Origin of the sequence: Aquimarina mycalae (assembly GCF_029906345.1) — a bacterium.
Classification (GTDB): Bacteria; Bacteroidota; Bacteroidia; order Flavobacteriales; family Flavobacteriaceae; genus Aquimarina.
This window is the reverse complement of record NZ_JARYGY010000001.1, coordinates 675,565-733,235: the sequence shown is the minus strand read 5'-3', so window position 1 is coordinate 733,235 and position 57,671 is coordinate 675,565. Positions and strand designations below refer to the sequence as shown.

Annotated in this window: 58 protein-coding genes and 1 pseudogene (2 of these 59 only partly in view); 27 read left to right on the top strand and 32 right to left on the bottom strand. The window is 32.6% G+C overall.

Translation table 11 applies throughout. The annotated features are described in order from the left end of the window. On the bottom strand, window positions 1–505 hold the 5' portion of the coding sequence (gene gap, locus QBK95_RS03135) for a type I glyceraldehyde-3-phosphate dehydrogenase (protein ID WP_280930459.1). It extends 500 nt beyond the left edge of the window; only the first 505 of its 1,005 coding nucleotides appear in the window; the start codon lies at window positions 503–505; its stop codon lies beyond the left edge, outside the window. Between the two features lie 48 nt (window positions 506–553). Further along, window positions 554–1,426, bottom strand: a complete 873-nt coding sequence (gene lipA / locus QBK95_RS03130; protein WP_280930457.1) for a lipoyl synthase — start codon at window positions 1,424–1,426, stop codon at window positions 554–556. Window positions 1,427–1,894: 468 nt separating this feature from the next. On the opposite strand from lipA, the gene QBK95_RS03125 reads away from it, so the two are divergent. Then, window positions 1,895–2,128, top strand: a complete 234-nt coding sequence (locus tag QBK95_RS03125) for a hypothetical protein (RefSeq protein ID WP_280930455.1) — start codon at window positions 1,895–1,897, stop codon at window positions 2,126–2,128. Window positions 2,129–2,196: 68 nt separating this feature from the next. Here the strand turns inward: QBK95_RS03125 and QBK95_RS03120 are convergent, their stop codons facing one another. The 4 genes from QBK95_RS03120 to QBK95_RS03105 form a co-directional block, all read right to left on the bottom strand. After that, window positions 2,197–2,775, bottom strand: a complete 579-nt coding sequence (locus tag QBK95_RS03120; protein ID WP_280930453.1) for an RNA polymerase sigma factor — start codon at window positions 2,773–2,775, stop codon at window positions 2,197–2,199. 26 nt (window positions 2,776–2,801) lie between these two features. Next, a complete protein-coding gene (locus QBK95_RS03115; protein ID WP_280930451.1) occupies window positions 2,802–3,008 on the bottom strand; it encodes a membrane or secreted protein in 207 nt (68 codons plus the stop codon). A gap of 106 nt (window positions 3,009–3,114) precedes the next feature. After that, window positions 3,115–4,128 (bottom strand): UDP-N-acetylmuramate dehydrogenase, encoded by a 1,014-nt coding sequence (gene murB, locus QBK95_RS03110; protein ID WP_280930450.1) that lies wholly within the window; start codon window positions 4,126–4,128, stop codon window positions 3,115–3,117. Between the two features lie 34 nt (window positions 4,129–4,162). After that, on the bottom strand, window positions 4,163–5,392 hold the full coding sequence (locus QBK95_RS03105; protein WP_280930448.1) for a pyridoxal phosphate-dependent aminotransferase: 1,230 nt from the start codon (window positions 5,390–5,392) through the stop codon (window positions 4,163–4,165). A 104-nt stretch (window positions 5,393–5,496) separates the two neighbouring features. Here QBK95_RS03105 and QBK95_RS03100 point away from each other — a divergent pair, with 104 nt between their 5' ends. The 3 genes from QBK95_RS03100 (at window position 5,497) to QBK95_RS03090 (ending at window position 9,750) form a co-directional block, all read left to right on the top strand. Next, entirely contained in the window at window positions 5,497–6,876 is a 1,380-nt protein-coding gene (locus QBK95_RS03100) for an aspartyl protease family protein (RefSeq protein WP_280930446.1), read from the top strand. 116 nt (window positions 6,877–6,992) lie between these two features. After that, window positions 6,993–8,318 (top strand): retropepsin-like aspartic protease, encoded by a 1,326-nt coding sequence (locus QBK95_RS03095; protein ID WP_280930444.1) that lies wholly within the window; start codon window positions 6,993–6,995, stop codon window positions 8,316–8,318. Between the two features lie 61 nt (window positions 8,319–8,379). Further along, window positions 8,380–9,750, top strand: a complete 1,371-nt coding sequence (locus QBK95_RS03090) for an aspartyl protease family protein (protein WP_280930442.1) — start codon at window positions 8,380–8,382, stop codon at window positions 9,748–9,750. Between the two features lie 57 nt (window positions 9,751–9,807). Here the strand turns inward: QBK95_RS03090 and QBK95_RS03085 are convergent, their stop codons facing one another. Then, on the bottom strand, window positions 9,808–10,212 hold the full coding sequence (locus QBK95_RS03085) for a DUF1573 domain-containing protein (RefSeq protein WP_280930440.1): 405 nt from the start codon (window positions 10,210–10,212) through the stop codon (window positions 9,808–9,810). Window positions 10,213–10,338: 126 nt separating this feature from the next. Here QBK95_RS03085 and QBK95_RS03080 point away from each other — a divergent pair, with 126 nt between their 5' ends. Further along, window positions 10,339–12,969 (top strand): valine--tRNA ligase, encoded by a 2,631-nt coding sequence (locus QBK95_RS03080; RefSeq protein WP_280930438.1) that lies wholly within the window; start codon window positions 10,339–10,341, stop codon window positions 12,967–12,969. Window positions 12,970–13,026: 57 nt separating this feature from the next. Here the strand turns inward: QBK95_RS03080 and QBK95_RS03075 are convergent, their stop codons facing one another. The 6 genes from QBK95_RS03075 to rsfS form a co-directional block, all read right to left on the bottom strand. Next, complete coding sequence (locus QBK95_RS03075) at window positions 13,027–13,296, bottom strand: acyl-CoA-binding protein (protein ID WP_280930435.1); 270 nt, start codon at window positions 13,294–13,296, stop codon at window positions 13,027–13,029. Window positions 13,297–13,298: 2 nt separating this feature from the next. Continuing rightward, window positions 13,299–13,946: a phosphatidylserine decarboxylase family protein gene (locus tag QBK95_RS03070; RefSeq protein WP_280930433.1), complete on the bottom strand. Its 648-nt coding sequence runs from the start codon at window positions 13,944–13,946 to the stop codon at window positions 13,299–13,301. Then, a complete protein-coding gene (locus QBK95_RS03065) occupies window positions 13,936–14,745 on the bottom strand; it encodes a phosphatidate cytidylyltransferase (RefSeq protein WP_280930431.1) in 810 nt (269 codons plus the stop codon). Before QBK95_RS03065 ends, QBK95_RS03070 begins: the two co-directional genes overlap by 11 nt. Before the next feature lies 1 nt (window position 14,746). Then, the gene (locus QBK95_RS03060) at window positions 14,747–15,358 is read right to left on the bottom strand and encodes an LUD domain-containing protein (protein ID WP_280930429.1); all 612 of its coding nucleotides are present in this window, start codon (window positions 15,356–15,358) and stop codon (window positions 14,747–14,749) included. A 121-nt stretch (window positions 15,359–15,479) separates the two neighbouring features. Further along, window positions 15,480–17,426, bottom strand: a complete 1,947-nt coding sequence (ftsH, locus tag QBK95_RS03055) for an ATP-dependent zinc metalloprotease FtsH (RefSeq protein ID WP_280930427.1) — start codon at window positions 17,424–17,426, stop codon at window positions 15,480–15,482. 11 nt (window positions 17,427–17,437) lie between these two features. Then, window positions 17,438–17,809: a ribosome silencing factor gene (rsfS, locus tag QBK95_RS03050; protein ID WP_280930425.1), complete on the bottom strand. Its 372-nt coding sequence runs from the start codon at window positions 17,807–17,809 to the stop codon at window positions 17,438–17,440. Window positions 17,810–17,899: 90 nt separating this feature from the next. Between rsfS and QBK95_RS03045 the strand changes: the two genes are divergently transcribed. Beyond that, window positions 17,900–18,631, top strand: a complete 732-nt coding sequence (locus QBK95_RS03045) for a biotin--[acetyl-CoA-carboxylase] ligase (RefSeq protein WP_280930423.1) — start codon at window positions 17,900–17,902, stop codon at window positions 18,629–18,631. Here QBK95_RS03045 and QBK95_RS03040 read toward each other — a convergent pair. Both QBK95_RS03040 and pyrE read right to left on the bottom strand, forming a co-directional pair. Beyond that, complete coding sequence (locus QBK95_RS03040) at window positions 18,628–19,020, bottom strand: SRPBCC family protein (protein ID WP_280930421.1); 393 nt, start codon at window positions 19,018–19,020, stop codon at window positions 18,628–18,630. The two genes, QBK95_RS03045 and QBK95_RS03040, sit on opposite strands and share 4 nt — an antisense overlap. Before the next feature lie 14 nt (window positions 19,021–19,034). Next, window positions 19,035–19,676, bottom strand: a complete 642-nt coding sequence (gene pyrE / locus QBK95_RS03035) for an orotate phosphoribosyltransferase (protein WP_280930419.1) — start codon at window positions 19,674–19,676, stop codon at window positions 19,035–19,037. An 8-nt stretch (window positions 19,677–19,684) separates the two neighbouring features. Here pyrE and QBK95_RS03030 point away from each other — a divergent pair, with 8 nt between their 5' ends. Beyond that, window positions 19,685–20,293 carry an NUDIX hydrolase gene (locus QBK95_RS03030; protein ID WP_280930417.1) on the top strand — a complete coding sequence of 203 codons (609 nt, stop codon included), beginning with the start codon at window positions 19,685–19,687 and terminating at the stop codon, window positions 20,291–20,293. 3 nt (window positions 20,294–20,296) lie between these two features. Here QBK95_RS03030 and QBK95_RS03025 read toward each other — a convergent pair whose 3' ends face one another. Further along, a complete protein-coding gene (locus tag QBK95_RS03025) occupies window positions 20,297–22,042 on the bottom strand; it encodes a M14 family metallopeptidase (RefSeq protein ID WP_280930415.1) in 1,746 nt (581 codons plus the stop codon). A gap of 152 nt (window positions 22,043–22,194) precedes the next feature. Between QBK95_RS03025 and QBK95_RS03020 the strand changes: the two genes are divergently transcribed. Beyond that, window positions 22,195–24,042: a SulP family inorganic anion transporter gene (locus QBK95_RS03020; protein ID WP_280930414.1), complete on the top strand. Its 1,848-nt coding sequence runs from the start codon at window positions 22,195–22,197 to the stop codon at window positions 24,040–24,042. Between the two features lie 54 nt (window positions 24,043–24,096). Here QBK95_RS03020 and QBK95_RS03015 read toward each other — a convergent pair whose 3' ends face one another. The 9 genes from QBK95_RS03015 to QBK95_RS02975 form a co-directional block, all read right to left on the bottom strand. After that, the gene (locus QBK95_RS03015) at window positions 24,097–24,918 is read right to left on the bottom strand and encodes a class I SAM-dependent methyltransferase (RefSeq protein ID WP_280930412.1); all 822 of its coding nucleotides are present in this window, start codon (window positions 24,916–24,918) and stop codon (window positions 24,097–24,099) included. Between the two features lie 148 nt (window positions 24,919–25,066). Beyond that, the gene (locus tag QBK95_RS03010) at window positions 25,067–25,411 is read right to left on the bottom strand and encodes a hypothetical protein (protein WP_280930410.1); all 345 of its coding nucleotides are present in this window, start codon (window positions 25,409–25,411) and stop codon (window positions 25,067–25,069) included. A gap of 340 nt (window positions 25,412–25,751) precedes the next feature. Next, window positions 25,752–27,950 (bottom strand): DUF4910 domain-containing protein, encoded by a 2,199-nt coding sequence (locus tag QBK95_RS03005; protein WP_280930408.1) that lies wholly within the window; start codon window positions 27,948–27,950, stop codon window positions 25,752–25,754. A gap of 112 nt (window positions 27,951–28,062) precedes the next feature. Next, a complete protein-coding gene (locus QBK95_RS03000; RefSeq protein WP_280930406.1) occupies window positions 28,063–28,659 on the bottom strand; it encodes a DUF1501 domain-containing protein in 597 nt (198 codons plus the stop codon). After that, a complete protein-coding gene (locus tag QBK95_RS02995) occupies window positions 28,653–29,255 on the bottom strand; it encodes a DUF1501 domain-containing protein (RefSeq protein WP_280930405.1) in 603 nt (200 codons plus the stop codon). Before QBK95_RS02995 ends, QBK95_RS03000 begins: the two co-directional genes overlap by 7 nt. A 12-nt stretch (window positions 29,256–29,267) precedes the next feature. Next, window positions 29,268–30,665 carry a DUF1800 domain-containing protein gene (locus tag QBK95_RS02990; protein ID WP_280930403.1) on the bottom strand — a complete coding sequence of 466 codons (1,398 nt, stop codon included), beginning with the start codon at window positions 30,663–30,665 and terminating at the stop codon, window positions 29,268–29,270. Window positions 30,666–30,722: 57 nt separating this feature from the next. Further along, entirely contained in the window at window positions 30,723–31,115 is a 393-nt protein-coding gene (locus QBK95_RS02985) for a VOC family protein (protein WP_280930401.1), read from the bottom strand. Between the two features lie 10 nt (window positions 31,116–31,125). Further along, window positions 31,126–31,581: a pantetheine-phosphate adenylyltransferase gene (coaD, locus tag QBK95_RS02980; RefSeq protein WP_280930399.1), complete on the bottom strand. Its 456-nt coding sequence runs from the start codon at window positions 31,579–31,581 to the stop codon at window positions 31,126–31,128. 86 nt (window positions 31,582–31,667) lie between these two features. Continuing rightward, a complete protein-coding gene (locus QBK95_RS02975; RefSeq protein WP_280930397.1) occupies window positions 31,668–32,648 on the bottom strand; it encodes a D-alanine--D-alanine ligase in 981 nt (326 codons plus the stop codon). A gap of 94 nt (window positions 32,649–32,742) precedes the next feature. Between QBK95_RS02975 and QBK95_RS02970 the strand changes: the two genes are divergently transcribed. The 18 genes and pseudogenes from QBK95_RS02970 to QBK95_RS02885 all read left to right on the top strand — a co-directional run bounded on the left by QBK95_RS02970 (window position 32,743) and on the right by QBK95_RS02885 (window position 51,653). Next, complete coding sequence (locus QBK95_RS02970; RefSeq protein WP_280930395.1) at window positions 32,743–33,327, top strand: PASTA domain-containing protein; 585 nt, start codon at window positions 32,743–32,745, stop codon at window positions 33,325–33,327. A gap of 21 nt (window positions 33,328–33,348) precedes the next feature. Then, a complete protein-coding gene (locus QBK95_RS02965) occupies window positions 33,349–34,398 on the top strand; it encodes an RluA family pseudouridine synthase (RefSeq protein ID WP_280930393.1) in 1,050 nt (349 codons plus the stop codon). A gap of 125 nt (window positions 34,399–34,523) precedes the next feature. Further along, window positions 34,524–34,715: a cold-shock protein gene (locus QBK95_RS02960; RefSeq protein ID WP_027392365.1), complete on the top strand. Its 192-nt coding sequence runs from the start codon at window positions 34,524–34,526 to the stop codon at window positions 34,713–34,715. A gap of 114 nt (window positions 34,716–34,829) precedes the next feature. Beyond that, window positions 34,830–35,825: pseudogene (locus QBK95_RS22890) on the top strand (NAD-dependent epimerase/dehydratase family protein). A 144-nt stretch (window positions 35,826–35,969) separates the two neighbouring features. Continuing rightward, window positions 35,970–36,731 carry a peroxide stress protein YaaA gene (yaaA, locus tag QBK95_RS02945; protein WP_280930386.1) on the top strand — a complete coding sequence of 254 codons (762 nt, stop codon included), beginning with the start codon at window positions 35,970–35,972 and terminating at the stop codon, window positions 36,729–36,731. 99 nt (window positions 36,732–36,830) lie between these two features. Then, window positions 36,831–37,334, top strand: a complete 504-nt coding sequence (locus QBK95_RS02940; RefSeq protein WP_280930383.1) for a TRAP transporter small permease subunit — start codon at window positions 36,831–36,833, stop codon at window positions 37,332–37,334. Continuing rightward, entirely contained in the window at window positions 37,334–38,680 is a 1,347-nt protein-coding gene (locus QBK95_RS02935; RefSeq protein ID WP_280930381.1) for a TRAP transporter large permease, read from the top strand. The genes QBK95_RS02940 and QBK95_RS02935 overlap by 1 nt, the downstream gene beginning before the upstream one ends. A gap of 86 nt (window positions 38,681–38,766) precedes the next feature. Beyond that, window positions 38,767–39,900 carry a TRAP transporter substrate-binding protein gene (locus tag QBK95_RS02930; protein ID WP_280930379.1) on the top strand — a complete coding sequence of 378 codons (1,134 nt, stop codon included), beginning with the start codon at window positions 38,767–38,769 and terminating at the stop codon, window positions 39,898–39,900. 62 nt (window positions 39,901–39,962) lie between these two features. Next, window positions 39,963–40,259 carry a Crp/Fnr family transcriptional regulator gene (locus tag QBK95_RS22885; RefSeq protein ID WP_348637317.1) on the top strand — a complete coding sequence of 99 codons (297 nt, stop codon included), beginning with the start codon at window positions 39,963–39,965 and terminating at the stop codon, window positions 40,257–40,259. 65 nt (window positions 40,260–40,324) lie between these two features. Then, window positions 40,325–40,528, top strand: coding sequence for a cyclic nucleotide-binding domain-containing protein (locus tag QBK95_RS22880; protein WP_348637316.1), 204 nt, complete (start codon window positions 40,325–40,327; stop codon window positions 40,526–40,528). A gap of 119 nt (window positions 40,529–40,647) precedes the next feature. Then, on the top strand, window positions 40,648–41,046 hold the full coding sequence (locus QBK95_RS02920) for a DoxX family protein (RefSeq protein ID WP_280930377.1): 399 nt from the start codon (window positions 40,648–40,650) through the stop codon (window positions 41,044–41,046). Window positions 41,047–41,555: 509 nt separating this feature from the next. Further along, on the top strand, window positions 41,556–45,008 hold the full coding sequence (locus QBK95_RS02915) for a pyruvate carboxylase (RefSeq protein WP_280930375.1): 3,453 nt from the start codon (window positions 41,556–41,558) through the stop codon (window positions 45,006–45,008). Between the two features lie 70 nt (window positions 45,009–45,078). Beyond that, window positions 45,079–45,801, top strand: a complete 723-nt coding sequence (locus tag QBK95_RS02910; protein ID WP_280930373.1) for a CDC27 family protein — start codon at window positions 45,079–45,081, stop codon at window positions 45,799–45,801. 159 nt (window positions 45,802–45,960) lie between these two features. Continuing rightward, window positions 45,961–47,475 carry an SGNH/GDSL hydrolase family protein gene (locus tag QBK95_RS02905; protein WP_280930370.1) on the top strand — a complete coding sequence of 505 codons (1,515 nt, stop codon included), beginning with the start codon at window positions 45,961–45,963 and terminating at the stop codon, window positions 47,473–47,475. Beyond that, the gene (locus tag QBK95_RS02900; RefSeq protein WP_280930368.1) at window positions 47,462–48,742 is read left to right on the top strand and encodes a GDSL-type esterase/lipase family protein; all 1,281 of its coding nucleotides are present in this window, start codon (window positions 47,462–47,464) and stop codon (window positions 48,740–48,742) included. Before QBK95_RS02905 ends, QBK95_RS02900 begins: the two co-directional genes overlap by 14 nt. Continuing rightward, window positions 48,735–50,393 (top strand): MBOAT family O-acyltransferase, encoded by a 1,659-nt coding sequence (locus tag QBK95_RS02895; RefSeq protein WP_280930366.1) that lies wholly within the window; start codon window positions 48,735–48,737, stop codon window positions 50,391–50,393. The genes QBK95_RS02900 and QBK95_RS02895 overlap by 8 nt, the downstream gene beginning before the upstream one ends. 227 nt (window positions 50,394–50,620) lie before the next feature. Continuing rightward, window positions 50,621–51,274, top strand: a complete 654-nt coding sequence (locus QBK95_RS02890) for a uracil-DNA glycosylase family protein (RefSeq protein WP_280930364.1) — start codon at window positions 50,621–50,623, stop codon at window positions 51,272–51,274. A gap of 163 nt (window positions 51,275–51,437) precedes the next feature. After that, on the top strand, window positions 51,438–51,653 hold the full coding sequence (locus tag QBK95_RS02885; RefSeq protein ID WP_280930362.1) for a hypothetical protein: 216 nt from the start codon (window positions 51,438–51,440) through the stop codon (window positions 51,651–51,653). Window positions 51,654–51,721: 68 nt separating this feature from the next. Here the strand turns inward: QBK95_RS02885 and QBK95_RS02880 are convergent, their stop codons facing one another. Beyond that, window positions 51,722–52,303 carry a DUF1287 domain-containing protein gene (locus QBK95_RS02880; RefSeq protein WP_280930360.1) on the bottom strand — a complete coding sequence of 194 codons (582 nt, stop codon included), beginning with the start codon at window positions 52,301–52,303 and terminating at the stop codon, window positions 51,722–51,724. 216 nt (window positions 52,304–52,519) lie between these two features. On the opposite strand from QBK95_RS02880, the gene QBK95_RS02875 reads away from it, so the two are divergent. Continuing rightward, window positions 52,520–53,776 carry a hypothetical protein gene (locus QBK95_RS02875; RefSeq protein WP_280930358.1) on the top strand — a complete coding sequence of 419 codons (1,257 nt, stop codon included), beginning with the start codon at window positions 52,520–52,522 and terminating at the stop codon, window positions 53,774–53,776. A 5-nt stretch (window positions 53,777–53,781) separates the two neighbouring features. On the opposite strand, the gene QBK95_RS02870 is transcribed toward QBK95_RS02875, so the two are convergent. The 6 genes from QBK95_RS02870 to trpC all read right to left on the bottom strand — a co-directional run. After that, window positions 53,782–54,060 (bottom strand): DUF6576 domain-containing protein, encoded by a 279-nt coding sequence (locus tag QBK95_RS02870; protein WP_280930356.1) that lies wholly within the window; start codon window positions 54,058–54,060, stop codon window positions 53,782–53,784. A gap of 65 nt (window positions 54,061–54,125) precedes the next feature. Further along, the gene (gene trpA, locus QBK95_RS02865) at window positions 54,126–54,887 is read right to left on the bottom strand and encodes a tryptophan synthase subunit alpha (protein WP_280930354.1); all 762 of its coding nucleotides are present in this window, start codon (window positions 54,885–54,887) and stop codon (window positions 54,126–54,128) included. 91 nt (window positions 54,888–54,978) lie between these two features. Next, on the bottom strand, window positions 54,979–55,281 hold the full coding sequence (locus QBK95_RS02860) for a GIY-YIG nuclease family protein (protein WP_280930351.1): 303 nt from the start codon (window positions 55,279–55,281) through the stop codon (window positions 54,979–54,981). A 63-nt stretch (window positions 55,282–55,344) separates the two neighbouring features. Beyond that, a complete protein-coding gene (gene trpB, locus QBK95_RS02855) occupies window positions 55,345–56,526 on the bottom strand; it encodes a tryptophan synthase subunit beta (RefSeq protein ID WP_280930349.1) in 1,182 nt (393 codons plus the stop codon). A gap of 10 nt (window positions 56,527–56,536) precedes the next feature. Beyond that, window positions 56,537–57,187 carry a phosphoribosylanthranilate isomerase gene (locus QBK95_RS02850; RefSeq protein ID WP_280930347.1) on the bottom strand — a complete coding sequence of 217 codons (651 nt, stop codon included), beginning with the start codon at window positions 57,185–57,187 and terminating at the stop codon, window positions 56,537–56,539. Next, window positions 57,184–57,671, bottom strand: the 3' portion of a protein-coding gene (gene trpC / locus QBK95_RS02845; RefSeq protein WP_280930346.1) for an indole-3-glycerol phosphate synthase TrpC. 298 nt of this gene lie beyond the right edge of the window; only the last 488 of its 786 coding nucleotides appear in the window; the start codon falls outside the window, past its right edge — the gene reads right to left on this strand; its stop codon occupies window positions 57,184–57,186. The genes QBK95_RS02850 and trpC overlap by 4 nt, the downstream gene beginning before the upstream one ends.

Here is a 57,671-nt window from a genome sequence, read left to right as displayed (position 1 = left end):
GTTCATTAATTACTTTCATCATAGGAGCTGCATTATTCGTAGTACAAGATGCATTGGATATAATGGTCTCTGATCCATCCAGAATATGATCATTTACTCCTAGAACAATAGTTTTTATAGCATCTTCTAGCGGAGGAGCAGAAAGAATAACTTTTTTTGCACCAGCATTAATGTGTTTTTGAGCTTCTGCTTTAGTCTTAAATTTTCCTGTTGCTTCTACAACAATGTCGATATCATGTTTTTTCCAATCACAATCATCTGGTTTTTTTGCATTAGATACAGGAATCGATTTTTCGTTAATTACTATGTGCTCTTCTGTATTGGAGATATTATGTGGTAATACTCCATGAATACTATCATACTTTAGTAAATGGCTTAATGTTTTAGTATCTGCCAGATCATTTATTGCGACAACTTCAATGGTAGGATGATCTATTAATAATCTAAAAAGATTACGACCTATTCTTCCAAAACCATTGATAGCTACTCTTATAGGTGTATTCATTGCAATCTTCTTATTTCTTAGTATATGATTTAGGACTACCTGTAATTATTATGTAAGATGCTTTTGAGCTTTATAAGAAGAACGAACTAAGGCTCCGCTTTCTACATGCCTGAACCCCATTTCTAATCCTATTTCTTCGTACTTCTTAAATTGATCTGGAGTAATAAATTGTTTTACTGGGAGATGTTTCTTGCTTGGTTGTAAGTATTGTCCAATAGTTACAATATCAAGATTTACAGACCTTAAATCTTTCAGAACTTGTATTACTTCTTCTTCGGTTTCCCCAAGACCTAGCATAATTCCACTTTTTGTGCGATTAATACCATTATCTTTTAGGTATTTTAAAACTTGAAGACTCTGTTCATATTTAGCCTGAATACGAACTTCTCTGGTAAGTCTTTTTACCGTTTCCATGTTATGCGAAACTACTTCAGGTTTTACCGCTATAATTCGATCTATATTTTTTGTTTTTCCTTGAAAATCGGGAATTAAAGTTTCTAATGTTGTTTCGGGATTCATTCTTCGAATTGCCTGGATAGTTTCTGCCCAAACAATTGAACCTCCATCAGCAAGGTCATCTCTATCCACCGAAGTTACAACGGCATGTTTAATATTCATGATTTTAATAGAGCGCGCAACTTTTTCGGGTTCTTCCCAATCTACGGTTTCTGGCCTTCCCGTTTTCACACCACAAAAACCACATGAACGAGTACAAATGTTACCTAAGATCATAAAAGTAGCGGTTCCTTCACTCCAGCATTCACCCATATTAGGGCAGCTACCAGAGGTACATATTGTGTGTAGGTTGTATTTGTCTACTAAACCACGGAGTTCTGTATATTTTTTTCCTGTAGGTAATTTTACACGTAGCCATTTTGGTTTTCCTTTTGGAGGAGCTACTGTAGAAAGCTCATTATTCATACTCAGCAATATTTTGAACAAAAATACAAAGAAAGCTTAGATTAGGATGCAGTTTTAGATAAACTTAAGGTGTTCTATTAGGCAACGTTTTCTTTTTTTGAAGGCTAATTTTGGCTTAGCTTACTTGTAAAACAATATTAGAAGGGAATTTTTAGACAAAAAAATTCAGAATTATAAAATTAACAATTGTTAATACTTTTTAATGTCGGTTTAATTATTAATTCTTATATATCAATTAGTTAAGTGTTTTTTGTGGCCCGATTTACTTATACATTTGGGGATATTTCTTTAGTGTTTTTGAATAAAATTATGGTAAAACCGTAGATTTATTATGGTTTTTCCTGTTTAATAAAATTTCTTTTCATATTTTTGACATACATAATTTTTAGTATAAAAACTTTAAATCATGGTTAAAATTAGCTTAACCCCATTTTTTATTAATTAAAAAAAAGTTAAAAAACCAAAAAAATGTCAAAAGAACAGTTAGAAGAACAGAAACAACTGCAAAAAAACAGAAAGCGAGTCGAAAAATGGTTGATTAATAATCAAAAGTTTATTAATATAACCGGAATTGAAAAAGAAATATCGGCTCCTAAAGGATTAGTTCAGAAATTTATCAAATACGATAAAAAAATAAATGATAAATGGATAAACCCTTTACACGGAGTAATAAAGGGAATAGCGACTTTTAGTCTTCGATAATCACATAACCGACCAATATTTACATATAGTAAGAAAGAAAATTGATCTAACGTATAAACAATAAAGTATCAATTTTCTTTTTTGGCGGTAATGATTTCTGCAAGAAGTTTTCTGGCTCTAAGAAGTTTTACTTTTACATTGTTCATAGGTTCGTCTAACACTTCAGAAATTTCTTTGTAGCTCAACTCTTGAAAATATCTTAAATTGATTACTTCTTGGTAATGTGGTTTTAGTTGTTTGATATACCTAAGTAGTTGAGCAAGATTTTGCTCTGTTATTAACTTATCTTCTGGTGTTGGAGCATCGTCTATTATGGTGTATAAAGAGTCATCAACCTCTGTAGTTGTCTTAGAGCGTATAGAAGCATTCTTTTTGCGCAATAAGTCTATGTGTATATTTTTGGATATCTGAATTAACCAGGTTTTAAAATTATACCCTTCTTTAAAGGTATCTATTTTGTCAAATGCTCTAGAAAAACTTTGAATTGTTATGTCTTCTGCTTCATACTCATTTTGAGTTCTTTTTAGCTGAAAATTAAATACATCATTCCAAAAAGTATCTAGAAGGTAATTAAATGAGGTTTGTACGCCTTCTTTAGCCTTTTTTATATGCTCCGAAAGGTTTAAGGATTCTTTTTCCAATGACATGCTTTTGAATCAAAATCGGTGATCGATTATTTAGAATGCTCTGTTTCGTTACAGTTAGCATATTGATCTGGAGTCTTTCCGCAAAGAGAACATGATTCACCTTCTTTATTCAGAAAAGGGCTTTGACTTGCACAAGTTCCTGCAAACTTTCCATCTTTTTTAGCCCATATTTTAATCGCAATTCCTGCAAATGCTAATAAAAGTAGTGCAACTGTAAGTAATAACAATTTCATAATTTAATATTATCAAAATTCGTTTGCAAAGATACAAAGAAAAATAGCTGAAATTATGATATGCATAAAATTAGCTCTCTAAATAAAACAGACAAAAAGAGTTGATTTAAATGATATTGACTTCTGTCTCTAGCGCAATGTCAAATTTTTCTTTAACTATTGCTTGAATTTTTTTTGAAAGCTCAAGTATTTCCTGACCAGTAGCTTGATCATAATTCACTAATACTAATGCTTGCTTCGAGTGAACACCAGCATCACCCCATCGTTTTCCTTTGAAACCAGATTGTTCAATAAGCCAACCTGCAGGAACTTTAATATGATGCTTGTCAATCTGATAAAATGGAGCATTAGGATAGGATTTTTGTAATTCAGAAAAAGCTTCACCAGAAATAACTGGGTTTTTAAAAAAACTACCACTGTTACCGATTTCTTTTGGGTCTGGTAGTTTACTTCTTCTAATGTTAATTACGGCTTCAGAGATGTCTTTGATGGTAGGATTTGTAATGTTTTTTTTGTCTAAAGCATTTTCGATAGCACCATAACTTGTATTGAGCAGGTGTTCTTTTGTTGTTAACTTAAAAGTTACTTTGGTTATTATGTATTTTCCTTTTAGTTCATTTTTGAAAATAGAATTTCGATATTCAAAATTGCAATCATCTTTTGTGAACAAACGTTTTTCACCTGTCTTAATATTAATAGCCTCGCAGTTAACAAAACAATCTTTTAATTCTACACCATAGGCGCCAATATTTTGGATAGGAGCACTACCTACATATCCAGGAATTAATGACAGGTTTTCAAGTCCTCCAAAATTATTATCGATGCAAAATTGCACAAAATCATGCCAGTTTTCTCCTCCATTTGCAGAAACTAACACAGCATTATCAGATTGTATATCAACAGAAATTCCTTTGATATAAATATATAACACCAGAGCTTTTAGATCTTTGGTTAAAAGCATATTGCTCCCGCCACTTAGAATAAAAATATTCTTTTCTTTATGAATAGAAAGCACCTCTATAAGTTCAGCTTCAGAATTAATCTGAATAAACTCTGAAGCTGACACATTAATGCCGAATGTATTATATTGTTGAAGCGATTTGTTGTGTTCTATTTTCAAAAAGATAAATTTAAATTATACTATTGTTTCTTCTTTAGGTGTTACTATCAAGTTGGGTCGTTGTGATGATTTCTTGATGGGTGTATTTTTCCAAAGCAAGTTTCAATATATGAATTGCTTTTTTAAGATCTCTCCTGTTTAAGACATATGCTATTCTCACTTGGTTTAATCCTTCATTAGGGCTTGAGTAAAATCCAGATGCAGGTGCCACCATAACGGTTTCGTTATTAACATGAAATTCATCAAGCAACCATTTGGCAAAATGATCTGCATCCTTTATGGGTAATTCTGCAATACAGTAAAAAGCACCATTAGGTATGGCAACCTTAACACCAGGTATTTGTCTGAGTCCTTCAACGAGAGTATCTCTTCTGGCTTTGTATTTGGCTACAGTTTCTATATAATATGATTCAGGAGCTTCTAATGCAGCTTCACTTGCAATCTGCGCAAAAGTAGGAGGGCTTAACCGAGCTTGAGCAAACTTCATTGCAGTTTCCATAACATTTTTGTTCTTGCTTACCATACATCCAATTCTTGCGCCGCACATACTATACCGTTTGGAAACAGAGTCAACTACTATTGCGTGATCATCAAGGGCTCTCTCTTGTAAAATTGAATAATGTTCTGAATCACCATATACAAATTCTCTATATACCTCGTCCGAAATTAAAAACAAGTCGTACTTGATTGCCAATTCGGATAGTTGTTTAATCTCTTGTTTGCTGTACAGATATCCTGTTGGGTTACCAGGATTGCAAATAAGAATTGCTTTTGTTTTTTCGGTTATTAGTTTTTCGAAATCTTTTATCGGTGGTAATGCAAACCCATCGTTGATCTGAGAGATTACGGGTACAACGGTGATTGTGGATTGTGTTGAAAAACTATAATAATTGGCATAAAAGGGCTCAGGAACTATAATTTCATCACCAGGATCTGTAATACTTCCCATGGTAAATATTAATGCTTCGCTGCCTCCAGTAGTAATTAAGATATCATCAGAAGAAATCGTAATATCATGCTTTGCGTAGTAACCTGCTAGTTTTTTTCTAAAACTTTCAAAACCTGCAGAGTGGCTATAAGCAAGAACATCTAATTTGTGATTTCTTACAGCATCCAAGGCTTCAATAGGCGTTTTGATATCGGGTTGTCCGATATTAAGATGAAAAATATGTTTACCTTCTTTTACAGCTTTTTCTGCAAAAGGAGCTAATTTACGAATCGGAGATTCGGGCATTGCCTTTCCCTTACTTGATATTACAGGCATTCTTTCTAATTTAAACAGTAAAATAGCGGTAAATTTCTTAAATTATTTAGGATTTAAGTTAATTATTATCATGAATTTTCAAGTATTTTTCTATATTTAGAGGAATGGAGATTTTGTGCTTGGATTTTTGTCATTTTCTTAAAGTGAGAGCTCTTATTCTATTCTTGTTTGTATCTTTTGCTTTTAATGCCCAGGAAGGGTTTAAATTACCTGATGGGATTACTAGTGATAAGCTAAATTTTAAATTAGCTAATAACCTTATAATTATTCCTGTTGAGTTAAATGGAGTTGAGCTATCTTTTATTTTAGATACTGGAGTTGGATCTACAATTCTTTTTAGTGTAGATAATAGAGAATCGTTAGAGTTGCATAATGCTACAAAAATTTACCTTAGAGGATTAGGAAATGATAAGCCAGCGGAGGCAATAAAATCTACTAATAATATATTAAGAATAGGAGATGCGTTCAGTCAGAATCATACCATATATATGATCTTTGACGAATCTATTAATTTTTCTCCTTTAATGGGATTTCCAGTTCACGGGATTATTGGGTATGACTTTTTTAGAGACTTTATTTTAGATATAAATTATACGAAAAAAGCTATCAAAATTTCTGACCCTAAATCGTATGTATATAAGAAATGTAAAAGGTGTTATCAAACGGATTTAGACCTTAGTAATGGCAGGAGAAGACCTTTGGTAAAAGCGAATTATCGAACAGAAGAAGGGTTAATCGATATCAATCTTTTATTAGATTCTGGATCTAGTTCGGCATTGTGGTTATTTGAAAATAAAGAAATCAATTTAGTTGTTCCAGAAAGTTCTTTTGATGATTTTTTAGGGAAAGGGTTTAATGGGAATATTTATGGAAAAAACACTAAAATCAAAGAGTTTAAGATTGGGGATTTTCAATTAAAAAATGTGACAGCATCTTTTCCAGACTCTTTGTACATACAAGGGATTTCATTAAAAAAACGACAAGGCTCTTTAGGAGGAAGTATTTTAAAAAGGTTTAATCTTATTGTAGATTATCCTAATAGAAAAATTTCCTTCAAAAAAAACGGCTATTTCTCAAAACCGTTTTTTTACAATATGAGTGGTATAACCATTCAACATAGCGGAGTGAGGGTTTCAAAAGATTATAATATTCGTAAAGGGTTTTCTCAACCTACATTGGATTTTATTTCAGATGAAGATGGGAAAATATCCAGTAATATTTATAGAGCAGATGCTAGTATTTTTATTTATTCATTACAGCCGCAATATGAGATTACTGAAGTAAGACCAGAATCGCCAGCGGATAAAGCAGGATTGCAAAAAGGGGATGTGATTTTGGAAATAAACGGTGTTAAAGCCCATAATTACACATTGTCAAATCTTAATGATTTGTTTTATTCAGAAGAGGGAAAGAGAATAAGAATTAAGATTGAAAGACTGGGAGTACAAATAAAATATGTATTTTACCTCAGGAAAGTAATTTAAGTTGTAAAGTTTCGTCTTACATATCTATTGTATTGATTAGATAAATTATTTAATTGATGAATGTTGGGTTTATATACAAGGAGGTAAAGGCTTTTTGCTAGGATTTATATCATTTTATGAAAGGGAAAGTACTAGTTTTATTTTTATTAATATCTATTGGTTTTAATGCACAAGAAGGATTTGTAATTGAAAGTGGTATTAAGAGCAAGAAGATAAAATTTGAATTGGTACATGACCTTATCATAGTACCTATAGAACTTAATGGAGTTTCTCTGTCATTTATTCTTGATACAGGAGTTAGCAGAACTATTGTATTTGATAAGAGTAGCAAATATCAATCAGTTCAATACGAATCTTCAGGAGTTCAATTTAAGGGTTTAGGTAAAGGCAATTCTCTCGCCGCGTTAAAATCGGATGGTAATATATTTAGAATAGGAAATGTTCAAGATAAGAATCATACGGTTTATCATACTCCCAGTGAACGCACAAGTTTTTCTTTTAGGATTGGATTTCCTGTTCACGGGATATTAGGTTATGAACTATTTCAAAAATTTGTAGTAGAGATAAATTATGAGAAGCAATTCATAATATTATATGATCCTAGATCATATGTTGATGAGAATACTAATGGTTATATGGCAGAATTGTATTTTAGAAAACAAAAAAAACCACTTGTGTTGGCTAAATATGAAACTGAAACGGGATTAGTAGAAGTTAATCTTTTAATCGATTCAGGTTCTAGTACTTCAGTTTGGTTGTTTGAAAATAAGGATGTTAAGGTTCCTGATAATAGTTTTAAAGATTTGCTCGGTAGTGGATTAAATAATAATATTTACGGTCGAAAATCTAAGATTAAAAAGCTTTATTTGGGCGATCTTGTTGTAAATGATATAACGACTTCCTTTCCAGATAGAAATCATATTTCAGGTGTTTCTTCGTATGATCGTCATGGATCAATTGGTGGAGGTCTGTTAAAACGATTCAATTTAGTTATCAACTATTCGAGAAAGAAAATAATTTTTAAAAAGAATAAGTATTTTTCTTTACCATTTAATTTTAATATGAGTGGTATTTCATTAGGGTGCAGCGAAATGACAAAAATTATAGTAAAGAAAAACCAAAGACTAAAAGAGCGCGAAGTGAAAATAAAGGATGCTGGTGCTGGAAATTATAATGCTCGCACTTCGGATAATAAGATTGTAAAAGATAGATATAAATATAAATACGAGGTACTAAGAGTTCGAGATAAATCTCCAGCAAAAATTGCTGGTTTGAGAACTGGAGATGTTGTTTTGAAAATTAACAGAAAAGACGCTAGCAAGTATACTCTTTCTGAACTTAACAATATGTTTAGTTCAGAAGAAGGCCGAAAAATTAGTATATTGGTAAGTAGGTCTGGAGTTAAAATGAATTTTGTAATTTACTTGAAGAGCGTTATTTGATTTTAAATATAGTTGAATATTGTGCTTGTGTTTTATATATGATAACGTTATATTTTGTAGAATGGATATTGTAAGTTTTAGATTGTATCATTTTATTAAAGAAAGAGTATTTCTTTTATTTTTACTGTGCATTTTCACGATAAATGCTCAGGAAGGTTTCCAGCTTCCTGATGGCTACAAAGAGGATAAAGTAAAATTTGAATTAGCAAATAATCTAATTATAGTTCCTGTAACTCTAAACGGAGTTGAACTTTCCTTTATTTTGGATACAGGAGTTGGTGCAACTATATTGTTTAGTTTGGATAATAGAGATTCATTAGAGCTTCATAGTGCTTCTAGAATTTATTTTAGAGGATTAGGAAACGGAGAACCTGTAGAGGCGATTAAATCGGAGAAAAACCAATTGAAAATTGGAAATGCGGTTAGCGAAAATCATACAATTTTTTTGGTGTTTGATGAATCGATAAATTTTTCTCCAAGAATGGGATTTCCAATTCATGGAATTATTGGATATGATTTTTTTAAAAAATTCATTGTTGATGTTAATTACTCATCAAAATATATTAAAATGAATGATCCAGAATTTTATGAGTATAAAGAATGTAAAAAGTGCTTTGAGACATCGCTAGATTTTAATGAAGGAAAGAGGCCTTTTGTTAAAGCTAAATATGAAATAGATGATGGTTTAATTGATATAAGGTTACTTTTGGATTCAGGATCTGGTTCTGCATTATGGTTATTTGAAAATCAACAGATGAGTATCAACGTTCCAGATAATTCATTCGATGATTTTTTAGGAAAAGGTTTTAATGGTGACATATATGGACGAAGAACAAAAATAAATGGGCTTCATATTGGAGAATTTGTAATGAAAGAGGTGACTGCATCTTTTCCTGATTCAATTTATATAAAAGGAATATCTGTTAATGATAGGCAAGGGTCATTAGGAGGAAGTGTGTTGAGACGATTCAATTTAATTGTAGATTATCCTAATTCGAAAATTTCATTTAAAAAAAATAGTTTTTTTCATAAACCATTTTCCTATAATATGAGCGGTTTAACTGTTCAGCATAGTGGGGTAAGAGTTGCGGAGGATTTTGTTAAAAAAGAAGCTGAAACTTCTGGGTTTAATTTAATTAAAAATAAAGGCGGAGAAGCTACTGCTAATGTATCGATAAATTCTTATGGTTATGGGTATAGTTTGCAGCCTAAATATGAAATAGCAGAAGTTAGACCAGGTTCTCCAGCGGATAATGCAGGTGTGAAAAAAGGAGATGTGTTGATTGAAGTAAATGGTAGGAGAGCACATGGTTATTCGCTTTCCGATATTAATGATTTATTTTATTCTGAAGTAGGAAAAAAAATTAAAATCAAAGTAGAAAGGCAAGGGATCACAAAAAGATTTGTTTTTTACTTAGAAAAAGTGATATAACAAAAAAAAGGTTTTACTTGATAGTAAAACCTTTTTTATAGTATTATTTATAAGTGTTTAATTCTTTTTTTCAAGAACACTTTTAGTGTCGTCTAATACCGTACCTTTAATCTTAATAGCTTTAGTAGACTCCTCTGCATTAGAGTATACAGTTATTGTTTTACGGATTGGTCCGACTCTTTTAGTGTCATATTTAACCTCTATAATTCCCGTCGCACCTGGTGCAATTGGATCTTCTGGTTTTTTAGGAATAGTACATCCACAGCTCGAATATACTTTAGAGATGATCAAAGGAGCATCTCCAGTGTTTGTGAATTCGAATTGGCGAACACCATCACTACCCTTAGTAATTTCACCATAATCTATCACATCTTTTTTAAATTCAATTTTAGCTTTAGTATCCTGAGCATTTAGGGTAATTCCCAGAAAACCAATAAATAAAATCATCATTACATTTTTCATAACGTAGGTTTTTATAATGTGTAAAAGTAGTTACTTTTTATCCAACTTCAAAATTGCAAAAGACTTTCATGTTGTCGTATATAATAATTACTTTTGCACTCTAAAATTCAAAAATCGGACCAAAGTATGGCTTTAGCAGGAAAGTATGATGCAAAATCGATAGAAGAAAAGTGGTATAACTACTGGATGGAAAATAATTATTTCCATTCTGAAGTTGATGATAGAGAGGCGTATACTATTGTAATTCCTCCGCCAAATGTAACGGGAGTGCTGCATATGGGGCATATGCTTAATAATACGATACAAGATGTATTAATTAGAAGGGCGCGTCTTAAAGGGTATAATGCCTGCTGGGTTCCTGGTACAGATCATGCCTCGATTGCAACAGAAGCTAAGGTTGTGGCTAAGTTAAAGGAGCAAGGTATAGATAAAAATGATCTTACAAGAGAAGAGTTTTTGGAGCATGCCTGGGAGTGGACTCATAAACATGGAGGGATTATTCTAGAACAACTTAAGAAATTAGGAGCCTCTTGTGATTGGGAACGAACGGCTTTTACTATGGATGACAATCTGTCTGCTTCGGTAATCAAAGTTTTTGTTGATTTATATAATAAAGGGTTGATTTATAGAGGATACAGGATGGTGAATTGGGATCCTGAGGCAAAAACCACTTTGTCCGATGAGGAAGTGATTTATGAAGAAAAACAAGGAAACCTTTATTATCTAAAATATAAGATTGAAGGAAGTGAAGATTCGTTAACTATAGCAACTACTCGTCCAGAAACAATACTAGGAGATACTGCAATTTGTATAAACCCTAATGATGAAAGATTTACACATCTAAAAGGAAAGAAAGCGATTGTACCTATTGCAAATCGTGCTATTCCTATTATAGAAGATGAATATGTAGATATGGAGTTTGGTACAGGTTGCCTTAAGGTGACTCCTGCACATGATCAAAATGATAAAGTTTTAGGGGATAAGCATAAATTAGAGGTTATAGATATTTTTAACGATGATGCTACATTGAATTCTTTTGGATTACATTATGAAGGAAAGGATCGTTTTGTGGTTAGAAAAGAGATTCTGAAAGAATTGGAAAGCCTAAATGTTCTTGAAAAAACAGAGACGCATCTTAATAAAGTAGGTACAAGTGAACGTACAAAAGCTGTAATAGAGCCAAAACTTAGTGATCAATGGTTTCTTAAAATGGAAGGATTAGCTAAGCCAGCTTTAGATGCAGTTTTAGAAAAAGATGTTAATCTTGTTCCAGAAAAATTCATAAATACATACCGTCATTGGATGGAAAATGTACGAGATTGGAATATATCACGTCAATTGTGGTGGGGGCATCAAATCCCAGCATTTTTCTACGGAGATGGTAAGGAAGATTTTGTAGTTGCAGAAACTAAGGAAGAGGCATTAGCGCTGGCAAAAGAAAAAACAGGAAATAATGGATTACAAGATGTTGATCTAACGCAAGATCCAGATGCTTTAGATACTTGGTTTTCATCTTGGTTATGGCCTATGAGTGTATTTAATGGAGTTTTAGAGCCAGATAATGAGGAGATTAATTATTATTACCCTACAAATGATCTTGTAACAGCTCCAGAAATTTTGTTTTTCTGGGTTGCAAGAATGATTATCGCTGGGTATGAGTATAGAAAAGAAAAACCATTTACAAATGTATATCTAACAGGAATTGTAAGGGATAAACAAAGACGTAAAATGTCTAAATCATTAGGTAATTCCCCAGATCCTTTAGATTTAATTGATAAGTATGGAGCGGATGGTATTCGTGTGGGAATGTTATTGAGTTCCCCTGCTGGAAATGATTTGATGTTTGATGAAGATTTATGTAAACAAGGAAGCGGGTTTGTAAATAAAATATGGAATGCTTTTAGACTTATCAAAGGTTGGGAGATAGATTCAACTATAGACCAGCCAGAAGCTTCTGCAATTGCAATTCAGTGGTATCAATCGAAATTTCAGAAAGCTTTATTAGAACTTGAAGGGAATTATGATAAATATCGCATTAGCGATGCTTTAATGACTACCTATAAGATTATATGGGATGATTTTTGTAGTTGGCTACTAGAAATGATCAAACCTGCATATCAAAGCCCAATCGATGCCAAAACGTATCGAGAAGTACTTGCTATTTTGGAGGATAATTTAAAAATATTACATCCTTTTACTCCTTTTATCTCGGAAGAGATATGGCAACAAATTGCAGACAGAAAGCCAGAAGAAGCTCTGATTATCTCCAGTTGGCCTAATATTACAGCAATAAACGAAACATTAATTAATGAGTTTGATGTTGCTGCAGAGGTGATTTCAGGAATACGAACGATTCGAAAAGAAAAGAATATATCTTTTAAAGAAACAATATCAATGTCAGTACTTAACAGTGAAAAAACAAGTACTACTTTTGATGCAGTCATCAGTAAGCTAGGAAACCTTGATTCATTAGAGTACGTGAACGAAAAAGTAGATGGAGCACTTTCTTTTAGAGTGAAATCTAATGAGTACTTTATTCCGATTTCTGGGGCAATTAATGTAGAGGACGAGATTAAGAAACTTACTGAGGAATTGAAATATACTGAAGGGTTTTTAAAATCGGTTCAAAAGAAATTGCAAAATGAACGTTTTGTAAATAATGCACCAGAACAAGTAATTGCGAATGAACGTAAGAAGGAATCTGATGCTGAAGCTAAGATAGCTACATTAAAATCAAGTCTTTCAGGTTTGAAGTAGTAGATAAAAGATTAATCAAAAAAAAAAACCTTGATATCATATCAAGGTTTTTTTTGATTAATAATCAGTAATGTATTTATTTACTAATTCTATATATTTTAGTTTAGCTTCATCAGGAGTAAGATTTTTTACCTGAAAAAGAGCATTAAGTTTAAAAGCATTTCTAAGTTCGCTATCTCCAGATGGTGTATAGAAACCCTCGGTATGAGTGGCTTGTTTGTAGTAAGCATAAAAATGAAGCATAACATCAGGAGGCAATTCTATTTTAGTATTGCAGGCCTTTTCAAAAGCCGCTTGGAAGGCGATATTTAATTCCTCATTGGTCATAACTATACATTCGCAATAATACTTTCTCCTCCTTTTACCTTTTGATTCAAGGAGACATTAACTTCTGTTCCTACAGGTAAAAACACATCTACTCTAGAGCCGAATTTAATAAATCCACTATCAGATCCTTGAATAACTTTTTCACCATCTTTGGCATAATTCACGATTCTTTTGGCTAATGCTCCAGCGATCTGTCTATAAAGGATTTCAACAAAATTGTTTTTTACAACTACAGTAGTCCTTTCGTTTTCTTCAGAGGCTTTGGGGTGCCAAGCAACAAGGTATTTACCTGGATGATATTTACTTAATTGTACTTTTCCGTTAATAGGATGTCTGGTAACGTGAACGTTTATTGGCGACATGAATATAGAAACTTGAAGTCTGTTTTCATTGAAATATTCTTTCTCAAACACTTCTTCTATTACTACAACTTTACCATCTACAGGAGCAACTATTGTACGATCGTTTATATCAGTATGTCTTTTTGGATTTCTGAAAAACTGTAATATTAATATTAGAAATACTAGTGTTATCAAAAATATAGCAAGGATCCACTCGTCAAGTTGAATTGCTACGTAAGAAGCTGCATTAATACCGAGAAAAAGTACAATAGCAACTGATATGATTTTATAACCTTCTTTATGAAACATACTTTAAAATTTGTAAAAATGCATATAAAAACGGACTTGCAAATATAATACTGTCCAATCGATCAAAAATGCCACCATGTCCTGGCATTATTGATCCACTATCCTTAACACCTGCTTGTCTTTTAAATTTAGATTGTATAAGGTCTCCCAGAGTACCAAAAATACTCATAATTATGCTTATAATCAACCATACGGTAATTGATAACAAGTCAGAAAAGTAGGCAATTAAATACCCTGCTAACATAGTAAATAAGAAACCTCCTATAAAACCTTCAATCGTTTTTTTAGGAGATATTCGTTCTAATAACTTACGTTTTCCAAAGTTCTTACCTACTAAATAAGCAAAAGTATCATTTGTCCATATCATTAATAGTGGTCCCGCTACCATAATCGGGTTGTATTCATTATCGTAACAAGGTATTAATGTTAAAAATACGATAGAAGTAATAAGATAGAATATACTTGTAAGGTATTTTCTTTTCTCGAACATTGGAATTATTCTAATCGTAAGAAGATCTCTTACTAAAAATAGTTGTGTTATTATTGTTAAAGTCAGTACAGTAATGGTAACGAATAGAGGGATTTTAAAAGCTGGAGTATGAAATAAAAGAAGGAAGCCAATAAATACTAAGTATAACCAAGTATTTTTTAAATGAATTAACTTCTGAAATTCATAAATACAGATAATACCAAATATTAGAAATATGCCAATGAAGGTATATTTAGAAATAAATATAGAAATTAATAATATCGAGATGTATAAAAACCCCGATAAAGACCTTGTTAGCAGTTCCTTCATATTATAAATCTTCCAGCAGCAGCAAATATAGATTTTTTGAGCTACTTCCGTAGCTTAAGAAGTCTTTTTCTTTTTGCGGTTCGAAGTTTTTAATTGTAGTAATATTGGAGGGAATAGAGTTTTTGTTTTTTTCTTTAATTCCCTTTAATCCTTCTCCAATACTTTTAACTAACTGACTTGTAGCTGCTAACATTACGAAGTTGTCTGGTAGTTCAGTAAGTTTTTTTTCTCTTAATTGATTAGAGGAAATAAGGATGGCTCCGCTATCTGCAATGAGATATTCACAGGTTGCAAAAAAGAAAGATGCAGGAGTCTTTTTTATAAAGTTAAGGTTAAATCCCGAAAATTTATGTTCTAGTCCAATATCAAAACAGCATACATCTTTTTCATACCAATCATTTTCTAAAAGAATCTTGTCAAAAGAGTCAAGTACTTCATCTTCATTATCGCAATACAGAAATTTACCACCGTTTCTTTTGAAATTAATCATAAAGCTTTCATCAACTGGAAGGTTGATTTCGGGCATGTATTTACTGCGATCTTCAGCGTGACGTTCCTTACTCTTTTGGTCTGATTTAGATTTTGAGGAAAATATTCTTCTAAATAGACTCATTTTTTAGATTCGATCGGGGATTACGGGTTAACAATACTTCCAAAGATAAAAAAATCTTAACCTAATAGTTCTATTTAGATTAAGATTTTTTTAATTTACTAGTAAAATCTGTAATATTATATCAAGAAGGTTCTATAACAGTCTCTTCTTTTGTGTCAAATGGACGTTTTCCAAAGATTTTTTCCAGATTGTCTTTAAAGATAACTTCTTTTTCTAATAGTACTTCTGCAAGTTCTGTTAGCTTATCCTTATTTTTTTCTAATAGTTTGATGGCACGCTGATATTGTTCTTCAATAATATTAGAAATCTCTTTGTCTATGAGTTCACTGGTTTGTTCACTGTAAGGTTTAGTAAAACCATATTCGTTTTGACCAGAAGAATCATAATAAGTTAAGTTTCCAATTTTGTCATTCAGACCATATATAGTTACCATTGCACGAGCTTGTTTTGTTACTTTTTCAAGATCACTAAGCGCACCTGTAGAAATTTCATCAAAAATTACTTTCTCTGCTGCACGTCCTCCTAGAGTTGCACACATCTCATCAAGCATTTGATTAGGGCGCACAATCAATCTTTCTTCTGGAAGATACCAAGCAGCACCTAGGGATTGCCCTCTAGGAACAATTGTTACTTTTACCAAAGGAGCAGCATGTTCTAACATCCAGCTTACGGTAGCATGACCAGCTTCGTGAAAAGCAATTGCACGTTTTTCTCCAGGTGTAATTATTTTATTTTTCTTTTCTAATCCTCCGACAATTCTATCTACTGCATCCAGAAAATCTTGTTTTCCAACGGCTTTGTTTCCTTTACGAGCAGCTATAAGTGCAGCTTCGTTACATACATTGGCAATATCCGCACCAGAAAATCCAGGAGTTTGTTTCGACAAGAAGTCAGTATCTAGACCATCTTCTTTTTTAAGAGGCTTAAGGTGTACTTCAAATATTTCTTTACGTTCTCTAACATCAGGCAGGTCAACATATATTTGTCTGTCAAAACGACCAGCTCTCATTAAGGCTTTATCTAATACATCAGCTCGGTTTGTTGCAGCAATTACAATTACATTGGTATTTGTGCCAAAACCATCCATTTCTGTTAAAAGCTGGTTTAAGGTATTTTCTCTTTCGTCATTAGATCCTGAGAAATTACTTTTTCCTCTAGCTCTACCAATTGCATCAATCTCATCGATAAATATAATCGCAGGAGATTTTTCTTTTGCTTGTTTAAATAAGTCACGTACTCTGGATGCACCAACTCCTACAAACATCTCTACGAAATCTGAACCAGATAAAGAAAAGAAAGGTACTTTAGCTTCTCCAGCGACTGCTTTAGCTAATAAAGTTTTACCTGTTCCAGGAGGTCCTACCAATAATGCTCCTTTCGGTATTTTTCCACCTAAAGAAGTGTATTTTTCAGGGTTTTTAAGAAAGTCTACAATTTCCTGAACTTCTTCTTTGGCACCCTCAAGACCAGCTACGTTTTCAAAAGAAACTTTTACGTCTGTGTTTTGATCAAAAAGCTTTGCTTTGGATTTACCAATATTAAAGATCTGTCCTCCAGCACCGCCACCTGAGCCACCGCTCATTCTACGCATGATAAATATCCAAACCCCAATGATTAATGCAAAAGGTAATAATGTGATGAAAATATCTCCCCACATATTACTTTCAGTATCATAACCGACCTCAGTAGCTAAGCCATTTTGGCTTTTTATTTTTGCAATTTCGTTTTCAAAATTTTGTAAATCTCCAAATTCGAACTCGTAATCAGGATCATTTGGGCTTGCAGGTAATATTGATTTTTTTTGATTTTTAATATGTTTATCCTGAGCTTTAGCCTCTGCTGTTAGAAAAACCTTTGCTTTACGTCTATTGATAATCAATACACGTTCAACTTCACCGTTGCTCAAAAAATTATTGAAATCAGAAGGAGTGGTTTCTGGAGCAGTTCCCATGCTGCCACCTCCTATAAAGTTTAATACTAAAAATCCAACAATTATGATTGCATAAATCCAATATGCACTAAATTTTGGTTTTTTATTTGGGTCTACTTTTTTATTTTCTTTAGACATTTACACTTTTTTTAATAGTTCGTTTCGATAGTTGTTGTCTTCGCATCTCCCCATAAGCCTTCTATATCATAAAATTCCCTGATATGTTTTTGGAAAACATGAACAACTATGTTTACATAATCAATCAATACCCACTCAGCATTTTCACTACCTTCTACATGCCAAGGTTTATCTTTAAGTGATTTGCTTACTGTTTTTTGGATAGAGCTAACAATAGCATTTACTTGAGTATTAGAGGTTCCGTTACAGATAACAAAATAATTACATACCGTATTTTCAATCTCTCTTAAATCTAAAATAGTGATGTTATTACCTTTTACTTCTTCAATACCTTTAATAATTTGAGTTATTAATTGATCAGTATCGATTTCTTTTTTAGTCATGCATTTTTTTAATTTGTGTAAAGTTATTACTTTTTATGATTTTAATGTCAGTATTTATAGACATTTGTAAAAACTTTCACATCGTTATTTATGCATATAATCAAAGTTGATGCCATTGACTCTACAAATACTTTTCTCAGGGATATGAATAGAGAGAAGTATTTGATAAAACCTGTTTGTGTGATTGCAAAAGAACAACGATCAGGTAAAGGACAGATGGGTACGACCTGGCAAAGCAATACTGGAGAAAACCTGACCTGTAGTGTGTTTATGCCTATTAATGATTTTGATATAATGGATCAGTTCTATATTTCTATGACAGTTTCATTAGCTGTTTATGATACTTTGAATGGATTGATTTTACCCAGATTATCGATAAAATGGCCTAACGACATTCTGTCAGACCGATCTAAGGTATGTGGGATATTGATAGAAAATGTAGTTAATAATGGCAGATTGCGTGGTGCAATCATTGGAATTGGGATTAATGTAAATCAATGTAGTTTTGAGAATCTTCCGCTGGCAGGATCTATAAAACAATTCTTAGGTAGAAATATCGATTTAGATGAGGTGTCTAACTTATTATTAATGAAGCTGGAATATCGTTTTTCTGAATTATATAAATCTAATTTTAAAAAATTAAAGGAAGAATACGAATCATTACTTTTTAGAAAAAATAAACCCTCTACTTTTTTAGATGTAAAGGGTGATTCTTTTGTTGGTATTATCCAAGGTGTCACATCATTTGGTAAATTACAAATTCTCTTGGAAGATGATGTAATACAGGATTTTGATCTAAAAGAGATAAAACTACTATATTAGATCTTAGCGATATTTTCACTTAATGTATTGATGAAATTCTGAATTGGATTTTTAATCATCATTCCCATCATAGCATTAAATTGACCTTCAAAAATAAGTTTTGTAGTACTTTTCCCTTCTCCAATATCTATAATATCCGCAGTTAAGGTAAAAGGTAATTTATCACTTGCAGCTCCAAGAATCACAGAAGAGTGTTCTGTACTATCTTTTTGCTCCAACACGATTTCAGGCATTCCTTTTAACTGGAAAAGAAATCTGGAGTCGTTTATTTTTTCAAATTTTTGTTTGCTTTCGGGCATCAGTTGTTCAAAGTTTTCGACTTTAGTTAAAAATTCAAAGACTTCTTGTTGAGTTTTTTCTACAGTAACTGTAGGGCTTTCTAAATTCATTGAGATTAAAAATTTTATTGATTCCACTCTGCTGGATTTGTTCTCCAGCTTTGCAGGGTTTTTTGTTGTTCTTCTGTAATGTAATTAGTGTCTAATGCTTGTTCCAGAAGATTTTCATAATTACTTAGAGTGTGCAAAGATAATGCCGCTTCTTCAAAGTTTTCTTTAGCAATGTCAAAGCCGTAGTTAAAAATAGCAACCATTCCTTTTACATTAGCATCAACTTCATTTAGCGCTTTTACAGCATTTAGACTGCTTTTTCCTGTACTGATAAGATCCTCTACCACAACTACATTTTTACCTGTGGGAACAATACCTTCAATTTGATTTTTTCTTCCATGCTTTTTAGCTTCTGGACGAACGTAAATAAAAGGTAAATTTAATTGTTCTGCAACCAGCATTCCAATACCAATAGCTCCTGTGGCTACACCAGCAATTACATCTGGCTTACCATATTTTTCTTCTATAAATTTTGCAAGGTGTTCTCTTAAGAAGTTACGAATAACTGGAAATGAGAGTGTAACACGATTATCACAGTAGATTGGAGATTTCCATCCTGAAGCCCAAGTAAAAGGTTCTTGTGGTTGTAATTTAATTGCATTAATTTGCAATAATAGTTCAGCAGTTTTTTTTGCTGTGTTTTTATCAAAAATCATAGTTGCAAATGTATAAAGTTTTTGTGAATAATACGCCTATTATTCTGTCCACAAAAAAGGTAATTGAAGGTTATAAGACGATATCTGTTAAAGATGTCAATTTTCAGGCAATAGTAAGAGATATTCTAAATGAAGAAAAGTTAGGGGAGACCGCAAAGTATCATCTTTATCATAAAAAAGAAGATAAGCTTATGGAGCATTTTTATGCTAAGTTGCCTGTGGTAATAGCTGGTGGTGGAAAAGTGTATAATGCGGATAAGGAGATTTTGTTTATTTATCGCAATGGAAAATGGGATTTGCCAAAAGGTAAAGTAGAAAAAAAAGAACATATAGAAACTGCAGCTGTTCGTGAGGTTGAAGAAGAGACTGGAGTAACTGGATTAGAGATTACTAAGTTTTTGTATAAAACTTTTCATGTATTTAAGAGAAATGGAGAGTTTCGATTAAAGGTAACCTATTGGTTTGAGATGAAAACAGATTTTGAAGGAGAGTTAATACCTCAGAAAAATGAAGGAATTACTAAAGTAAAATGGAAAAATAAGAAAAAAGCAAAAAAAGCATTGACAAATTCTTATGCCAATATAAAGAAGCTTTTCTCCCATGATTACTTATCATAGACGCTACTTTAAAATTCGATATACAGGATATTTCATATGTGCTTTCTCGTAATTATCTGATTGTTTATGAATCCAATCTAATTGACTATACCAATTATTGGCAAAAACGGTGTCTTTTTTCTTTTGTATAAACTTGGTGTAGAGTTCTTTATCATTGTCTAATAATTTCATTGCTTTGTCTTCCCACACATAAGGAGAAAAACCTTCTTTTTGTTGTAATATAGTGTCAAAAAAATTCCAATTAAAAAAGGAGTCTGGAGCTTCAGGTTCTAGAGTTTCTATTAGATATCTAAAACCTTTCTGATCAGTGGGAACAATAACATCTCCCTTTTTTAAGAATACCTGTTCGATACTCTTTTTTACCGACGTACTGTAATGTAAATAGTGACCTTCATAGGGAGTTTTTCTGCTTTTGTAATCATCAATATGATATACTTCAACAGTTATTGTTGAATCTTTTTCTATAGTTTGGTAGTTTATTTTGTTTAGACTTAGTTTTTCAACTACATTCCACCATCCCTGAGGAATTACATATGCTTCAGGGACATCAATTTTGGTAGTTGGCGTAAAATAATTTTTGTAGATTACTTCTTTGTCATATGGTTTGTCTTTAAAATATTTTAAACGCTTTGCTCCCGTAATATTACTATTGATATATTCACCTTCATATCCTTTAAAATTAATTTTAGTAGTTTGAGTAGTGTCAATTTTCCAATTTACAGGATATGTATTACGTTTTTGCATATTTGCAAAGGCTTGCTTTCTTAGTGTCTTGATTTTTTCACTATCTTTTTCAGTGATATCAATCATTGATTTCATTAATTCATATGTGCCTTCAACTCTAAGTTTATAGGGTTTTAACATGTGGGTTTCTACCATCATTCCTAGAGTGTTCCATAATGTAGTATAACCAGTAGAATATCTTGGTGAGTCCATGAATTGTGTCCATCCTTTGTCTGGAGTGGTTCCCCATACATTCACATATGGGGTGATATCCCATTTTTTAGAAGTTAATGATGCTTCTAGTTGCGGCTGCATTTCATTATGTAAATAATTTCCAAGTTTCCCATTTAGTTTATTGTGTTGTGTGAATAAATGTGTTAATGTGTATTGATAATCCGCTCCGTTGCTTACATGATTGTCAATAAAAACATCTGGTTGTACTATATGAAAGATTTCTGCGAAAGCTTGAGCATTTTTAGTATCGTTTTTTATAAAATCACGGTTTAAGTCGTAGTTACGGGCATTTCCTCTAAAACCATATGCTTTAGGTCCGTTTTGATTTGTGCGTGTTCCTGAATTTCGATTTAATGCACCACCAATATTATAAACAGGAATCGTTACTAAAACAGTATTTTTTGGAGCGCTAATAGTACCTTGAACTATATCTCTAAAAAGTAACATTGTGGCATCAATACCATCACTTTCTCCAGGATGGATCCCGTTATTGATTAATAAAATACGTTTAGATTGACGGATTTTCTCAAAATCAAATTGTTTATCAGGGTTAAGCATGGCTATATGTAATGGATTACCGCTATCGGTCATTCCAATTTCCCGAATTTGGATTTCAGAATAAACATTAGAAAGCTTTTGGTAATACGCAATTACTTCTGGATAAGTCGGTGTTTCTGTACCCTTACTTTTTTCAAAAATTGTAGTAAAGTCAACAGTTTTGTCCGAGTCTTTTTCAGAAGTATTGCAAGAAGTAATAATTATAAAGCTGATGATGAGTGTAATAATTCGCATGAACAAAATGTGTATGTGGTAAATATACTAAGTTTTGAAATTTTTAAATCTTCTATAACGTTTTAGTTTAATTCTAGATGTGGAATAGCACATAATTTTACTTGTGAAGACATAAAATAACTGTATTTTTGCACCCTCAAAATAGACTGATTATGACCGAGTTTGTAAGAAAAAGAGTAGCTAATGCTAAAAATGATATTTTATCAGGATTAACTGTTGCGTTGGCGTTGGTTCCTGAAGCAGTGGCTTTTGCATTTGTAGCAGGAGTAGATCCTTTGGTAGGATTATACGCTGCATTTATGATAGGATTGATCACTTCTATTTTTGGAGGGCGTCCAGGTATGATTTCTGGAGCTACAGGAGCCTTGGCAGTTGTAATGGTAAGCTTGGTGGCAGAAGGTAATGCAATGGGTGCAGATGGAGAAGAGTTAGGATTGTACTATCTTTTTGTTACGGTTATATTGATGGGGATTATACAAATGATGGCTGGAGTCTTTAGACTGGGAAAATTTGTACGTTTGATTCCACATCCTGTTATGATGGGTTTTGTTAATGGTTTGGCAATAGTAATTTTTCTTTCTCAGTTAGGGATGTTTAAAAATGCAGAGAAAGATGTATTTGGAGCCGATAAGTATAAGACTTCTTCAGTGCTTAAACAGTATGATATTAAAGGAGATTTAGTATACGATTTAATCACAAACGAACCGCTTTATATCTACGGTAACAGTAGTAGATTTCAGGATATTGATACTAAAGACACCAAATACATAGTTGATGATAATCAGGTTTTTGATATTGATACTAAAGAAGTTCTATTTAATATAGAAAAGGATGGGGTTTATAGAATAGAGAAAAAGGGTAAGGTTAAGAAATGGATTCCACTGAATGAATTAATGTTAATGTTGGGATTAGTGTTGTTAACCATGCTAATTATGTGGGGATTACCTAAAATGAAGATTACGGCTAAATTACCAGAGGCTTTGATTGGGATTTTAGTAGTTTCTGCTATAGCAATATTAGGGAAGTTAGATGTCGCTACAGTGGGTAGTTTTATTTCTGATGGAGGAGGAGAAGGACTTAAAGGTGGTTTACCTCAGTTTCAATTTAATATTTTCAGCAAAGTACCTATGACCTTAGAGACACTTTATTTCATAGGTCCATATGCATTAATTTTGGCAGCAATTGGATTGATAGAATCACTAATGACATTGAATCTTATCGATGAGTTAACAGAAACCCGAGGTAATTCTAACAGAGAATGTTTAGCTCAAGGAGGTGCTAATATCGTTACGGGTCTTTTTGGAGGAATGGGAGGTTGTGCAATGATTGGGCAATCTATTATTAATATCAAAGGAGGTGGACGTACAAGATTATCAGGAATTGTTGCTGCAGTGACATTGCTGATGTTTATTTTGTTTGCTTCAGGATTAATTGAACAAGTTCCAATTGCGGCATTAGTAGGGGTGATGTTTATGGTTGTTATAGGGACATTTGCTTGGTCAAGTTTTAGAATACTTAATAAAATTCCTTTAACCGATGCGATTGTATTGATATCAGTTTCTTTATTGACGGTGTTTTTTGATTTGGCCGTTGCTGTAATCGCAGGTGTGATTATGTCTGCGTTGGCTTTTGCTTGGGAAAATGCTAAAAAAATTCGAGCAAGAAAACATATTAAAGAAGATGGAACCAAGGTGTATGAAATATGGGGGCCATTATTTTTTGGAAGTATTCAGGCTTTTAATAATAAGTTTGATGTGGCGAATGATCCAGAGAAAGTTGAGATTGATTTTATAGAATCTCGTGTTAGTGATCATTCTGCGTTAGAAGCTGTCTTTAACCTGGTTGGGAAGTATGAAGAAGCAGGTAAACAAGTGCGCGTAAAACATTTAAGTGAAGAATGTCAGGCTTTAATGATTAAAGCTTCTCCGAGGTTGGCTAGTGTTATAGAGCACGATATCGATGATCCTAGATATCACGTGATGGCTAAGGCCATGAGATAAACAAAAAAGGAGATGCTTTTATAGAAACATCTCCTTTTTTGTTTATTGTTATTTTTATTCTTTTTGTAGTATGTATAGATTTTCGTTCAGAATTTCTTTTCTATCGGTTATATCCATATTCGGTGCGTAAATTTTAGATAATTCAAATTCATCCGAAATTTTTTTCAAGAAGTACCCGTTGATATTTTCATAGAAATTATGAGGTATAGTCTGATGCATAAAAGGATCGTTGGTATTGTTGTTAGCATCAAAATAGTGCAATAATCTACGATATACTTCTGTGTTTTCAATATCAGGTAAGTAAGAAACACTCCCAACTTGATCTCCAGTTTGTTGCAGTTCTTTAAAAACTTTGAATAACGTGTTGGTAGTATCCAGATCCAAAAAGAATAAAACTCCTTCTAATAAGATAAAAATAGGTCCTTGCTTGATATATGGTTTTAAGGAGCTAACAATTTCTTCCTTAGAATGAGCGGTAAAATCTATCGAAACGTACTGTATGTCTCTTTTAGGTAGCTTTCCTTCATTTGTCCACAAATCGACTTTTTCTTTTTTGTAGGCAACAATGTCTGTTTTATCGATTTCAATAGTGCGTACGTTTTCATTCAATAAAAATTGATACATACTAAAACCTGATCCGAAATTAATGAGTGTTCCACCATTATTAGCTAAAAAAAAAGATCTCATTTGTTCATAAAAGAACCGGTTTCTAATACTATGCAAAACAGCTTCATGCTTGGAGATGTTTTCTATGATCTCTGGTATTAAATTGTCTGTAGAGGGGTTGTTCCAAAGCTTCGCATAAATATCCTTACTCACCTCTTCATGATGTGATCTATATGTTGATACGACAAAAGCAGTTTCGTGAATTTGCATACTGTTATAGTATTTTGATTTCTAAATTATCAAAAAAATATTCTATTCAGTATGGTTAGAGTTATTTTTTTAGAAAAAGGTACTAAAAAACGCGATTATTTTCAAGCAAGAAATAATCGCGTCAGTAATATATCTATGTTTAAAAAAATTATGGCAATAATCCAGTAATTTGTGTAGTATCAGTTATTGTAGTATCCTTTTGTTTTGTATCATTATTAGCCAAACGAGTATTCGAATCCCCAGTTGTAAACCCATTCTTAATCATTAAGTTCTTGTAAAAATCAGACTTGGTCTCAATTTTAGCAACAGTTTTTTCATTTTTTTTGATTTTTATATCAAAATTATTTACTGCTACTAGAGTTTCGTAAAAATCAACCTTAGTGTTCTTGATACTTTTAGTTTCCTCTGTATTTAACTCAATAGATGTAGTGTCCTGAGCATTGATATTTGAGAAAGAAAATAAAACGATTACTGTAAGAATGATAGTTTTCATAGTTTTGGGGGCTTAATGAATTTACTACTTGATTTGTAACAAATTTACGCTGAAAAGGTTAGGTATAAAAATGATTTTGAATCTTTTAGATGAAGAGGTCTTTTATCTCGATAAACAACACAAATTTTACGGTTTAACCGTATTTTAAAACAATTAATTTGCTGAGTATTGATGGTTTTAAGCTTTGATATTTGTTTAAAAACCTTCTATTTAGGCCAGTATTACTGTGTTTTTACTAAAACATCTATTTTAATACTTGTAGGATAAGTATGGTTTAAGAATAGTTAATAAATTTTTCTTGTTTATGTATGATAATGACTATCATTACCTTTAGAATTAATTATTTGTAGTGTATTGCTCCACCTTGTATGAAAACCTCAAATAGATCTTGAATAATACTAATAGGTATCTCTATACCATATTCTGCATACATCGCATCTCTGATATCGACTAATGATCTTTTTCCATTTGTATAGCTAACAATTGTGTTTTGGAAATCATATATGCGTAACTCTCCAACTTCTCGTTCTCTTAATTCACTTAATATGCTGTTTATCCCTTGTTGTATTTCCTTATAGTTAATTGATTTTGGATCCTTAATAGATGATAAGGCAGCATAATATGTTACTAATTCTTTGCCAACTAACCGTTGAGGTATTAATAATGAAGCATCCTTTTCTTTTGGAAGCACTTTCCGTTTTACAGAGGTAAGTCCAAAAGAGTTCGCTTTCTTTTTAGTGGATAGTTTTAATTGAGCTATAGTTAGTTTTTCTTTTTCATTATATAGTGCAATTTTTTGTTGTATGATATTTTTGTCATCTATTCCTTGACTAAAAATAAGACAAGATTTTAAAGCGTTACGTTCTCTCTCATAACCAGATTTGACTGTCTTTTCTGCAAAATATGCATTATCAATTATTGTTGATTTATCTGCTAATAAGATATCTTTCTTAGCCTTAAATTCATCATATTGAAGGCGTTTTAGTCCATATAATTCTACCAAATCGACTATAGATTGTAGTTGTGGTGAGTCGGTATATGCTGTCATAAGTATAGAAGCTAATCCAGAAAAAGTAACTCTGTGCAGTTGAGTAGGGTCTACTTTATCAGGAGTATCCTCACTAGAATGATAAAAGTTATCTGGCCAGGTTCCGAACGCAATTCCAGGAATTCCGAAGTCATTAAAAATTTGATGATCAGATCCTCTGGTATAAGGTTTATTATGAACATTGACATGATTTCTGGTTCCGTTTACAGAAATGATATGAAAATCTTTTCTTTTAGGATATCTGGAGTTGTTATATGTATTTAGGAAATCTACCAGAGACATGGAAAATGCATTAATAAAAGAAGCATTCCAGTCAGGAGTAAGACTGATGTCAAAAGAAGAGTTGGTTTTAGTAAGATCTGCTCCAAGCATATCCATATTTAGATTTAAGATTCTTTTCTTACCATCTTTTGTATGTCTTGAGAACCAGGCTTCTGTTCCTGTAAATTCTGGCAACCATAAAAAACGAATAGTTCTTAAAGGACGTTCTATTTGGTTTGTATTTATAAGATATTGTAATGTACGAACCATTTCTAGGCTTACTGAGCTACCAGAAGCATTATCATTAGCTCCAGGTTTGTAATGATCTATATGCGCAGTGACAACTATTTCTTCGTTTGGATATTTAGAACCAGGAATAACTCCACTTAAAACATTAAGTTCTCCATTACGATGCTCTGTTTCTATATCCGCAAACAGCGTTACTTTTTTATTGGTTCTCAATACTTCTTGTAATTCCTTTGCTTTGCGTTGAGAAATCATAAAGGCAAAAGATTGTTTTTCTTTTTCTTCGTTCATAGGCATGCCACTCCAGCCAACTTGATCTGGAAAATCACCTTCTAAACGGTTTGGCTTGTCCCAATACGGAATAGAATAGTAAGATATGATACCGATGGCTCCTTTTTCCCAAATTGCTTTTCTAATAACACGATATGGATTACTTGAGGTAAGTACAATATTTCCTTTTAGTTCTTTATCTTGGTAATCTATATCCGAAATTCCTGCTCCAATATCTATTAATTCTGCCGTAGCTTTTGTAGAATAGCTGTTGGTTGCTAGTGACATAGGTAAGTCTGCGTACGAAGTTATTTTAAATTCATACGGTGTTTTAGCCCATAATTCCCCTTTTTTAGCAATCCAAAATGGATCAGAGCTTTTTCCGAAATATTCTGTTTTACCATCGGCAACAAATTTTTCTATTACTACATTTTGTAAACCAAACTCTTTGGCTTTTTTAGCAACCCATTCGGTTGCTGTACTAATGTCTTTGGTATTTTGTTGTCGATCCCAAGTAGAAATTTGTTGTACATATGTATGAGCTCTATCTCCAGAACTATTATGAATTAACATCCTGGTTGCATCGTCTGTAATAATGAGACCTGTTTTAGAGCTTATTGATCCAAAGGGATTCTTAGGTTTTTCTTGACTGATTGAAATAAATGAGATTAGTAATAAAGTAATGCCTAATACATTGATTTTAGTAATTTCCATTGTGTGATTAAGATGTAATGATAGTGATTTGTGTTTAGGATTCGATTGATGAAAAAAAGTGATTTACTTTTTTTGAGGATTTAAATCTAACACAACTTTATCTAAAAAAGAATTATATGAACCCTAAATTCTTAAAATTCGTGTTTAAAATTTCTTGATCATTTACATCTAACCAATTATGCAGGATTGAAGCATAAATACTTCTAAAATCAACGCTGTATTTGATGTCACCGTTTTTGTCTAAATCAGATAAATTAGGAATTTCATTATAGATTCCAGGTTTTTTAAGAGAACCTCCAATAGCAGTTACATTATTAGCGGCTCCGTGATCTGTTCCTCTACTTCCATTTTGTTTCACACGACGACCAAACTCAGAAAAAGTAAGAATCAAAGTATCATTAAATCGATTGTTCTTTTTTAAATCTTGAACCAAAGCATGAATAGCCTCTGAGTAAACTCTTAGCAATCTGTCCTGACTGTTTAATTGGTTTACGTGACTGTCAAATCCACCTAGTGAACTATAGTACACCCTTGTTTTTAATCCAGAAATAATAAAATCAGCAATGGTTTTAAGGTTTTTGGCAAATGAGGATTGAGGATATTCAGTACTAGAATTATATATTTTAGAGGTTTCATAAATATACGATGCAGACGAATATGTTTCTAACATTGTTTTATATAAATACCCTTGATTATCTTCATCTAGCATCTCGTTAGAGATGTGTCTACAAGATTGTTAAAATAAGGTTCACGAGTAGTACGGTACAATTGATTGGGATCTGAAACAGCAATACCATTCACAAGATTTCCTTTCATGGCTAAAGAAAGTGTATTGTCTACCTCTATTGCCTGATACGGATGCTGGCAATTGGCATCGAGATATCTGCCTACCCAACCAGTAGATAAATACTGATTAGCATCACTTGCCGTTTGCCAGATGTCCGTACTTCTAAAATGAGATCTATTAGGGTTGGGGTACCCTACATTGTTAATTATAGATACCTCACCTTGATCATATAATTCTTTTAAGGCTTTTAGATTATCGTTAAAAGCTAGATCATTTGTTATTTTTAGAGTTTGATTCGCCTTTTTGGCGATTGTAGGCCTTGATCTATGATAAATGTCATTACTAATAGGGATGATACTATTTAATCCATCATTTCCTCCTGAGAGTTGAATAATAATTACATTTTTATATCCTGATAATTGATCAGGTGTAAGAAACTCCATTCCTTTTAAAAATGAAGGAACCAATGCCATTCCTGAAGCAAAAACTGACTGTTTTAAAAAATTTCTTCTGTCCATAATTTTAAGGGATTAACAAAGTTGATATTCAGGTAGACTCATGAGTTCTATGATGAAATTTTTGGTGTTGATAGGATCAAGTTTTCCTATTACCTTGTTTGCTCCATCCGATAATTGAGGTTGGATTATGAAATCTATTAACTCTTGTTTGTCCTTTTGTTCAAGAGAAGCAAGGAAGTTTTTCCAATTAGGTGTTGCTTTTACTCTTCTCTCCATTTGAGTTTTTATCTTTTTATATAACTTTTCCCGCATCATTGATGTAGTTTTTGTATCATCATTATTATGCAACTCGATCACACCATTATTTAAGGTAACAGATGCAAGTTTTAAGCGAAGCATTAGTGTAGAATTATCTATCCATGATCTTCCGCCTGGCCATCCGGCTACATTGGGAGGAAGAAATAATGTTTGATTAAGTTTACGTTGCAGATATAATAAGACTTTAGGGTCTTTGTATTGTACTTTTAACGGTTTGCTTAATCCCACAATTAACTCTACGGGAGATTTTATTTTGACGCCAATATTTTGAGTGTCATAAAACCAATCACTCATTAACATCTTTCGTAATAAGATCTCTATGTTATAATTAGAATTATAAAAAGTTGTGGTTAATGTTTCGATATGCTTAGGGTTTATTTTTTCATTCACAAAGTAGCGGTATACTTTTTCTGTGATATATCTGGCTGTTTGTTTTTGGTCTAAAAGAATATTTATCACATCTTCTCCTGTGAAATTTCCTGTTTTTCCTAACACAGTTTTTACTCCAAAATCATGTTGTGTTTTTCTGAAAACAAAAACACCATTTTTATTAAAGTTCCATCCAGTAAAGGCTCTTGCAGCTTCTTTGATGTCTTTTTCTGTGTATCCATTATCTCTACCCAAAGTAAAAAGCTCCATAACCTCACGAGCAAAATTTTCATTTGGGTTATTTTTTCTGTTTTGCCTGTTGTTTAAAAATGATAACATTGCAGGAGATTTAGATACTTCCATAAGCATATCTCCAAAGTTTTCCAGGGCATGTTTTCTAATCACATTGTTTAAATGAAGAGATGCTCTTGGAGCTTTCAACCGAACTGAAAAATGATTGTGAAAAAACAAGGTCATTTTTTCTCTAAGAACTTGTTTGGTTTCTGCTAACTGTTTTAGCCAAAGAATGTTGAGTTCCAACATCTTTTGATTGCGTAGTTTACGCAATTCTTTGCGTTCTTCTCGAGATAAATCTCTGGGGTTCTTACGCAATATTCCAAAATTCATTGATAGCTCAGTGCTTTGTCGACTTTCAGAAAATAAATCATCTATGATGTTACTTTTAGAAAGTTTTCTGGCAATTTTTAATTCTGAAGAAGTAATTCCAAAACCAGTTCGCCAATATAGATGTTGTATTTGTTTATCTGTTAAAGTAGTACTCATAATCACAGGGCTTTGTGTATATGACTGTGATTTGGGAAGAAGGTTTAAAATTACTACCTAATTTTTATGCTCTATCAAGTCCCATTTGTTACCGTATAAGTCTTCAAAGACTACCACAGTTCCATAAATTTCTTCTCTGGGTTCTTCTAAAAAAGAAACTCCTTTGGATTTCATCAGATGATAATCTTTCCAGAAATCATTAGTGTGTAGAAATAAGAATACTCGACCACCTGTTTGATTACCAATACTTTTTTTTTGTTCTAATGTGGTAGCTTTTGCAAGTAGAATCGATGTCTCTGCGTTGTTTTCGGGACAAATTGTTACCCAACGTTTCTGATCGTCAAGTGTAATATCTTGTATAAGTTTAAAATTTAATTGTTCTGTGTAAAATTGAATAGCTTCATCATAATCTTTAACCACTAGTGCTATGGATCCAATAATACGTTTCATAAAAATTAAATTACTTTACTCTAACGGTATCAGGAACTAATCCTGTGTAATCTCCATCATTACGAATTACATCACGCACGATGGATGAAGAAATATAACTTTTTCCAGAAGATGTTAAGAGGAATACGGTTTCAATTTCTGTCATTTGTCGGTTGGTATGTGCAATTGCCTTTTCAAATTCGAAATCTCCAGGGTTTCTTAAACCTCTAAGAATAAACTCAGCATTCTGTTGCTTGCAAAAATCTACTGTAAGTCCTTTGTAGGTCATTACCTTGATCTTAGATTCACCTTTAAAAGCCTCTTCAATAAAACGCTTTCGTTCCTCTAGGGAGAACATATATTTTTTGTCAGCATTTACACCGATAGCAAGAATAATTTCATCAAATAGAGTAAGTCCTCTTTCGATAATATCGTAGTGTCCTAAAGTTATGGGGTCAAACGAACCTGGAAATACAGCTCTTCTCATAAGTAATGAATGATTGTTGGTATAAATATAAGGTAAAGTTGTGAAGTTAAAAATTAGTTTAATCTTTAATGAGCAACTTTGGATTTTTAAGTGTTTTTTATAGCTTCTTCTATAGTGTTAGTTAAGAGTTCTGGGATGGTAATACCAGCCGCGATGGCTTGCTGAGGTAAAATACTAGCTTCACTAAATCCAGGATTGGTATTCATTTCTACGAAATATGGCTCACCTTGATGGAAAATATACTCGCTTCTGGAAAATCCTTTCATTTTTAGAATTTGATATATTTTTAAAGATAAATCTTTTACTTTTTTTTCATCCTCTTTACTTAACCTGGCTGGTGTTATCTCTTGCGATTTTCCTAAATATTTGGCTTCATAATCGAAAAACTCATTTTCAGATACAATTTCGGTGATTGGTAAGACTGTATCTTTTCCTTTATAGGTTATAACACCGACAGAAACCTCTGTTCCACTAAGAAAAGATTCAATGATGATTTCATCATCTTCTTTATAGGCTACATCAATAGCTGGTAATAATTCATCTTGAGTTTTAACTTTAGAAACACCATAACTACTACCTGCTTTATTGGCTTTTACAAAACAAGGTAAACCAACAGTTTCTATAATCGCTTTAATATCGATGTTGTCTCCTTTATTTAGATAATAATTTTTAGCAGTTGGAATACCATAGGGCTTTAAAGCGCTGATACAATCCCTTTTATTAAATGTAAGCGCAGCCTGATAAAAATCACAAGCGGTTTGAGGAATTCCGATTAGTTCAAAATAAGCTTGCAGTAAACCATCTTCTCCAGGAGTACCGTGAACAATATTAAATGCGGCATCAAAAGTAATTTTGGTATCATTAAGAGTCAATGAAAAATCATTTTTATCAATGTTGGTTTTTTGATCTTGATCATCAACATAAAACCAGGAATCTTGTGTAATATGTACTCGATATGGATTATATAAATTTCTATCTATATGTTTATATACTACATTTCCACTTTGTATAGAAATATCAAATTCACTGGAGTAACCTCCCATTAAGATGGCAATATTTTTCTTCATTGAATATGGTTTACAAACAAAAATATCATTTATCTAACAACAAAAGATAAAAAGTTTCCGTTTTTATATCTTTGCCGAAACTATCAATTGATACATGGATTTTTTTAAAGGCCTTTTTAGATTTGTTTTTAGTAAAACGTTTCTTATCCAATTAGTAATTGCAATCACGATGATTGTTATTTTATGTTTTGTAGCTTTACAATGGTTAGAAAGCTCTACCAATCACGATCAACGTATTGTTGTACCAAGTTTGAGTAAAAAGACACTTGATGAGGTGAAAGCAATTTTGGAAGAAAAAGATCTAAGATTCGAAGTGCAGGATTCTGCTAATTTTAATTCTCAATATCCCAGATATTCTGTGATTGAACAAAACCCTGCTGCAGGCAATAAAGTAAAAGAGAATCGAAAAATCTATGTAACTCTAAACCCTTCTGGCTATCGTAAGATTGAAGTTCCAGATGTGATACGTAAAACTAGAAGACAAGTAGAACCAAGATTGGTTGCACTTGGGTTTAAAATAGGAACTATTACCTATAAACCAGATCCTTCTGATCAGGTACTTCAGCTTAGACACAAAGGAAAAAATCTAAAGCCTGGAGATAAATTAATGAAGACCTCTACTATTGATTTAGTGATTGGTGATCGAAGTGGAAACCTTAGACTTTCCTCTGATAATTAAGAAATAAGAAACAAAGTACTTTTGGAAAACGACCCTAATATTGAAGGTGTAGATAATCAAGAAGATGAACTGTATGAGCATCATCGTTTTGTAGCAGGAGCTGGTCAGGTGCCTTTGCGTGTAGATAAGTTTTTGATGAATTTTGTCGAAAATGCAACACGTAATAAGATACAACAAGCCGCAAAATCAGGAAGCGTTTTTGTGAACGATGTAGCTGTAAAATCAAATCATAAGGTAAAACCTAATGATATTGTACGTGTGTTATTTTCGCATCCTCCATATGAGAATCTATTAACTCCAGAGGATATCCCTTTGGATATTGTATATGAAGATGACGCATTATTGGTAGTTAATAAACCAGCAGGATTAGTCGTACATCCTGGACATGGAAATTATTCTGGAACTTTAATTAATGCGTTGATTTATCATTTTGATAATCTGCCTAATAATAGTAGTGATCGACCAGGATTAGTACATAGGATTGATAAAGATACCAGTGGGTTATTAGTTGTTGCCAAAACAGAGGAATCTATGACTCATTTAGCTAAGCAATTTTTTGATAAGACATCAGAACGAGAGTATGTAGCTATAGTTTGGGGTAATATGGAAGAAGATGAAGGAACCATTGAAGGTAATATAGGTCGTCATCCTAAAAACAGATTACAAAATACCGTTTTTGAAGGTGATGATGCAGAAAAAGGAAAACCAGCCGTAACTCATTATAAAGTAATAGAGCGTTTAGGATATGTAACCTTGGTTTCCTGTAGGTTAGAAACAGGAAGAACGCATCAGATTCGTGTACATATGAAGTATATTGGTCATACTTTATTCAATGATGAACGTTATGGTGGAGAAAAAATTCTGAAAGGGACTACCTTTACCAAATATAAGCAGTTTGTAGAAAATTGTTTCAAAGTATTGCCAAGACAGGCTTTACATGCCAGAACTCTAGGTTTTATACATCCTGTAACTGGAGAAAAAATGCATTTTGAAACTTCTGTTCCTGATGATATGCTTCAATGTGTGGAGCGTTGGAGAAAGTATGCTAAGAATCAGTTAACAACAGATTAAAAAATGTTTTTTTTTGCAATAATCTTGTGTTTTAAATAGCAAAAAAACGTTACTAAAAACTTTATTTTGAAATAAATAGGGATTGCTCGTTAAATAATATTATCTTCGCGCTTTAATTATTTATAATGAACAAAGGAACAGTAAAATTTTTTAATGACTCCAAAGGATTTGGATTCATCACAGAAGAAGGATCAAACAAAGATCATTTTGTACACATTTCAGGTCTAATCGACGAAGTTCGTGAAGGTGACGAAGTAGAGTTTGAACTTAAAGAAGGTAAAAAAGGAATGAACGCGGTAAACGTGAAAGTATTATAATATATACATTTTGACTTTTTTAAAACATAAGCCTGTCCTTTTGGATAGGCTTTTTTGATTTTAGAAATACCCATAAAAAAGTTTTAACCTTTAAAGAAAACACGGTTTTATTATATGAATAGGATAGGAGTAATAGGAGCTACAGGAATGATTGGGCATCATACCGCGAAGGTTATTGCAGATAATCCAGAAAATCAATTAGTTGTTATACATAGAAAAACCTCTGATCTTACTACAATTAGTGATTTGGATTTTGATAGTCGCATCGCAGATTTAAATGATGTTGATAGTTTAAGAAAATCTTTAAAAGGATTAGATTATGTTTTGAATTGTGGTGCCTATTACCCAAGTACACCTAAGCCATTACAGGAAGAAGTTAAAAAGGCAGAACATCAAATGAATAATTTTGTGGATGCGGTTAAGGAAAGTGGGGTTAAAAAAGCACTTTATTTAGGAGGAGCAATTGCAATTCCAAAATCTAAGAACAGAATAGGTGATGAAACTAAAATATATAATACAAGCCCTACTAATAAGTGAGCCTATGTTCAGGTAAAATGGATCATGGACAAGATCGCTAGAGAGGCTGGAAAAAAAGGAGTGCCTATTGTGATAGGAATACCATCCATGACTTTTGGGGAATATGATTATGGACCATCTACTGGACGTTTAATAACACATACGGTAAATCAAACCTTGCCTGGGTATGTAAATGGAAACAGAAATGTAATATATGCTGGTGATGCTGCAAGAGGTTTATTGTTGGCATGTCTTCATGGAAAAATAGGAGAACGATACTTGATTACAGGAAACAATATATCCATGGAAGATTTGGTTAAAAAAATAATTCAAATAGCTGAGCTTGAAAAAATGCCTAAAAAAGTTCCATTAACCGTTGCTAAATTATTGTCAAAGATCAAAATGAGAAAATATAAGATTTTTGGTGGAGAATTACCTTTACTAAATGATACAGCAATTGCAGTGATGTCTGCAGGACAGTTTCTTGATGGAGAAAAAGCAAAGAAAGAATTAGGCTATGAGCCTAAATATTCGGTAGATGAGATGGTTAAAAGAACAATAGATTGGTTTAAGTTGCAAAATTATATTCGGTAGAATAGTACAAGGCAGTGAGTTGATTTTTTGATAAGTGTATTTTTAAAATAGAACATTTCGATACTTAAATAGATAAGAATTACAAGAGTTGATTTTATTTATGGATGCACTGTTGTATTTTTGGGTAAATAAAAAGTCATACAAATGAAAATTGTCGTATCTCCAGCAAAATCATTAGATTTTGAAACTGCTTTGCCAACTCAGAAATATACTGAACCTTCATTTCTTGCTGAAGCAGAAAAATTAAACACGATTCTTCAGAAAAAGACTCCAAAAAAGCTTTCTGATTTAATGGGGATTAGTGATAATCTGGCGCAGTTAAATTGGCAACGTAATCAGGACTGGAGTATTCCTTTTACTAAGGATAATGCGCGACCTGCTGTATATGCTTTTAAAGGAGATGTGTATATCGGATTGGATAGCTATACTATTCCAGAAGATAAACTTGAAATGCTGCAGGATAAATTAAGAATACTTTCTGGTTTATATGGGATATTAAAACCACTGGATCTTATGCAACCATATCGATTAGAGATGGGGACTAAGCTTAAAATTGGACGTAAGAATAATTTATATGAATTTTGGAAAAAACAACTAACTCAGCAACTCAATGAAGAGTTAAAAGATGATGAGTTGTTTGTAAATCTGGCGAGTAATGAATATTTCAGTGCAATAGATAAAAAGGTTTTAAAAGTCCCTGTCATAACTCCACAGTTCAAGGATTGGAAGGGTGATAAATTAAAGATGATTAGTTTTTTTGCTAAAAAAGCACGTGGAATGATGGTTAGATATATCATCGATACTGGGGCAGAAACTATAGAAGACCTCAAAGGTTTTAATTATGAAGGGTATAGCTTTAGTGAAGAATATACTGTAAAACCAAATGAATTAGTTTTTGTCAGATAAAAATCTTACCCTAATTGATTATACTAATTATACATTCAATTTCTAAATGTATCTAATTTTGTTATCTTCCGCTTTTATACGCTGAGAATAAAATTATAGATGCAAAAAATCATTGATTTTCTTGATTGGATTGGTGAAAAAACGGGTGCTCTGGTAAGTTGGGTAGCGGTTTTATTAGCCATAGTTATTGGTTTGGATGTTATCATTCGATACATTTTTCAGTTTACATTTATCTGGATGATTGAAACTGAAATCTATTTATTTGGGATATTATTTCTTGTTGGTTCTGGATATACATTCAAGTATGGTAAGCACGTTCGTGTAGATGTTTTTTATGCAAAAATGTCTAAAAAAGGAAAAGCCTGGATTGATGTATTAGGAGGAGTTTGTTTACTAATACCTTGGTGTTATGTGGTAATTGTTTCTTCCTGGTATTATGGGTTGTCATCTTTTATGATAGGAGAATCCTCTCCGCAAGCAGGAGGATTACCTGCATTATATGTGCTTAAATTTTGTATTACTCTTGGTTTTGTTTTTTTACTTATTCAAGGAGTTTCAGAAATGCTGAAATCGATTCAAGTTATTTTTAATAAAGAAAGTTAATGGAGGTTTTAGCAATTGTATTATTTGTAATTATCTTTATTCTGATCCTAAAAGGATATCCGGTAGCTTTCACCTTAGGAGGAATCTCAGTAGCTTTTGCATTTGGAGTATCGATTTTTGCTCCAGAATATTTTACAATGTCCACATTTTATTTATTGCCTTCTCGAATTATGGGAGTGGTAAATAATTATGTTTTGATGGCGGTTCCATTATTTATTTTTATGGGAATCATGCTTGAAAAATCTGGTCTTGCTCAAAACTTATTAGAGACGATGGCGATGATGTTTGGACGTGTGAGAGGAGGACTAGCTATTTCTGTGGTAATTGTTGGCGCTTTATTAGCAGCATCTACAGGTATTGTAGGAGCTACGGTAGTTACAATGGGATTGATTAGTTTGCCAACCATGTTAAAAAGAGGGTATAAGACAGAACTTGCTGTAGGAGTAATTGCTTCTTCAGGAACCTTAGGACAGATTATTCCACCATCCATAGTTTTGGTACTGCTTGCAGACACAATTAATAGTTCTTCAAGAGGAGCTGCATCTGTAGATGTAGGAGCATTGTTTTCTGCAGCTTTGCTGCCAGGATTAATATTAGTAGGATTATATATAGTTTATATTTTAATAAAATCATTGATTCATAAAGAAGATGCTCCAAGCATTCCTGCAGAAGAAATAGCTGCGTTTAGAGGAGATAATTTTATACCTAAGATACTTAAGGTATTGCTGCTGCCAGTCCTGTTAATAGTGATTGTTTTAGGTTCTATTTTTACAGGGATTGCGTCACCAACGGAAGCCTCTGCGATTGGCGCCTTGGGAGCAACGATTCTTACTATCGTACAAAAAAAGTTTTCTTTTAAGATTCTTAAAGAAGTAGCTCAAGAAACTACACGATTAACCTCTATGGTGTTTTTTATTTTATTAGGTGCAACCACATTTACGTTGGTTTTTAGAACCTTAGGAGGAGATCGATATCTACAAGAGTTAATTATGACTTCTCAATTAACGCCATTAATGTTTTTATTATTGGTGATGCTGGTAATTTTTATAGCTGGATTTTTTATTGATTTTATAGAGATCGTATTTATTATTGTTCCTGTGGTAACTCCTATTTTTAATGCTTTTGATATGAATATGCTTTGGGTTGGAATTTTGATGGCATTAAATCTGCAAACATCATTTCTTACACCTCCATTTGGATTTGCATTGTTTTACCTCAAAGGTGTTGCTCCAGAAACGGTTAAAACAAGTCAAATATATAGAGGGATTATTCCTTTTATTGTTATTCAATTAATCATTGTTAGTTTGGTTATGTTTTTTCCTGAAATTATTTTTAATTCGAATTAATTACTCTTCTTTTTAAGAGATACCAAAACCTTTAATAAGTTATTGATTTTAGTAATTTTTAAAGTTATAGACCAAAACATATTATTATGAATTTTTCCACAATAAAAAAACAAAATACTATCAGGTTCTCTGTATTGATGATGATGACAATATTTTTTCTATCCTGTTTAGGAGAACCTCCAGCAAGTATGAGTAACCCATCATCTTATGATGTAGCAAAACCAAACAAAGTATTTCATTGGAAAATGACTACAACTTGGCCGCCAAATTTTCCTGTAGTTGGAGAAGTAGCAGAAAAATATGCCGAATGGGTGGATGAATTATCCAATGGTCAAATAAAAATCAAAGTATATGGCGGTGGTGAGTTAGTGCCACCATTAGAAGCGTTTGATGCGGTGTCTCAAGGAACAATTGAGATGGGGTGTGGAGCAGCTTATTATTGGGCAGGAAAAACTCCAGCAGCGCAATTCTTTGCAGCGGTACCTTTTGGGATGAACAGTCAGCAAATAACTTCTTGGTTAGAAGTAGGTGGTGGATACGAACTTTGGAAAAAAACGTACGCTAAGTTTAACTTGGTTCCATATATGGGAGGAAATACTGGAGTACAAATGGGAGGATGGTTTAATCGAGAAATTAATTCGGTTGAGGATTTTAAAGGACTAAAGATGCGCTTACCAGGAATTGGAGGGAAAGTGTTGGAAAAAGCAGGTGGTGCAGCGGTTTTAGTAGCTGGTAGTGAAATTTATACCAGTTTAGAACGTGGAGTTATTGATGCTACAGAATGGATAGGCCCTTATCATGATTATAAAATGGGTTTTCATAAAATTGCGAAATATTATTACACTCCAGGATGGCATGAGACAGGCTCTCAATTAGAGTTTTTTATTAATAAGAATCTTCACGATGGTTTGCCGCCTCATTTACAAGCTGTATTACAAGCAGCATCCAAAAGAGCACAGGTTTGGGTGTTATCAGAGTTTGATAAACAAAACGGAATTTATCTTGATAAATTAGTAAATGAAGAAGGTGTAGAAATTAGAGAGTTTTCTAAAGAAACGTTGGATGCGTTGAGAGGTTTTACCGACGAAGCCTTGCAAGAGATGATAGGAGATGATCCGTTATCTAAGGAAGTTTATAAAAGTTATTCTAATTTCCAGAATAGAATATCTAAATGGTCAGAAATAACAGAAAAAGCATACTATAATAAGATACAGAAGTAAATAACTGTGTTGTTCTTTTTTTAGAATAACATTCCGAAGTGTTTTAATTAATCACAAGCAGAATGAATCATCCTCTAAGACTACATATAGAAGAGATAATAGAATTGACTGATAAAGAATTCGATTTTGTTTTGAGTCATTTTGAGTCTATTAAAAAGCGAAAACATCAATACCTTGTTCAAGAAGGAGAAATCGTAAAAAAAGAATATTGGATTACCAAAGGGTGCGTAAAAAGTTACTTTTTAGATGAGAGAGGAAAAGAGCATATTCTTCGTTTTGCGATGGAACATTGGTGGATCACTGATTATGAATCTTTTGTTAAACAAGCTCCATCGAATATATATATATTGATTGTTTAGAAGATTGTGAGTTCCTATATATATCTTATGAAAATAGAGATAAACTGACTGCTCAAATGCATAAAATGGAACGCTTCTGGGCCCAAAAGAGTAAGTTTGGCCGTATTGCATTACAAAAAAGAATTCTTTCGCTTTTAAAAAACTCGGCTAAAGAACGTTATGATTTACTTTTAGAGCAATACCCTCAACTATTTCAGAGAGTGTCTAAAAAACTAATTGCTTCTTATCTAGGGGTTTCTAGAGAGACATTAAGTAGACTCGACTCTTAATCCAAAACTTTTTAATCGAATAATGTGATATAAGTCACTTTAAAGTAGTGATTTAAGTCCTTCAAATCTTGCTTGATTCATTTCGAAATTTGTGGTATAAAATTTAAAACTATAAAGAGATGAAAACAATCGAGAAAAACACAGATTTTGGAATTTTAATTCTAAGAGTATTAGTTGCTGGACTTCTAATATTTCATGGGATTGGAAATCTTTTAAACGGATATACATTTATTAAAGGTATGATGATTCAATCTGGATTACCGGAATTTATAGGCTATGGAGCATTTTTTGGAGAAATTGTAGCTCCCTTATTAATCATTATAGGTTATAAAGAACGGTTGGCGAGTTTATTCGTAGCATTAACAATGCTTATCGCTATTTTAACTACACATGTCAATGAAATTTTTGCGCTAAATCAATTTGGTGGTTGGGCTATTGAACTACAAGCTTTATATTTATTTGGTGCTATAGCCATTTTTTTTACTGGAGGAGGCAAATATGTTTTAAGTAACAAATAGAAAATACATCAGTTAGTAAAAAGATCAAAATAGACAGACTATATGTTGCCCTATCTACTTATTCTGGTTCTTCAAAAAACATAATCTATAATAGCGTATCTTCAATGCAACTTGGCACCAGAGTTCGTCTTGTATTAGTTCTTAAAACATTTCAAATAAGAGTATCTGCTTCTTCAAACTTTCATATTAATATCAAAGTGCTATTTAGTTTTATAAATAGTCCATTAATTACAGCCTAGTTTGCTGATTAATAGTATTAAAAATTGCTGGTGGCTAACAATTCAAATAGCTGTTACTTTTTATTTTGTAAATCACTTTCGGAATAAAGTAGTTGTTATTCGCTACTACTTATATACGAATAGATAACATCAAGGCAGAATAAGTTAATAATTAACGTAAAAATTAATTATTTAATTTATTCTGCCTTAAATGTATTGCAAGTATTCTTTCTAATCAATATCTTCGCAGCGAATGTTCGCTAAATATTACCTAAACACAAAGTTATTATCATGAAAATCAAAAAGGTTTTAGTTGCCAATCGAGGAGAAATAGCAATTCGAATTTTTAGAGCTTGTACAGAGATTGGTTTACAAACTGTAGGAGTTTATACCTATGAAGATAGATATTCTCTACATCGATATAAAGCCGATGAAGCCTATCAGATTGGAGCAGATAATGAACCATTAAAACCGTACCTAAATATTGATGCGATCATCAAAGTCGCTAAAAAGAATAATGTGGATGCGATCCATCCAGGATATGGATTTCTTTCAGAGAATGCTGATTTTGCCGAAAAATGTAAAGAAAATGGAATTATTTTTATTGGACCAAAAGTTTCTGTGCTTCGTTCATTAGGAGATAAAATTATGGCAAAAGAAGTAGCTATTGCCAACGATATTCCAATTATTCAAAGTAACAAAGAAGACCTTACCAATGTAAAGATTGCAGTAAAAGAAGCTAAGAGAATTGGATTTCCTGTAATGCTGAAAGCTGCTTCTGGTGGTGGAGGAAGAGGAATGCGTGTGATCAGAAGTGTAGAAGAACTAGAGAAAGCTTATCCAGAATCTCAAAGAGAAGCGTTGAATGCATTTGGAGATGATACTGTTTTTCTGGAAAAATTCGTAGAAAACCCTAAACATATTGAAATACAAATAGTTGCTGATCATCATGGTAATATGGTACATCTTTTTGAACGTGATTGTTCTGTACAACGACGATATCAAAAAGTAATTGAGTATGCTCCGTCGTATGGAGTACCTCAAGAAATTCTTGAGAATTTATATCAGTATGCTTTGACAATTTGTAAAGCAGTAGATTATAATAATATTGGTACAGTAGAATTTCTGGTAGATGATGATGGCAGTATTTATTTTATAGAGGTAAATCCTCGAGTTCAAGTAGAACATACGGTTACAGAAATTATAACTGGTATTGATTTGATTAAAGCTCAGGTTTTTATTGCTGGAGGTTATAAGTTATCTGATAAACAGATAAAAATAGAAAGCCAAGAAGCTATAAAAACAACAGGTTTTGCATTACAGTGTAGAATCACTACAGAAGATCCAGAAAATGATTTTAAACCAGATTACGGAACAATCACTACCTACAGAAGTGCATCTGGGTTTGGAATTCGATTAGATGCAGGTAGTGTGTATCAAGGAGTGACAATTTCACCATTTTTTGATTCAATGTTGGTAAAGGTTTCGGCTAATAGTAGAACATTGGATGGAGCGTGTAGAAAAATGCGAAGAGCACTTTCTGAATTTAGGATTCGAGGTGTGAAAACAAATATGCCTTTTTTAGATAATATTCTAAAACATGATACCTTTAGAAAAGGTGCCGTGACGGTAAACTTTATAAGAGATACGAAAGATCTTTTTAAAATCAAAGAATCTAGAAATAGAGCTACTAAATTGGCTAGCTTTTTGGGAGATATTATTGTAAACGGAAATCCCGATGTAAAAGCAATTGATCCGACAAAGACATTTGTGTCTACTAGTATCCCTGAATTTGATGCCGCAAATGGATATACAAAAGGAACCAAGGATTTATTGATCGAATTGGGACCTGATAAATTCGCAGAATGGTTAAAAAATGAAAAGAAAGTTCATTTTACAGATACTACAATGCGAGATGCACATCAGAGTTTGTTAGCTACTAGAATGCGTACATATGATATGCTAAAGGTTGCTGAAGGATTTGCAAAAAATCATCCCGAAGTATTTAGTATGGAGGTATGGGGAGGAGCAACGTTTGATGTATGCCTTAGGTTCTTAAATGAAAACCCTTGGGAACGTCTTCGTTCACTAAGAAAGGCGATGCCTAATCTGTTATTACAAATGCTAATACGTGGATCAAATGGTGTAGGATATACAGCATATCCAGATAACTTAATTGGAAAATTTGTAGAACAATCTTGGGAGAATGGAGTAGATGTTTTTAGGATATTTGATTCGTTAAACTGGATGGAGTCAATCGCTCCTTGTATAGAACACGTGAGAACACGTACACAAGGTCTTGCAGAAGGATCTTTATGTTATACAGGTGATATTTTAGATCCCAAAAGAACTAAATATACGTTAGAATATTATGTGCAATTAGCAAAAGATATAGAGAACGCTGGAGCACATATTTTAGGAATTAAAGATATGGCAGGATTGTTAAAACCCTATGCTGCCTATGAATTAGTTTCAGCATTAAAATCAGAAATTAATATCCCAATACATTTACATACTCATGATACTTCTTCGGTACAATCTGCTACCTATCTCAAGGCAATTGAAGCAGGTGTAGATGTCGTGGATGTAGCTTTAGGAGGATTGTCTGGATTAACAGCACAACCTAACTTTAACGCGATTATGGAAATGCTAAGATTTCATGACCGTGAGAATCCTATGGATATAACCAAGTTAAATGAATATTCTAATTATTGGGAAGCGGTTCGCGAATATTATTATGTTTTTGAATCAGGACTTAAAGCTGGAACAGGAGATGTATATCAACACGAAATTCCTGGAGGACAATACTCTAATTTAAAACCACAAGCTCAAGGTTTAGGATTGGCAGATCGTTTTCATGAGATTACTAAGATGTATGGCGAAGTCAATACGCTGTTTGGTGATATCGTAAAGGTAACACCAAGTTCTAAAGTAGTTGGTGATATGGCGCAATACTTGGTAAGCAATAACCTTACCATAGAAGATGTAAAAGAAAGAGGTGAAACAATCTCGTTTCCGCAATCTGTAGTAAGTCTTTTTAAAGGAGAATTAGGACAACCAGTTGGTGAATTTCCTAAGGATCTTCAAAAATCAGTATTAAAGGATCAGAAACCATTTACAAATAGACCAAATGCACATTTAGAACCAGTAGATTTTGAAACTGAATTCAAAGATTTTGTAAAAGTCTTTAAGAAAGGAATGGGTAGAGAATTAGATATTACAGATTTCCTTTCCTATAAATTATATCCGAAAGTATTTACAGGAGCCTATAATCACCATCTTAAGTATGGTAATGTGATGAATATTCCGACCAAAAACTTTTTCTATGGTATGACTCCTGGAGAGGAAATTATTATAGAATTAGATAAAGGTAAGATCCTGCTTATTGAGTTAATATCGATAGGTGAACCTCATGAAAATGGAATGGTAACTGTATTCTTTAAGGTGAATGGACAGACGAGAAATGTAGAAATCAAGGACAATTCAATCAAGGTAGATAAAGTAGTACATGCCAAAGTTGATAAAGCAGATGAGAAACAAATCGGAGCGCCGTTGCAAGGATCTTTATCCTCTGTTCTTGTCAAAACTGGACAAGTTGTGAAGAAGAACGATCCGTTGTTTATTATAGAAGCCATGAAAATGGAAACTACTATAACAGCCAATGAAGACGCTACTATTAAAAAAATAGTGTTAAAATCAGGAACGATGGTAGAGGCTGATGATTTGGTGATTACGTTGAAATAAAAAATGATTTTTGACCTAATAGATTGATATATCTGTTAGGTCATTGGTCAAGTTTTTTTACTTTTGCTGGATGCCATATTTTTTAATTATTGCCCTGCAAGTTTTTTGTATCTACCATGCTATTAAAAATAGAAATGAATACTATTGGTATTTCTTGATTTTGTTTTTACCAGTTATTGGAAGCATAATTTATTTGGTAACTCAGGTTTTCAATAAAAAAGATCTTGATGTGGTTCAGAATGAGATTGTAAGTGTAATCAATCCAACCAAAAAAGTAACAGATCTAAGAAAACAAGTAGCATTTGCTGACACCTTTCAGAATAGAGTATATCTTGGTGATGCTTTATATGAAACTAAGGATTATCAATCTGGAATTGAAGAATACGAAATTGCTTTAAACGGAAACTATAATCAAGATAATGGTGTAGTTAAAAAGTTACTCGAAGGATATTACCAAACGGGTCAATTCGAAAAAGTAATTTTTTGTGCAGAACAAATACATCTCAAAACAGATTTTAAAGGCTCCAAAAGTCAATTTTTGTATGGTCTGGCGTTAGAGAAACAAGGAAGATCCAAAGAAGCAGAGGAGAACCTAACTCCCATTGATCAACGATATTCTAATTATGAAGAACGCTATATCTTAGCTCAGTTTCTTGTTGAAAAAGGTAAAATAGCTGAAGCTAAAGAAATTTTAGAAGAGATACTTTTAGAATCTCAGCATATGTCGAAACCCAATAGAAATAGATATCGAGGAGTTGTAAATGATATAAAAAAACTATTGACAACTATATAGATTATATGCTAAGTTAGCCCAGCAGCAACATGGCTTAATAAGCAAAATCCTGAATTATATGAGATTTAGGTGAGATAACTAACTATTAACACCGCATAATTCCTTTGCATTTCGCAAAAACTTTCTATTTTTACAAAAACGAAAAGTCCCCTAATAGTCTTGAAAATCAAACCAATCCAAATATCGCTATTTCTGATACTCGTATTAGGAGTGCTGTTTGGCTTGATGTTTTTGAGTGAAAAAGGAGGGATTCAGAATAAACAAACACAAGAGGATGGTTTCTCATATCAAGGAGTTTCTTTAAAATATCCTTCATATAAGACCTTTTTAGAGCTAGAAAAAGATACAACGATTACTAGGCAAGATATACTTAAGGTAACTGAAGTAGTAGTGCCAGTAGCGGATGAATCGGATCTGGAAACGGATAAGTCAGCAAATACACTTACTAAAAAAGATAGTCTGCAAAGACCAGACTTTTCTAAAATAGATACTACAAAATTAGAAAGGATACGATATCCTAAAGATAATCCTGATTTTGCTAAAGAGCTTAAGGCAAAGTTATCTTCGCGATCATGCAGAATTTTACATTATGGAGACTCGCAGATAGAAGGTGATAGAATAACTGGATATATACGCAATAGGTTACAAGGAATGTATGGAGGTAGTGGTCCAGGTTTTATCCCTTTGAAACCAGTGTACAATCAAATTGCGGCTATTGTAAAACCTAGCGAAAATTGGTTTAGATATGCAAGATTCGACCCTACCCAGAAGAAATTTAAACATAGAAAATATGGAGCATATATGTCGGTTTCCAGATTTACTGAACATCTAGAGACGCTTCCTGATAGTACCGCTTTAGATTCTCTACCAATTATAAAAGCTTCTGTAACTATTGGTAAATCTAAAAAGGCTTATGCTAAATTTAGAAGATTTACAAATATTGGATTACATTATGGAAATTGTAAGGTTCCTATAAAAGTTTCTGTGTATAATGAAGGGAAACTAATTCAACAGGATAGTTTGATTCCTGATGGCAAGTATCATAAATATCGCATCAAAACCAATACAACACCAAGTAATCTAAAAATTGAACTAGAAGGAAAAGTAAGTGCCGATTTTTATGGGTTAACGCTTGATGGAGGATATAAAGTTCAGATGGATAATGTAGCGATGCGTGGTTCATCGGGAACAATTTTCTCTAGCACTAATGCTTCAATATACGGTCAGATGACTAGGAATCTTAAGCCTAAGATCATTATTATGCAGTATGGAGGAAATACTATGCCATATTTGAAAGATTCTACAAAGGTGGATAATTATGCTAAATCTATAGTCAATCAAATAAATTGGTTAAGACGAAGAACTAAAAATGCAAGTTTTATATTTATTGGCCCCACAGATATGTGTCTTCCTGTTAATGGAAAAATGGAAACTTATCCTTTATTACCATATCTTAATGCTAAACTCATAGAAACTTGTTCTGATAATAATGTTGCTTATTGGAGTATGTATGATGCAATGGGAGGCAAAGGATCTATGCCGTTTTGGGTAGAAGAAAAATTAACCGCCAATGATTATATGCATTTTACTTGGAAAGGAACCAAAATTATTTCAGAATTATTTTTCACGGCCCTATACCTTGACCTAAAAGAAGAACCAGATGAAGAGACATAAAATATTACTTTTTTGCTTATTCTTAGTGAGTTCTTCAATCCTGGCTCAGGACTATGTACTAGATACAATTCAGAATAAGTATACTTTTGTAAATTGGAAAGCAAATCAGATTAAATTTGCAGAATATGCACCATCATTTGATACCTTATTTCAGAAGTTAAACACCATCGCCAACGGAGGTGAAGAAAAAGTACATATTTTCCATATTGGTGGATCACATATACAAGCGGATATTTATTCTAATAGGTTAAGGACATATCTTCAGCATATGAGTCCAACAGCAAAAGGACAACGTGGTTTTATATATCCTTATAAAATTGCGGGAACCAATAACCCTAGTAATTATAATGTAGAATTTGATGGTAAATGGACAGGTTATCGATGTTCTATAAAAAAGGATAGTGTTGCTTGGGGAATGGCTGGAGTAACGGCCGTTTTTAAAGACTCTATTTCCAATATAAAAATAAAAGCAAATCATAGAGGATATGATGCGCAACAATATGATTTTAATAAGATCAGAATTTTTTATGATAATTGGAGTGAAGATTATCAAATCTATTTTAAAGAGTCTGAGTTAATTGCAAATACCAAAGTTAACAAGGAAGCACATTTTGTAGAATTTACGCTTACCAAAACATTAGAAGAACTAGAGTTTTGTGTTCAAAGAGCTGAAGGTGCTGAAGACCCAGAATTTCTAATGATGGGTATAGAATTGATGAATGATAATAATGGAATAGAGTATACTACCATCGGCGTCAATGGAGCAAGTTTTAATTATTATAATAGATGCGAGTATTTTGATACTCAATTGATGTTGTATAAACCAGACTTGTTTATCGTATCTGTAGGTACTAATGATGGTTATCATCCTGATTTTAAGCCAGAAGAATATAGAAAATACTATGAAAACCTTATTTTAATGGCCCAGAAAGCTAATCCAGATTGTGCAGTCTTGCTTACGGTACCTAATGATTCTTATTATAAGAAGAAATACCCCAATCCAAGGACCCGAGTGATGCAGAAGATAATCTATGATTTAGCAAGAAAACATAACATGGCAGTTTGGGATTTTTATGAAATTATGGGAGGATTTAATTCCTCGAGAGATTGGTATCTAAATAAACTGATGCCACGAGATAGAATACATTTTACACAGTTGGGATATAGAATTAAAGCAGATTTATTATTACAAGCATTGACTGGTTCGTGGGAAAAAGAACTAGAGTTGGTGCCTAATTCTGTTTTGAATCAAATAATTCATGAATAGATTAAAAGATATTTTTTCTTTTTCAGAGGATTTTCCTTTGATATTTACGCAAGCAGATTTCTGGATATTCTTTGCAGCGATCTACTTTTTGTATGCATTGGTATATCGTAAAAAGAGCATTCGTAGCGCATATCTTTTTATGATAAGTTTATTGTTTTATTATAAAACTAGTGGCTTATTTATAGGGATTTTGTTGTTTAGTACCGTCAATGATTTCTTTTTAGGAAGAGCTATTTATCAGAGTACCTCTATTGCAGTAAAGAAAACGCTGGTTGCAATTAGTGTTATTATTAATTTAGGTACTCTTTGCTATTTTAAGTATGCGTATTTCTTTACAGAATCATATAATAGTCTTTTTGATACGGATTATCAGGTGATTAATTATCTGGCACAATTTGCAAATACCTGGGCAAATGCTGATTATTTTACTGTGGATACAATTATACTGCCCGTAGGGATCTCTTTTTATACATTCCAAACGATTAGCTATAGTGTAGATATATATAGAAAACAAATTAAACCATTAAATTCAATTATTGATTTTGGGTTTTTTGTTAGTTTCTTTCCGCAACTGGTTGCAGGACCAATTGTACGAGCTGCGGATTTTGTTCCTCAAATCAGAAAAGAAATTAATATTACCAAAGAAGAGTTTGGTAACGCGACTTTTATGATTCTTAAAGGACTGATCAAAAAAATGCTTTTTGCAGATTTTATTGCAATGAATTTTATGGATCGCGTATTTGATGTTCCAGAGATGTTCTCAGGATTTACAAACATAATGGCAATGTTTGGGTATTCGTTACAGATCTATGGTGATTTTTCTGGATATACCGATATTGCTATCGGTTTAGCATTACTTATGGGATATAAATTACCAGTTAATTTTAACTCACCATATAAGGCAATTCATTGCGGAGACTTTTGGAAACGTTGGCACATATCCCTTTCTAGTTGGTTAAAAGATTACTTGTATATTCCGATAGGAGGAAACCGGAACGGTAGTATTTTTTCATATACCTTCATTACTGTTTTTACATTTTTAGGAGTTTTTGCTTATGCAGATTTTGGGATCGCAATTATTGCAACTGCTGCAATAGGACTGTTGCTTATTATCACATTGTTTTCATCTAGATTGGCATGGCATTTTAATAGAAATGTGAATATTATGATTACAATGTTGATAGGAGGTTTATGGCATGGAGCATCCTGGAAATTTGTAATTTGGGGAGGATTGAATGGTCTGGGAGTGGTTGCCTATAAGTATTGGCGAAAAATAAGCCCTTATGAAAACTCTAATGCGTGGTTAGCAACCATATGGAAAATAGCGTTTACTTTTATTTTTATAACCTTTACCAGAATTTATTTTAGAGGAAATAGCATGGATCATATTGATCGTTTTTATCAATCGATCATGACTAATATGGATTGGACGAATGCATTAGTAGTTCTTTGGGAATATCGAGTTGTGTTTATTGTAATGTTGATAGGGTATATTACGCATTGGTTGCCGTATAAAACAAAAGATTGGTTGCTTGATCAGTTTATCAAAAGTAATGTAGTTGTTAAGGGATTGATAGCAACTATGGTAGCTATTATCTGTTATCAAACATATGCGGCAGATTTTCAACCGTTTATTTATTTTCAGTTTTAGGATTAGTACTGGGATTTTTCAATACTTAAATTGCTTAGATTTTATTAAAAAAATAAGGGCGTTACCCACTTTTGGTGGGTCAGGCTATACACTATATCTTTTTCTGTTTTAAACTAACAGAAAAAGGATGCCGTTACTATCCTTAACGCATAATTAACTAATATAGTTGATATTCGTTTTGTAATCCAAAATCTTTCTAACTTCGTAAATTGTAAAAGAAATCAACTTTGTTCAATCATACACATCCATATCAACCTTTCTTCCCCGATGGAGCGACTAAACTCATTGTAGGAACATTGCCTCCACCACGTTTTACATCAGGAGCTTTAAAAGAAGGAGATGTTGATTTTTGTTACGGAAGTATTAGTGGATTATTATGGCCAGTTTTAAATCGTATTTTTGATTTAAATTTGGTATTCGAAACCACACAAAAGGCAATAGACCAACGAAAAACTTTTTTAACCTCTCGCGGAATAGGAGTCTGCGATATTGTTCATAGCTGTGAACGTGATAAAATTGATGCATCAGATTTGGGAATGCAAAATATACAGTTAAGAGATGTTGTTTCGTATTTACATAAATACCCAAAGATAGATACACTTCTGTTTACAGGTGGTAATAGTAAAAATGGACCAGAATATTTTTTTAGAAAACATCTTAAAGAATATCAATTACAATTAGAAGTAGTTACTAATGAAGTTCCTAGAATACATAGTTTTCAATTAAAACAAAGAAAAATAAAAACGGTTTCTTTAATCGCTCCATCTGGAGCAGCCAATAGATCCATAGGAAGTTTACAATCATATAAAGATTTAAAAAGCCAAAACCCAAAATTCAACACAATTGATTTTAGAGTATTGCAGTATAAAGAGTTTTTTTAATTATTTTCTATAATATAATCTCCTCTATAAGGTATTGGTTAAAGTTTCTCCATAAAAAGGACCACTTTAGATAATATCACTTTCCTGAAATTTTAAAACTTGATGTTTTCATACAGTATTTTCCCTTGATTTCCCGTGTAAACCCCTATTTGGTATCGAACAGATGCTGGTCAATCCAAATCCTTTTAGAGGTACCAGGTTAGAAGTTAAAACAGAGAATGATTTGACGATAGCGCTACAACAGATCGATAAATATCCTAATGAAAATTTCATCGTTCACGTACATATTCCTAAAACAGACATTCCTGATTCAATCCAATATAAAACAGAAAAAGTAGGAGAAGATGAAACCTTAAATCTGGATTGGTCATTATGCTAATCAATTAGGTGGTAAAATGATACCAAGAGAAGATAATCCTAAGAATTAATGGCGCCATATTTTTAGGATTATTTTTTATAACTGTAATGTCCGATAATTTTAAAGTCAAACAAACAATCTGCTAATACCTGTCCGCTGCCAATATTATGTACAATTAAATACCGTTGCTGATCTTTAGATTTTTTATTGACTACCAAGCCAATGTGCGTAAGTCCGCCTCCTAAACTCCAGCATACAATATCTCCAGGAACGTAATCCTGAGGTTTATTGGTAATAGATTTTACAGTTCCGAACCTCGAAAAGAACTTCATAAGATTAGGTACTCTTCTATGATCAATATTTCTATCCGTTTTAGATAACCCCCAATTTTTAGGATATAAACCAAAATTAGACTTCATATCCAAATGTACCTCTTTCTGTAGGTCAATATTTAATTTTCGATAGGCCCTGATGACTACATCGGTACATACTCCTTTATTACTTGGTACATCGCCATTAGGATACCCTATAGAAAAGTACGCAGGATCGTAGGTTACATTTTGTTTAGTTAATGATAAGCCTGCATCAGACAGTTTACTGTAGAAGCCTTCCTGAGCAAAAATAGTTGAGGATAGTAGAAGTATAAGTAAAAATATGATCTGTTTATTCATTTGGTTTTGTTTTAGTCTTAATAAAATTAATTTTTTATTATTAAGAAAAATCTTGCATTATAATGTATTAATTCTTTTTTTTGATGCTGATTAAAAATAAACTAATTACTTAAAACTAATTGTATAGGTTTATTTTACACCCCTAATCTTCTTTTCTGAATATACCTCTTTAGCGAAGGTGACTAAACAAAGTTACTACGATATTTCGTTATGAGAATGTACCACGTACTTATTTTTTCTTATTGTCTGCTTACAAGTGGTTATGCTCAGCAAATAGATACTGATTTTTCTAGAAACGGATTGTTGTTGTTTAAAGAACTAGGAATGGTTTCTTCTCATATTGTTGATTTTGAGGTTATAGAAGAAAATAAAATCAATGTTCTTTATGAATCTGATGCTAAAAGAAATCTGGTGCGTCTGCATAAAAATGGTAAAAGGGATATTAAATTTGATATAACTTCGAGTAATTTAAATAATCAAAATAGTATTCCTGTAGGGCTTAGTACCAAATCAGGAGGAAGTGTTTTAGTGTTATCCAATTTCTGGAATGGACATAGCTGGATGATTTCTATAAACGGATTTTATGAAGATGGAAGTGTTAACCATGGATTTGGACGGCATGGAGTTTATAAAAAGAACATATTAAATAATCTAGATGATAATTATGGCCAATATATTTATGCATCTTCTAGCAACGAAATAATTGTTGTCGCCAAAGTACAAGGTTTTAATACTTCGAATAAAAAGGAAAAAATAGCAATCCTTAAACTTTCAGATATAGGAGAGACCTTATCATCTAGCCTATATGATGATCATCATTTTACATTGAATTGTTCTGCAATGGAGGATGATTATTTGTTACTTGGATATTCTGAATCAGTAGATAATGGACAAGAACAATCAACTTATCTCGCAGGGTTTGATAGTGATCAAATGGCATCTAATAACTTGTATTGTCTTACTATCGAAGAAGATTATCAATCCTTTGATCATATCGTTCTATCCAATTCAGAACTATTTACATCTCAAATAGAAAATGCTTCTGAAGGTGTGTATCGTATCCGTAAATATGGCGCGAAAGGTAATCTGGATACCTCTTTTTTTGATTCTGGAGAAATGGGGTTTGATGCGGATATTTACAACACCGATTTTGTAGTGAATAAAGAAGGAGAAGTATTTATAATTTCTACAAGTCTAGATAGTGAGCTGGAAATATTGATTAAAAAGCTATTAAGTAACGGTGATATTGATACCGACTATGGTGTCAATGGTATAGCCTCAGTCTTTCTGAAGTATCCCATTAGTAACCTAAATAAAATACGGTTAGGAGCAAAAAATGAGCTATACATTTCTGGATCTATGGGTGTAGAAGGGGATTCGTATGGTTTTATAACGAAACTAAAACTTAATGTTCAGCAATTAAAAAAAGAAAAATTAGAGAAATTCTTAGATAATTTATTCACCAAAGAATAATACTTTTATTTAGATAGCTCTTCTAATCTTTCTTTTTCTGTTTTGGTAAGTTTATCAATACCTTGTTTGTTGATTTTTTCTAGTAAGAAGTTTAATTCTTTTTCCCTTTCAACTTTAGTCACATTATAGCGATCGTCTACATCAAGTAACCCTTCTGGTTTTTGTTTGATACTTTTTTTAAACTGTAAAAAGTCTGGCTTCAACCACTTGATAAAAACAATAATGATAATTACTGCAATTATTAATGGAATGGATATAAAGCTTATCAGTAAGATTGAGATCATAGTAATAAATCTAAATGTCTAATGTATTCTAATACAATTAATTTTAATATCAAATTGTAACAAGGTTACCGTATTTCTTTTACAAAATCTTCAATAGTATTCACTCCTTTATGAGTTAGGTGTTTAATAAACGCCGATCCGATAATAGCACCTTTAGCAGTGTTAGTTGCTTGCGTAAACGTTTCACTATTGCTGATACCAAAACCAACAATTTGTGGGTTTTTTAAATCTAGGTCTTTAATTCTGTTAAAATAAGATTCTTGAGTATTCCCGAATCCTGAGGTAGATCCAGTCACACTAGCAGAACTTACCATATAAATAAACCCATTCGAAACACTGTCAATAAATCGGATTCGTTCATCAGAAGTTTGCGGAGTGATTAGAAAAACATTAATTAATCCATATTTTTCAAAAGTCTCTTGATAATGCTCGTGATATTCTGCCACTGGAAGGTCTGGTATAATTAGTCCATCAATGCCTATTTCTTGACATTTAGCACAAAAGGCTTCAATACCGTATTGCATCATTGGATTAAAATACCCCATAATAATTAAGGGAATTTTAACTGATTCTCTGATATCTTCTAGTTGTTCAAAAAGTAATCTAGTGGTCATTCCATTTTTTAAAGCAGTTGTAGAGCTTTCCTGGATAGTAGGGCCATCGGCTAAAGGATCACTAAATGGCAATCCGATTTCTATCATATCTACTCCACTTTTTTCTAAACGCTGAATGATGTTTTTTGTATCATGAAGTGAAGGATATCCTGCAGTGAAATAGATGGATAGTAATTTTTTGTTTTGTGCTAATGCAGTGTTGATTCTGTTCATAGAAAAATTTATTTTTCATTTCCCAAGGGAGAAGTTTTTTTTATTATATTTTTTTGTCATCCCAGCGTAGGCTGGGATCCATTCTGTGTATTTAATCATACCAATCTGAAGCCAGATCATTCCAAGAGGGATTGTCTTTTTCGATAAGATTAATTTTCCATTGTCTTTTCCAAGTTTTCAATCTTTTTTCTCTTATAATCACATGATTTACATACTTATGAGTTTCAAAATAAACCAATGTATTCAGGTTATACTTTTTTGTAAACCCATCAATTTGTTTGTTTTTATGCTCAAAAACTCTTCTTTCCAGATTATTAGTCATCCCTATGTATAGTGTTCCGTTTTTCTTGTTTGAAAGAATGTATACAGCATATTGATGTTCTGGTTTTAACATTTATTTTTATTCTGGATTCCAGCCTACGATGGAATGACAAGGTTTTGTTGCTAAGTTTAGTTTTTACAATTTAAAGTAATCGATATAAGTATTCAGATCTTTATCTCCGCGTCCAGAAAGGCTGATTACTACAATATCATCAGGCTTGAACTTCTTATCATTAAATATTGCTAATGCATGTGAAGATTCAATGGCTGGAATTATACCTTCCAATTGCGATAATTCTAATCCTGCGGTCATCGCATCTTCATCTGTTACAGAATAGAATTCTCCGCGTCCTGTTTTATACAAATGAGAATGCAATGGCCCTACTCCAGGATAATCTAATCCTGCAGAAATAGAATAAGGTTCTGTGATCTGACCATCTGGTGTTTGCATCAATAAGGTTTTGCATCCATGAATAATGCCTTCTTTACCAAGTTGGGAAGTAGCAGCACTTTCTCCACTATGCACACCTTTTCCTGCGGCTTCTACCGCAATAATTCCTACACTTGGTTCCTCTAAGAAATGGTAATAAGTACCAGCAGCGTTGCTTCCGCCTCCTATACATGCTACTACGTAATCTGGATATTCCCGACCTTCTTTCTCGTTTAATTGCCATTTGATTTCTTCAGAAATAATAGATTGAAACCTTGTCACCATATCAGGGTAAGGATGTGGTCCAATAGCAGAACCAATGATATAATGTGTATCTACAGGATTATTAATCCAATCTCTAATTGCTTCATTAGTAGCATCTTTCAAGGTTTTGCTTCCTGATGTAGCTGGTCTTACTTCGGCACCTAACATTTTCATGCGGGCTACATTAGGAGCTTGACGTTTGATGTCAATCTCTCCCATATATACAATACATTGGATTCCCATAAGTGCACAAACTGTAGCAGTTGCAACTCCGTGTTGTCCCGCTCCTGTTTCTGCAATAATTCTGTTTTTACCTAGTTTTTTAGCAACAAGAATTTGTCCGATGGTATTGTTTACTTTATGAGCGCCAGTATGATTAAGATCTTCTCGCTTTAGGTATACTTTTGTGTTGTGTTTTTCAGAAAGACGTTTAGCATAATATAAAGGTGAAGGGCGTCCGACATAATCTTTTAATAGTTGATCGAATTCTTCTTTAAAAGAAGGTTCATTCATAATGTCCAGATATGTAGATCGCAATTCTTCTACATTAGGATATAACATTTCAGGAATGTAGGCTCCACCAAAATCACCATAATATCCTTTTTCGTTTACTTGATAACTCATTTTATATTTTTTAATTCTCTTTTGTAGCGTGTATTTTGTTTTTAAACTGCTTTAATTTTTCTATGTCTTTTAATCCTGGTTCAATCTCAAATTTACTATTCACATCAATAGCATATATGGGTAAATCTGTTTCCAGAATAGCATTTATTTTTTCAACTTCTTCTATACCTATTCCACCACTTAATATAAATGGAGTGGTAGTATCATAGTTTTGCAATACATTCCAATCAAAGGTATATCCATTACCGCCTTTTGCTTTTCCTTTTGTGTCAAAAAGAAAGTAATCGACAATTCCTTCATATGGTTTTAATATTTCAAAATCAAATTGATCTTTAATCGAGAATACTTTGAACACCTCTATTTCAGTAAGTTCAGCATGGTGATTTAATGCTGTTTTTAATGCTATGCAAAACTTGTGGGATTCATTTCCGTGTAATTGTATCGCTTTGAAATTGTATTTTTTTACTTTTTCCAAAATAAAATCAATTGAAGCATCAACAAAGACTCCTGTTTTTTTAATACCATCAGGTATCTGTGGAATTATAGTATCAAAATTTCGAGGAGATTTTTCATAAAAAATGAATCCTAGATAATCTGGATTTAACGCTGATACAGCTTCAATGTTTTCCTGATATTTCATCCCACATACCTTTAGTTTCATCTTTGTAGGGCTTTTATGAATTCTATAGCATTGGCACCTGGATTTTCTGTTTTCATGAAATTTTCACCGATCAAAAAGCCTTTATAATCGTATTGTTGTAAATCACGTATGGCTTCAATACTACTGATACCGCTTTCAGAAACTTTTACAAAATCGTTAGGAATATGTTTGCTTAACTCTTTACTAATATCGGTACTTACTTCAAAAGTTTTGAGATTTCTATTATTTACTCCTAACATATCCAAAGATGGCATAATTGATTTTTGCAATTCTTCAAGATTATGTACTTCTAGTAATACATCTAATGATATGCTTTTGGCAAATTCTGACAAAGATTTGATTTGATCTTTTGATAATACAGCAGCTATTAATAATATAACATCGGCACCGTATGCTTTAGCTTCTAATAATTGATATTCATCAATGATGAATTCTTTGCGAAGCAAAGGCATTGCAACCGAAGCTCTGGCTAATAAGAGATCAT

Bases quoted from the DNA above. Each gene is read 5' to 3' on its own strand.
- QBK95_RS03005 (WP_280930408.1), bottom strand. From the start codon at position 27,950: ATGGAAATTACTAAAATCAATGTATTAGGCATTACTTTATTACTAATC.
- QBK95_RS03075 (WP_280930435.1), bottom strand. From the start codon at position 13,296: ATGACCAATGAGGAATTAAATATCGCCTTCCAAGCGGCTTTTGAAAAG.
- lipA (WP_280930457.1), bottom strand. From the start codon at position 1,426: ATGAATAATGAGCTTTCTACAGTAGCTCCTCCAAAAGGAAAACCAAAA.
- QBK95_RS02860 (WP_280930351.1), bottom strand. From the start codon at position 55,281: ATGTTAAAACCAGAACATCAATATGCTGTATACATTCTTTCAAACAAG.
- ftsH (WP_280930427.1), bottom strand. From the start codon at position 17,426: ATGTCTAAAGAAAATAAAAAAGTAGACCCAAATAAAAAACCAAAATTT.
- coaD (WP_280930399.1), bottom strand. From the start codon at position 31,581: ATGAGAAGAGCTGTATTTCCAGGTTCGTTTGACCCCATAACTTTAGGA.
- QBK95_RS02850 (WP_280930347.1), bottom strand. From the start codon at position 57,187: ATGAAACTAAAGGTATGTGGGATGAAATATCAGGAAAACATTGAAGCT.
- QBK95_RS03125 (WP_280930455.1), top strand. From the start codon at position 1,895: ATGTCAAAAGAACAGTTAGAAGAACAGAAACAACTGCAAAAAAACAGA.
- rsfS (WP_280930425.1), bottom strand. From the start codon at position 17,809: ATGACTAAAAAAGAAATCGATACTGATCAATTAATAACTCAAATTATT.
- QBK95_RS02930 (WP_280930379.1), top strand. From the start codon at position 38,767: ATGAATTTTTCCACAATAAAAAAACAAAATACTATCAGGTTCTCTGTA.
- QBK95_RS03040 (WP_280930421.1), bottom strand. From the start codon at position 19,020: ATGAATTTAGAAAGCCCTACAGTTACTGTAGAAAAAACTCAACAAGAA.
- QBK95_RS02990 (WP_280930403.1), bottom strand. From the start codon at position 30,665: ATGAGTACTACTTTAACAGATAAACAAATACAACATCTATATTGGCGA.
- QBK95_RS02995 (WP_280930405.1), bottom strand. From the start codon at position 29,255: ATGGACAGAAGAAATTTTTTAAAACAGTCAGTTTTTGCTTCAGGAATG.
- QBK95_RS02900 (WP_280930368.1), top strand. From the start codon at position 47,462: ATGAAGAGACATAAAATATTACTTTTTTGCTTATTCTTAGTGAGTTCT.
- QBK95_RS03095 (WP_280930444.1), top strand. From the start codon at position 6,993: ATGAAAGGGAAAGTACTAGTTTTATTTTTATTAATATCTATTGGTTTT.
- QBK95_RS02910 (WP_280930373.1), top strand. From the start codon at position 45,079: ATGCCATATTTTTTAATTATTGCCCTGCAAGTTTTTTGTATCTACCAT.
- trpA (WP_280930354.1), bottom strand. From the start codon at position 54,887: ATGAACAGAATCAACACTGCATTAGCACAAAACAAAAAATTACTATCC.
- yaaA (WP_280930386.1), top strand. From the start codon at position 35,970: ATGAAAATTGTCGTATCTCCAGCAAAATCATTAGATTTTGAAACTGCT.
- QBK95_RS02915 (WP_280930375.1), top strand. From the start codon at position 41,556: ATGAAAATCAAAAAGGTTTTAGTTGCCAATCGAGGAGAAATAGCAATT.
- QBK95_RS03045 (WP_280930423.1), top strand. From the start codon at position 17,900: ATGCATATAATCAAAGTTGATGCCATTGACTCTACAAATACTTTTCTC.
- QBK95_RS03000 (WP_280930406.1), bottom strand. From the start codon at position 28,659: ATGCTAGATGAAGATAATCAAGGGTATTTATATAAAACAATGTTAGAA.
- QBK95_RS02935 (WP_280930381.1), top strand. From the start codon at position 37,334: ATGGAGGTTTTAGCAATTGTATTATTTGTAATTATCTTTATTCTGATC.
- QBK95_RS03105 (WP_280930448.1), bottom strand. From the start codon at position 5,392: ATGCCTGTAATATCAAGTAAGGGAAAGGCAATGCCCGAATCTCCGATT.
- QBK95_RS03085 (WP_280930440.1), bottom strand. From the start codon at position 10,212: ATGAAAAATGTAATGATGATTTTATTTATTGGTTTTCTGGGAATTACC.
- QBK95_RS03090 (WP_280930442.1), top strand. From the start codon at position 8,380: ATGGATATTGTAAGTTTTAGATTGTATCATTTTATTAAAGAAAGAGTA.
- QBK95_RS02895 (WP_280930366.1), top strand. From the start codon at position 48,735: ATGAATAGATTAAAAGATATTTTTTCTTTTTCAGAGGATTTTCCTTTG.
- QBK95_RS03030 (WP_280930417.1), top strand. From the start codon at position 19,685: ATGTATAAAGTTTTTGTGAATAATACGCCTATTATTCTGTCCACAAAA.
- QBK95_RS03115 (WP_280930451.1), bottom strand. From the start codon at position 3,008: ATGAAATTGTTATTACTTACAGTTGCACTACTTTTATTAGCATTTGCA.
- QBK95_RS02970 (WP_280930395.1), top strand. From the start codon at position 32,743: ATGGATTTTTTTAAAGGCCTTTTTAGATTTGTTTTTAGTAAAACGTTT.
- QBK95_RS03010 (WP_280930410.1), bottom strand. From the start codon at position 25,411: ATGAAAACTATCATTCTTACAGTAATCGTTTTATTTTCTTTCTCAAAT.
- QBK95_RS02940 (WP_280930383.1), top strand. From the start codon at position 36,831: ATGCAAAAAATCATTGATTTTCTTGATTGGATTGGTGAAAAAACGGGT.
- QBK95_RS03100 (WP_280930446.1), top strand. From the start codon at position 5,497: ATGGAGATTTTGTGCTTGGATTTTTGTCATTTTCTTAAAGTGAGAGCT.
- QBK95_RS02885 (WP_280930362.1), top strand. From the start codon at position 51,438: ATGCTGGTCAATCCAAATCCTTTTAGAGGTACCAGGTTAGAAGTTAAA.
- QBK95_RS02920 (WP_280930377.1), top strand. From the start codon at position 40,648: ATGAAAACAATCGAGAAAAACACAGATTTTGGAATTTTAATTCTAAGA.
- QBK95_RS22880 (WP_348637316.1), top strand. From the start codon at position 40,325: ATGGAACGCTTCTGGGCCCAAAAGAGTAAGTTTGGCCGTATTGCATTA.
- QBK95_RS03025 (WP_280930415.1), bottom strand. From the start codon at position 22,042: ATGCGAATTATTACACTCATCATCAGCTTTATAATTATTACTTCTTGC.
- QBK95_RS22885 (WP_348637317.1), top strand. From the start codon at position 39,963: ATGAATCATCCTCTAAGACTACATATAGAAGAGATAATAGAATTGACT.
- QBK95_RS02880 (WP_280930360.1), bottom strand. From the start codon at position 52,303: ATGAATAAACAGATCATATTTTTACTTATACTTCTACTATCCTCAACT.
- QBK95_RS02985 (WP_280930401.1), bottom strand. From the start codon at position 31,115: ATGAAACGTATTATTGGATCCATAGCACTAGTGGTTAAAGATTATGAT.
- QBK95_RS03120 (WP_280930453.1), bottom strand. From the start codon at position 2,775: ATGTCATTGGAAAAAGAATCCTTAAACCTTTCGGAGCATATAAAAAAG.
- QBK95_RS03070 (WP_280930433.1), bottom strand. From the start codon at position 13,946: ATGTTTCATAAAGAAGGTTATAAAATCATATCAGTTGCTATTGTACTT.
- QBK95_RS03065 (WP_280930431.1), bottom strand. From the start codon at position 14,745: ATGAAGGAACTGCTAACAAGGTCTTTATCGGGGTTTTTATACATCTCG.
- QBK95_RS02975 (WP_280930397.1), bottom strand. From the start codon at position 32,648: ATGAAGAAAAATATTGCCATCTTAATGGGAGGTTACTCCAGTGAATTT.
- QBK95_RS03060 (WP_280930429.1), bottom strand. From the start codon at position 15,358: ATGAGTCTATTTAGAAGAATATTTTCCTCAAAATCTAAATCAGACCAA.
- QBK95_RS02960 (WP_027392365.1), top strand. From the start codon at position 34,524: ATGAACAAAGGAACAGTAAAATTTTTTAATGACTCCAAAGGATTTGGA.
- QBK95_RS03080 (WP_280930438.1), top strand. From the start codon at position 10,339: ATGGCTTTAGCAGGAAAGTATGATGCAAAATCGATAGAAGAAAAGTGG.
- QBK95_RS02875 (WP_280930358.1), top strand. From the start codon at position 52,520: ATGTACCACGTACTTATTTTTTCTTATTGTCTGCTTACAAGTGGTTAT.
- trpB (WP_280930349.1), bottom strand. From the start codon at position 56,526: ATGAGTTATCAAGTAAACGAAAAAGGATATTATGGTGATTTTGGTGGA.
- QBK95_RS03020 (WP_280930414.1), top strand. From the start codon at position 22,195: ATGACCGAGTTTGTAAGAAAAAGAGTAGCTAATGCTAAAAATGATATT.
- pyrE (WP_280930419.1), bottom strand. From the start codon at position 19,676: ATGATTTTTGATAAAAACACAGCAAAAAAAACTGCTGAACTATTATTG.
- QBK95_RS02870 (WP_280930356.1), bottom strand. From the start codon at position 54,060: ATGATCTCAATCTTACTGATAAGCTTTATATCCATTCCATTAATAATT.
- QBK95_RS03015 (WP_280930412.1), bottom strand. From the start codon at position 24,918: ATGCAAATTCACGAAACTGCTTTTGTCGTATCAACATATAGATCACAT.